At 50.9% G+C, this 57,671-nt stretch carries 52 protein-coding genes, 5 tRNA genes, 2 other RNA genes and 1 pseudogene (2 of these 60 cut by a window edge); 43 read left to right on the forward strand and 17 right to left on the reverse strand.

Annotated elements, in window-relative coordinates; all coding sequences use genetic code 11:
* Both phrB and AACS05_RS06390 read left to right on the forward strand, forming a co-directional pair.
* On the forward strand, positions 1–1,306 hold the 3' portion of the coding sequence (phrB, locus tag AACS05_RS06385) for a deoxyribodipyrimidine photo-lyase (RefSeq protein ID WP_045441081.1). The gene continues 113 nt to the left of window position 1, outside the view; 1,306 of the gene's 1,419 nt are visible here — the last part of the coding sequence; its start codon lies beyond the left edge, outside the window; the stop codon is at positions 1,304–1,306.
* Between the two features lie 161 nt (positions 1,307–1,467).
* A complete protein-coding gene (locus tag AACS05_RS06390) occupies positions 1,468–2,370 on the forward strand; it encodes an Rpn family recombination-promoting nuclease/putative transposase (protein ID WP_045441082.1) in 903 nt (300 codons plus the stop codon).
* 52 nt (positions 2,371–2,422) lie between these two features.
* Here AACS05_RS06390 and AACS05_RS06395 read toward each other — a convergent pair whose 3' ends face one another.
* Positions 2,423–3,904, reverse strand: a complete 1,482-nt coding sequence (locus tag AACS05_RS06395) for an MFS transporter (RefSeq protein ID WP_045441083.1) — start codon at positions 3,902–3,904, stop codon at positions 2,423–2,425.
* Positions 3,905–4,193: 289 nt separating this feature from the next.
* Here AACS05_RS06395 and ybgI point away from each other — a divergent pair, with 289 nt between their 5' ends.
* Genes ybgI through nei form a run of 8 tightly spaced genes read left to right on the forward strand, consistent with a single transcriptional unit; the run spans position 4,194 to position 10,490 of the window.
* Positions 4,194–4,937, forward strand: a complete 744-nt coding sequence (gene ybgI, locus AACS05_RS06400; RefSeq protein WP_045449503.1) for a radiation resistance protein YbgI — start codon at positions 4,194–4,196, stop codon at positions 4,935–4,937.
* Between the two features lie 16 nt (positions 4,938–4,953).
* Entirely contained in the window at positions 4,954–5,610 is a 657-nt protein-coding gene (pxpB, locus tag AACS05_RS06405) for a 5-oxoprolinase subunit PxpB (protein ID WP_045441084.1), read from the forward strand.
* Positions 5,604–6,536 carry a 5-oxoprolinase subunit PxpC gene (gene pxpC, locus AACS05_RS06410; protein WP_045441085.1) on the forward strand — a complete coding sequence of 311 codons (933 nt, stop codon included), beginning with the start codon at positions 5,604–5,606 and terminating at the stop codon, positions 6,534–6,536. Before pxpB ends, pxpC begins: the two co-directional genes overlap by 7 nt.
* Positions 6,526–7,260 carry a 5-oxoprolinase subunit PxpA gene (gene pxpA / locus AACS05_RS06415; protein WP_045441086.1) on the forward strand — a complete coding sequence of 245 codons (735 nt, stop codon included), beginning with the start codon at positions 6,526–6,528 and terminating at the stop codon, positions 7,258–7,260. The genes pxpC and pxpA overlap by 11 nt, the downstream gene beginning before the upstream one ends.
* Positions 7,261–7,315: 55 nt before the next feature.
* Complete coding sequence (locus AACS05_RS06420) at positions 7,316–8,038, forward strand: DUF969 domain-containing protein (RefSeq protein ID WP_045441087.1); 723 nt, start codon at positions 7,316–7,318, stop codon at positions 8,036–8,038.
* Positions 8,035–9,030 carry a DUF979 domain-containing protein gene (locus AACS05_RS06425; RefSeq protein ID WP_045441088.1) on the forward strand — a complete coding sequence of 332 codons (996 nt, stop codon included), beginning with the start codon at positions 8,035–8,037 and terminating at the stop codon, positions 9,028–9,030. Before AACS05_RS06420 ends, AACS05_RS06425 begins: the two co-directional genes overlap by 4 nt.
* A 9-nt stretch (positions 9,031–9,039) precedes the next feature.
* Positions 9,040–9,684, forward strand: coding sequence for a pyroglutamyl-peptidase I (pcp, locus tag AACS05_RS06430; RefSeq protein ID WP_045441089.1), 645 nt, complete (start codon positions 9,040–9,042; stop codon positions 9,682–9,684).
* Positions 9,685–9,698: 14 nt separating this feature from the next.
* On the forward strand, positions 9,699–10,490 hold the full coding sequence (gene nei / locus AACS05_RS06435; protein WP_045441090.1) for an endonuclease VIII: 792 nt from the start codon (positions 9,699–9,701) through the stop codon (positions 10,488–10,490).
* On the opposite strand, the gene AACS05_RS06440 is transcribed toward nei, so the two are convergent.
* From AACS05_RS06440 to AACS05_RS06450, 3 genes and pseudogenes are all read right to left on the reverse strand, one after another.
* On the reverse strand, positions 10,487–11,533 hold the full coding sequence (locus AACS05_RS06440; protein WP_045441091.1) for an AbrB family transcriptional regulator: 1,047 nt from the start codon (positions 11,531–11,533) through the stop codon (positions 10,487–10,489). The genes nei and AACS05_RS06440 overlap by 4 nt on opposite strands.
* A 129-nt stretch (positions 11,534–11,662) precedes the next feature.
* Positions 11,663–12,946: a citrate synthase gene (locus AACS05_RS06445; RefSeq protein ID WP_045441092.1), complete on the reverse strand. Its 1,284-nt coding sequence runs from the start codon at positions 12,944–12,946 to the stop codon at positions 11,663–11,665.
* Positions 12,947–13,152: 206 nt separating this feature from the next.
* Positions 13,153–13,260, reverse strand: a pseudogene (locus AACS05_RS06450) (hypothetical protein).
* A gap of 383 nt (positions 13,261–13,643) precedes the next feature.
* On the opposite strand from AACS05_RS06450, the gene sdhC reads away from it, so the two are divergent.
* The 9 genes from sdhC to AACS05_RS06495 all read left to right on the forward strand — a co-directional run bounded on the left by sdhC (position 13,644) and on the right by AACS05_RS06495 (position 24,668).
* Complete coding sequence (gene sdhC / locus AACS05_RS06455) at positions 13,644–14,048, forward strand: succinate dehydrogenase cytochrome b556 subunit (RefSeq protein WP_045441093.1); 405 nt, start codon at positions 13,644–13,646, stop codon at positions 14,046–14,048.
* Entirely contained in the window at positions 14,042–14,389 is a 348-nt protein-coding gene (gene sdhD, locus AACS05_RS06460; RefSeq protein ID WP_045441094.1) for a succinate dehydrogenase membrane anchor subunit, read from the forward strand. The genes sdhC and sdhD overlap by 7 nt, the downstream gene beginning before the upstream one ends.
* Complete coding sequence (gene sdhA / locus AACS05_RS06465) at positions 14,389–16,155, forward strand: succinate dehydrogenase flavoprotein subunit (RefSeq protein WP_045441095.1); 1,767 nt, start codon at positions 14,389–14,391, stop codon at positions 16,153–16,155. Before sdhD ends, sdhA begins: the two co-directional genes overlap by 1 nt.
* Before the next feature lie 15 nt (positions 16,156–16,170).
* Positions 16,171–16,887 carry a succinate dehydrogenase iron-sulfur subunit SdhB gene (sdhB, locus tag AACS05_RS06470; RefSeq protein WP_045441096.1) on the forward strand — a complete coding sequence of 239 codons (717 nt, stop codon included), beginning with the start codon at positions 16,171–16,173 and terminating at the stop codon, positions 16,885–16,887.
* A gap of 315 nt (positions 16,888–17,202) precedes the next feature.
* Positions 17,203–20,004, forward strand: coding sequence for a 2-oxoglutarate dehydrogenase E1 component (gene sucA, locus AACS05_RS06475; RefSeq protein WP_045441097.1), 2,802 nt, complete (start codon positions 17,203–17,205; stop codon positions 20,002–20,004).
* 14 nt (positions 20,005–20,018) lie between these two features.
* The gene (gene odhB, locus AACS05_RS06480) at positions 20,019–21,242 is read left to right on the forward strand and encodes a 2-oxoglutarate dehydrogenase complex dihydrolipoyllysine-residue succinyltransferase (RefSeq protein ID WP_045441098.1); all 1,224 of its coding nucleotides are present in this window, start codon (positions 20,019–20,021) and stop codon (positions 21,240–21,242) included.
* A gap of 114 nt (positions 21,243–21,356) precedes the next feature.
* Positions 21,357–22,523 (forward strand): ADP-forming succinate--CoA ligase subunit beta, encoded by a 1,167-nt coding sequence (gene sucC, locus AACS05_RS06485; RefSeq protein WP_045441099.1) that lies wholly within the window; start codon positions 21,357–21,359, stop codon positions 22,521–22,523.
* A complete protein-coding gene (gene sucD, locus AACS05_RS06490) occupies positions 22,523–23,392 on the forward strand; it encodes a succinate--CoA ligase subunit alpha (protein WP_045441100.1) in 870 nt (289 codons plus the stop codon). Before sucC ends, sucD begins: the two co-directional genes overlap by 1 nt.
* A gap of 382 nt (positions 23,393–23,774) precedes the next feature.
* The gene (locus AACS05_RS06495; RefSeq protein WP_045441101.1) at positions 23,775–24,668 is read left to right on the forward strand and encodes a PocR ligand-binding domain-containing protein; all 894 of its coding nucleotides are present in this window, start codon (positions 23,775–23,777) and stop codon (positions 24,666–24,668) included.
* On the opposite strand, the gene cobA is transcribed toward AACS05_RS06495, so the two are convergent.
* A complete protein-coding gene (gene cobA, locus AACS05_RS06500) occupies positions 24,647–25,435 on the reverse strand; it encodes a uroporphyrinogen-III C-methyltransferase (RefSeq protein ID WP_045441102.1) in 789 nt (262 codons plus the stop codon). The two genes, AACS05_RS06495 and cobA, sit on opposite strands and share 22 nt — an antisense overlap.
* Before the next feature lie 405 nt (positions 25,436–25,840).
* Between cobA and AACS05_RS06505 the strand changes: the two genes are divergently transcribed.
* A complete protein-coding gene (locus tag AACS05_RS06505; protein WP_045449505.1) occupies positions 25,841–26,749 on the forward strand; it encodes a LysR substrate-binding domain-containing protein in 909 nt (302 codons plus the stop codon).
* A 79-nt stretch (positions 26,750–26,828) separates the two neighbouring features.
* Here the strand turns inward: AACS05_RS06505 and cobO are convergent, their stop codons facing one another.
* From cobO to glmS, 10 genes are all read right to left on the reverse strand, one after another.
* Positions 26,829–27,431 (reverse strand): cob(I)yrinic acid a,c-diamide adenosyltransferase, encoded by a 603-nt coding sequence (cobO, locus tag AACS05_RS06510; RefSeq protein ID WP_045441103.1) that lies wholly within the window; start codon positions 27,429–27,431, stop codon positions 26,829–26,831.
* Positions 27,432–27,440: 9 nt separating this feature from the next.
* Positions 27,441–29,093: a class I fumarate hydratase gene (locus tag AACS05_RS06515; protein ID WP_045441104.1), complete on the reverse strand. Its 1,653-nt coding sequence runs from the start codon at positions 29,091–29,093 to the stop codon at positions 27,441–27,443.
* Positions 29,094–29,295: 202 nt separating this feature from the next.
* Positions 29,296–30,297, reverse strand: coding sequence for a glutaminase A (glsA, locus tag AACS05_RS06520; protein WP_045441105.1), 1,002 nt, complete (start codon positions 30,295–30,297; stop codon positions 29,296–29,298).
* A 122-nt stretch (positions 30,298–30,419) separates the two neighbouring features.
* On the reverse strand, positions 30,420–31,724 hold the full coding sequence (locus tag AACS05_RS06525; RefSeq protein ID WP_045441106.1) for a dicarboxylate/amino acid:cation symporter: 1,305 nt from the start codon (positions 31,722–31,724) through the stop codon (positions 30,420–30,422).
* 169 nt (positions 31,725–31,893) lie between these two features.
* Positions 31,894–32,211 carry a DUF4387 domain-containing protein gene (locus AACS05_RS06530; RefSeq protein ID WP_045441107.1) on the reverse strand — a complete coding sequence of 106 codons (318 nt, stop codon included), beginning with the start codon at positions 32,209–32,211 and terminating at the stop codon, positions 31,894–31,896.
* Positions 32,208–33,578, reverse strand: a complete 1,371-nt coding sequence (locus AACS05_RS06535; RefSeq protein WP_045441108.1) for an acyclic terpene utilization AtuA family protein — start codon at positions 33,576–33,578, stop codon at positions 32,208–32,210. The genes AACS05_RS06530 and AACS05_RS06535 overlap by 4 nt, the downstream gene beginning before the upstream one ends.
* Positions 33,579–33,581: 3 nt before the next feature.
* On the reverse strand, positions 33,582–34,823 hold the full coding sequence (locus tag AACS05_RS06540; RefSeq protein WP_045441109.1) for a methylaspartate ammonia-lyase: 1,242 nt from the start codon (positions 34,821–34,823) through the stop codon (positions 33,582–33,584).
* Complete coding sequence (locus AACS05_RS06545; RefSeq protein WP_045441110.1) at positions 34,823–36,268, reverse strand: methylaspartate mutase subunit E; 1,446 nt, start codon at positions 36,266–36,268, stop codon at positions 34,823–34,825. Before AACS05_RS06545 ends, AACS05_RS06540 begins: the two co-directional genes overlap by 1 nt.
* Positions 36,269–36,286: 18 nt before the next feature.
* Complete coding sequence (gene glmL / locus AACS05_RS06550) at positions 36,287–37,675, reverse strand: methylaspartate mutase accessory protein GlmL (protein ID WP_045441111.1); 1,389 nt, start codon at positions 37,673–37,675, stop codon at positions 36,287–36,289.
* Entirely contained in the window at positions 37,675–38,124 is a 450-nt protein-coding gene (glmS, locus tag AACS05_RS06555) for a methylaspartate mutase subunit S (RefSeq protein WP_045441112.1), read from the reverse strand. Before glmS ends, glmL begins: the two co-directional genes overlap by 1 nt.
* Positions 38,125–39,342: 1,218 nt before the next feature.
* Between glmS and cydA the strand changes: the two genes are divergently transcribed.
* From cydA to pnuC, 20 genes are all read left to right on the forward strand, one after another.
* Positions 39,343–40,911 (forward strand): cytochrome ubiquinol oxidase subunit I, encoded by a 1,569-nt coding sequence (cydA, locus tag AACS05_RS06560; protein ID WP_045441113.1) that lies wholly within the window; start codon positions 39,343–39,345, stop codon positions 40,909–40,911.
* A 15-nt stretch (positions 40,912–40,926) separates the two neighbouring features.
* Positions 40,927–42,066, forward strand: a complete 1,140-nt coding sequence (cydB, locus tag AACS05_RS06565; protein WP_045441114.1) for a cytochrome d ubiquinol oxidase subunit II — start codon at positions 40,927–40,929, stop codon at positions 42,064–42,066.
* A gap of 14 nt (positions 42,067–42,080) precedes the next feature.
* The gene (cydX, locus tag AACS05_RS06570; protein ID WP_071828905.1) at positions 42,081–42,194 is read left to right on the forward strand and encodes a cytochrome bd-I oxidase subunit CydX; all 114 of its coding nucleotides are present in this window, start codon (positions 42,081–42,083) and stop codon (positions 42,192–42,194) included.
* A gap of 136 nt (positions 42,195–42,330) precedes the next feature.
* Entirely contained in the window at positions 42,331–42,615 is a 285-nt protein-coding gene (gene ybgE / locus AACS05_RS06575; RefSeq protein WP_045441115.1) for a cyd operon protein YbgE, read from the forward strand.
* A 271-nt stretch (positions 42,616–42,886) separates the two neighbouring features.
* Positions 42,887–43,291, forward strand: a complete 405-nt coding sequence (gene ybgC / locus AACS05_RS06580; protein ID WP_045441116.1) for a tol-pal system-associated acyl-CoA thioesterase — start codon at positions 42,887–42,889, stop codon at positions 43,289–43,291.
* Entirely contained in the window at positions 43,288–43,980 is a 693-nt protein-coding gene (gene tolQ, locus AACS05_RS06585; RefSeq protein ID WP_136345302.1) for a Tol-Pal system protein TolQ, read from the forward strand. The genes ybgC and tolQ overlap by 4 nt, the downstream gene beginning before the upstream one ends.
* A 3-nt stretch (positions 43,981–43,983) precedes the next feature.
* Positions 43,984–44,412, forward strand: a complete 429-nt coding sequence (tolR, locus tag AACS05_RS06590) for a colicin uptake protein TolR (protein WP_045441118.1) — start codon at positions 43,984–43,986, stop codon at positions 44,410–44,412.
* A 64-nt stretch (positions 44,413–44,476) separates the two neighbouring features.
* The gene (gene tolA / locus AACS05_RS06595) at positions 44,477–45,748 is read left to right on the forward strand and encodes a cell envelope integrity protein TolA (RefSeq protein ID WP_045441119.1); all 1,272 of its coding nucleotides are present in this window, start codon (positions 44,477–44,479) and stop codon (positions 45,746–45,748) included.
* A 127-nt stretch (positions 45,749–45,875) separates the two neighbouring features.
* Positions 45,876–47,168 (forward strand): Tol-Pal system beta propeller repeat protein TolB, encoded by a 1,293-nt coding sequence (tolB, locus tag AACS05_RS06600; RefSeq protein ID WP_045441120.1) that lies wholly within the window; start codon positions 45,876–45,878, stop codon positions 47,166–47,168.
* Between the two features lie 33 nt (positions 47,169–47,201).
* Positions 47,202–47,720, forward strand: a complete 519-nt coding sequence (gene pal, locus AACS05_RS06605; RefSeq protein ID WP_006685431.1) for a peptidoglycan-associated lipoprotein Pal — start codon at positions 47,202–47,204, stop codon at positions 47,718–47,720.
* 9 nt (positions 47,721–47,729) lie between these two features.
* On the forward strand, positions 47,730–48,518 hold the full coding sequence (gene cpoB / locus AACS05_RS06610) for a cell division protein CpoB (RefSeq protein WP_045441121.1): 789 nt from the start codon (positions 47,730–47,732) through the stop codon (positions 48,516–48,518).
* 165 nt (positions 48,519–48,683) lie between these two features.
* Positions 48,684–48,759: transfer RNA gene (locus AACS05_RS06615), tRNA-Lys, on the forward strand.
* A gap of 136 nt (positions 48,760–48,895) precedes the next feature.
* Positions 48,896–48,971: transfer RNA gene (locus AACS05_RS06620), tRNA-Val, on the forward strand.
* A 3-nt stretch (positions 48,972–48,974) separates the two neighbouring features.
* Positions 48,975–49,050, forward strand: a tRNA-Lys gene (locus AACS05_RS06625).
* A gap of 148 nt (positions 49,051–49,198) precedes the next feature.
* Positions 49,199–49,274: transfer RNA gene (locus tag AACS05_RS06630), tRNA-Lys, on the forward strand.
* Between the two features lie 33 nt (positions 49,275–49,307).
* A tRNA-Lys gene (locus AACS05_RS06635) sits at positions 49,308–49,383 on the forward strand.
* A gap of 29 nt (positions 49,384–49,412) precedes the next feature.
* Positions 49,413–49,538, forward strand: a non-coding RNA gene (locus AACS05_RS06640) — RtT sRNA.
* 29 nt (positions 49,539–49,567) lie between these two features.
* Positions 49,568–49,693, forward strand: a non-coding RNA gene (locus AACS05_RS06645) — RtT sRNA.
* Positions 49,694–49,939: 246 nt separating this feature from the next.
* Complete coding sequence (gene nadA / locus AACS05_RS06650) at positions 49,940–50,983, forward strand: quinolinate synthase NadA (RefSeq protein ID WP_045441122.1); 1,044 nt, start codon at positions 49,940–49,942, stop codon at positions 50,981–50,983.
* A 27-nt stretch (positions 50,984–51,010) separates the two neighbouring features.
* Positions 51,011–51,730, forward strand: a complete 720-nt coding sequence (pnuC, locus tag AACS05_RS06655; protein WP_045441123.1) for a nicotinamide riboside transporter PnuC — start codon at positions 51,011–51,013, stop codon at positions 51,728–51,730.
* Here the strand turns inward: pnuC and zitB are convergent.
* Positions 51,727–52,668 carry a CDF family zinc transporter ZitB gene (gene zitB / locus AACS05_RS06660; protein ID WP_045441124.1) on the reverse strand — a complete coding sequence of 314 codons (942 nt, stop codon included), beginning with the start codon at positions 52,666–52,668 and terminating at the stop codon, positions 51,727–51,729. The two genes, pnuC and zitB, sit on opposite strands and share 4 nt — an antisense overlap.
* A 112-nt stretch (positions 52,669–52,780) precedes the next feature.
* Positions 52,781–53,155 (reverse strand): YbgS-like family protein, encoded by a 375-nt coding sequence (locus AACS05_RS06665; RefSeq protein ID WP_045449506.1) that lies wholly within the window; start codon positions 53,153–53,155, stop codon positions 52,781–52,783.
* A 323-nt stretch (positions 53,156–53,478) separates the two neighbouring features.
* Between AACS05_RS06665 and aroG the strand changes: the two genes are divergently transcribed.
* The 3 genes from aroG to AACS05_RS06680 all read left to right on the forward strand — a co-directional run.
* Positions 53,479–54,534: a 3-deoxy-7-phosphoheptulonate synthase AroG gene (aroG, locus tag AACS05_RS06670; protein ID WP_045441125.1), complete on the forward strand. Its 1,056-nt coding sequence runs from the start codon at positions 53,479–53,481 to the stop codon at positions 54,532–54,534.
* 171 nt (positions 54,535–54,705) lie between these two features.
* The gene (locus AACS05_RS06675; protein ID WP_045441126.1) at positions 54,706–56,874 is read left to right on the forward strand and encodes a TonB-dependent siderophore receptor; all 2,169 of its coding nucleotides are present in this window, start codon (positions 54,706–54,708) and stop codon (positions 56,872–56,874) included.
* Positions 56,875–56,885: 11 nt separating this feature from the next.
* Positions 56,886–57,671 carry the 5' portion of an ABC transporter substrate-binding protein gene (locus AACS05_RS06680; protein WP_045441127.1) on the forward strand. It continues 201 nt past the right edge of the window, so the window shows 786 of its 987 coding nt (coding positions 1–786); the start codon lies at positions 56,886–56,888; its stop codon lies off the right edge, out of view.

The raw sequence follows: 57,671 nt of genomic DNA on the forward strand, positions 1-57,671 counted from the left end.
TCCCGAACAGTGGACGTTACATAACATGGCTCCACGCCAGGCGGCGTTTATTAGCGCTCAATTAAATATGCTACAAACGGCACTGGCAGAAAAAGGCATTCCCCTTCTGTTTCATGAGGTTACCGATTTTTCCGCCAGCGTGGATACAGTAAAAAACGTCTGTGCGCAGCATGATGTCAGCCGGCTTTTTTATAACTATCAGTATGAAATAAACGAACGACAGCGTGATGTAAGTGTGGAAAAGTCATTGCCACACGTGATCTGTGAGGGTTTTGACGACAGCGTGATCCTGCCTCCGGGGGCGGTGATGACCGGTAATCATGAAATGTATAAAGTCTTTACGCCATTTAAAAATGCCTGGCTGAAACGTCTAAAAGACGGTGTTCCTGAGAGTGTTGCCGCGCCAAAGAGACGAGACAGCAGCACTATTTCCACACCGTTAACCGCAATTACGCTGAGTTATCCGCAGCAGGATTTTGATGTGCGACATTTCCAACCGGAAGAAAAATCGGCTATCGCGCAATTACGTCAGTTTTGCCAGCAGGCTGTCGCGGAATATGAACAACAGCGTGACTATCCGGCAATTGATGGCACCAGCCGGTTATCCGCAAGTCTTGCAACCGGTGGATTATCGCCGCGTCAATGCCTGAACCGGTTGTTAGCAGAACAGCCGCAGGCACTTGAGGGCGGGAGCGGAAGCGTCTGGTTGAATGAGCTTATCTGGCGCGAGTTTTACCGTCATTTAATGACATACCACCCAGCACTGTGTCGTCATCGCCCCTTTATTCGCTGGACCGATCGTGTTCAGTGGCAGGATAACCCTGCACATTTTCAGGCGTGGCAGACGGGGCAAACGGGATATCCCATTGTGGATGCCGCCATGCGTCAGCTTAACACCACAGGATGGATGCATAACCGTTTACGCATGATTACCGCCAGCTTTCTGGTGAAAGATCTGCTGATTGACTGGCGTAAAGGAGAGCAGTATTTCATGTCGCAACTGATCGACGGCGATCTGGCAGCCAATAACGGTGGCTGGCAGTGGGCGGCGTCAACCGGAACTGATGCCGCGCCGTATTTTCGTATTTTTAATCCAACGACTCAGGGGGGAAAATTCGATCGTGACGGTGAGTTTATCCGCCAGTGGGTGCCGGAATTACGCGAGGTGCCAGGAAAAGCAATCCACGAGCCGTGGAACTGGGCGGAAAAAGCGCAGGTGACTCTCCATTACCCTCGCCCCATTGTCGACCATAAGCAGGCGAGATTAGCCACGCTCGCGGCCTATGAGGCGGCGCGAAAAGGGTGAGTGCGTGGTGGATTTCTGCGTAATGCATTCCAGCAGAATGCACATGTTGCTAGCGGGCGCATTTAGCGCTGAATCGTGTGCGTAAGACCGTTACTGCCTGAATGCACCAGTTACGCCTGGGCAGTAAAGTCCCGTCATCTTCTTTCAGGTGACGGAACACGATGACAACGGCAACGACTTCCACTCCGCATGATGCGGTATTCAAAACGTTTTTACACCATCCCGAAACTGCGCGGGATTTCCTCGAGATTCACCTTCCGGCTTGTCTGCAAAAGCTTTGCGATTTTAATACGTTGAAGCTGGAGTCAGAGAGCTTTATTGAAGCGGATTTACGTTCTTGCTACTCCGATGTGCTCTGGTCGCTGCACACACGCGACGGTGGCGGTTATGTCTATGTTGTTATAGAGCATCAGAGTTCAGCCGATCCGCATATGGCTTTTCGTTTGCTGCGTTATGCGATGACGGCCATGCAGCGCCATCTGGACGCCGGACACAAGGAACTGCCGCTGGTAATACCGATGTTGTTTTATCACGGTAACCGCAGCCCGTACCCGTATTCACTGTGTTGGCTGGATGCGTTTGCAGATCCTGTGGCGGCAAGGCAACTCTATGCCAGTGCATTTCCACTGGTGGATATAACGGTAGTACCCGATGATGAAATCCTGACGCACAGGCGAATGGCGTTGCTGGAACTCATGCAAAAATATATCCGTCAGCGGGATTTGATGGGACTGGTAGAACAACTGGCTACGCTGTTACTTACAGGATGCGCTAATGACACGCAACTACAGGCGATGTTTAATTACATTCTGCAATCCGGCGATGCATCTCGCTTTAATGAATTTATGCAAGAGATGGCGCAACGGATCCCCCAACACAAGGAGAGGCTGATGACTATTGCGGAGCGATTACGGTTAGAGGGATTACAGGAAGGGGTACAGCAAGGTAAACGCGAGGCTGCATTACGTATAGCGCAAACAATGCTGGCGCAAGGAATAGCTCGTGAAATGGTGTTACTGGTTACAGGTCTGTCGGAAGAGGATTTGGCAGTTAATAATTCGTAATCTCTTGATAAAAAACAGGCCCGAGTCGTAGTACATCATCGGGCCTGTAAACTCAGGACTCTACCGCCAGTGGACGGTTTCTAAACTTAAGTGACTGATACAACCAAATTAGCAGTACCAGCGCGACACAGGCCAGGGCTCCCCAGGTAATCTCGCTAAAGACATCAATATAGGCATTGATGGAATAGTTGATGGCCCCGGAGGCATCAAATGTGCCCTGGGATGTCTGGTCGGCAATCACTCCCGCCAGGTAGTTGGCAATGGCACCCGAAAGCAGCATATAAATACCGGTTAATACGCCGGTAACGCCCGGGATCTCAATGCGCGTAATTTGCGACATCGCGACCGGATCAATAAACAATTCGGCAAATCCCATCACCGCCAGCCCAAGGATCATCAGTGGCATAGAAGAATGCCCGTAAGCTGCTGACCAGCGGGCGCTTAAGGTCAGAATACAAAAACCTGCGCTCATTAATCCCAGGCCGAGGGCAAATTTACCCCAGATACGCACAGTGCGGTTGCCACCCACGCTTTCTTTAACCACCCAGGCCAGCACGATGCCGCACAGCATCACGGCGAAGGCGTTGACCGACTGGAACATCGCGGTAGGAACGGAATATCCCAGAATGTCGCGATTAACAAAGCGGTCGATATAGAGGCTAATAGAACTGCCGCCCTGTTGAGCAAAGGCCCAGAACAACAGGCTGAAGAAGGTCAGAGTAACGATAAGCCCCAGTTCTTTACGCTGCTTCTGTGTTTGTGCCTGACGGTAGATTTTTGCCAGAACAGCCAGACCAATGACAGTGGCAACGATCAGTGCATACACGGACCACTCTTTCCAGAACAGGACGGTAATCAGCAGCGGAGTTGCCACCAGTAATACCAACAACCAGGCCCAGTTTGGCAGAATAAACGTTCTGGCGCACAGGACAGCTTTGTTGACACCAGTGGTGTGGGCGAAATGGCGGTTTCCGCATAAGAAAATCACCAGTCCTGCCAGCATGCCGATTGCGGCCAGCGCGAAGCCCATGGCCCAGCTGTACTCTTCCTGCACATAGCCACAGGCGATAGGGGCGATAATCGAACCGATGTTACCTGCGGCATAAAGCAGAGAGAAACCGCCGTCGCGACGCGGATCTTCCGGCTGATACAGTTCGCCCAGCAGGCAACTGATGTTGGATTTAAACAGACCGTAACCGCAGACGATAATTGCCAGAGACAAATAGAGGAACGCCGGCGCCATTTCACTGGCACCCAGCACCAGGTGCCCCACTGCCATTAAAAATGCGCCAATCATGACTGCCATGCGGTTGCCGAGCACTTTATCCGCCAGGTATCCCCCCAGAATTGGGGTGACATACACTAGCGAGCAGTAGGCACTGAAGAGTTCATATGCATGATTATCGTTGTACTTAAGCTGGTTAGTGAGATACAGGATCAGCAGTGCACGCATGCCGTAAAAACTGAAGTATTCCCAAATTTGCAGTGCGACGACGTAATAGATAGCGCGCGGCTGAGATGCTTGTTTATTCATTCTATTCTCGAAGTGAATGCCTCACGACAGGATGAACGTACTGTGTGAGCGTGTTTCCTTGAAATGGTAACTTTGATACAGATCTGATTATTTTTGCAATATGCTGTCTGATTGCATAAATATACATGAATAAAATCTCCTGGTGGTAAGCAATTTACCTTCAAAGTCCATGTGATTGTTTCTTGATGTGTCAGTGAAATGGCTATCGACGAACGGAGGCGGGGACGCTATTTTAGCTTAAGCTGTGTTGCTGATTGGGCATGCAGAATTTTTGACAACGAGGGCGATGATGAAAAACACCGAACTGGAACAACTGATCAACGACAAACTGAACAGCGCGGCCATTAGCGACTACGCGCCGAATGGTTTGCAGGTTGAGGGCAAAGAGACGGTGCATAAAATCGTGACCGGCGTGACCGCAAGCCAGGCATTATTGGACGAGGCAGTGCGTCTGCGGGCTGATGCGGTCATCGTTCATCACGGTTACTTCTGGAAAGGCGAATCCCCGGTTATTCGCGGCATGAAGCGCCATCGTCTGAAAACACTGCTGGAAAATGATATTAACCTGTATGGCTGGCACCTGCCGCTGGATGCGCACCCGGAACTGGGGAATAACGCGCAGTTAGCTGCGCTGCTAGGCATTACCGTGATGGGGGAAATTGAGCCTCTGGTGCCGTGGGGCGAACTCGCTATGCCGGTTCCGGGGTTAGAGCTGGCATCCTGGATAGAGGCGCGCCTGGGACGTAAACCGTTATGGTGTGGTGATACAGGGCCGGAAAAAGTTCAGCGCGTCGCCTGGTGTACCGGTGGCGGCCAAAGTTTCATTGATAGCGCGGCCCGTTTTGGCGTCGATGCTTTTATTACCGGTGAAGTCTCCGAACAAACCATTCACTCAGCCCGTGAGCAGGGGCTGCATTTTTATGCAGCTGGACATCATGCCACCGAACGTGGCGGTATTCGCGCGTTAAGTGAATGGCTGAATGAAAATACTGATTTGGATGTTTCTTTCATTGATATACCCAATCCAGCGTAATTAAAGAGGGGCGAAAGTGCAGCGAGCGCGTTGTTATCTGTTAGGTGAAACTGCGGTGGTTCTGGAACTGGAACCACCGATTACGCTGGCGAGTCAGAAACGTATTTGGGGCCTGGCCCAGCGTCTGGTAGATGCTCCGAATGTGCTGGAAGTCATTCCTGGAATGAACAACATCACGGTGACTCTGCGCAACCCACAAACGCTGGCGCTGGATGCAATTGAACGCCTGCAGCGCTGGTGGGAAGAGAGTGAAGCGCTGGAACCGGATTCGCGCTTTATTGAAATACCGGTTACCTATGGCGGTACGTGCGGACCGGATCTGGCAGAAGTTGCGCAGCATAGTGGATTAAGCCAGAAGCAGGTTGTCGAACTGCATGCGTCAGTTGACTATGTAGTCTGGTTTATCGGCTTTCAGCCGGGATTCCCCTATCTCGGGAGCTTACCGGAGCAACTGCATACACCAAGACGTGCTGAACCGCGCCTGCTTGTTCCGGCAGGTTCAGTTGGCATCGGTGGCTCACAAACCGGTATCTACCCACTATCAACACCAGGAGGATGGCAACTGATAGGGCATACCTCGGTTAAGTTGTTCGATCCGCAGCGGGATGAGCCGATCCTGTTACGGCCAGGGGATACCGTGCGATTTGTCCCGCAGAAGGAGGGGGTATGTTAAAAATCATTCGTGCGGGCATGTATACCTCCGTGCAGGACGGTGGCCGCTACGGTTTTCGGCAATCAGGAATTAGCCACTGTGGGGCGCTGGACAAACCGGCGCTGAACGTAGCCAACCTGCTGGTGGGTAATGACGCAAATGCCGCAGCACTTGAAGTGACGCTCGGTCAGTTGGTGGTGGAATTTGAGGCGGATGGCTGGTTTGCATTAACCGGCGCGGGGTGTGAAGCGCATTTAGACCGTACCCCTGTGTGGAGCGGATGGCGACTGCCGGTTAAAGCCGGGCAACGCCTGATGCTAAAACGCCCGCATCGCGGGATGCGCAGTTATCTGGCGGTGGCGGGTGGCATTGATGTTCCCGAGGTGATGGGCTCATGCAGTACCGATCTGAAAGTAGGTATCGGTGGGCTGGAAGGGCGTCTGTTACGCGATGGCGATCGGCTGGCGATTGGTGTTTCAACGCGGCAGTTCAGCGGGCCGCAGGGGGTCAAACAGCTTTTGTGGGGAAATCGTATTCGCGCGTTACCCGGACCTGAATATCACGAATTTGATGACGCATCACAGGCATCATTCTGGCGATCTCCGTGGCAGCTCAGCCCACAGAGTAACCGGATGGGGTATCGATTGCAGGGTCAGCCACTTACACGTACCACCGATCGTGAGCTGTTGTCGCACGGTCTGCTCCCCGGCGTGGTTCAGGTACCGCACAATGGTCAGCCGATTGTGTTGATGAACGATGCTCAGACGACGGGTGGCTATCCACGAATTGCCTGTATCATCGAGGCGGATATGTACCATCTGGCGCAAATCCCTCTCGGCCAGCCGATTCATTTTGTTCAGTGTTCGCTGGAGGAGGCGCTGAAGGCGCGTGCCGATCAGCAACGTTATCTGGAACAGTTAACATGGCGACTTAACGATGAAAATTGATCTGAATGCAGACCTCGGCGAAGGCTGCGCAAATGACGCCGCGCTGTTGCAACTGGTGTCATCAGCCAACATTGCCTGTGGATTCCATGCCGGGGACGCGCAAACCATGCTTTTAAGCGTGCGTGAAGCGCTAAAAAATGGGGTGGCGGTGGGGGCTCATCCAGGTTTCCTGGATCGGGAAAACTTTGGTCGTACTGCCATGACTTTGCCCACTGAAACGGTATATGCGCAGACGCTGTATCAAATCGGCGCGCTGGCTGCCATCACTCGGGCTGAAGGCGGCGTCATGCGCCACGTCAAACCACACGGGATGCTCTATAACCAGGCGGCGAAAGACCCACAACTGGCTGACGCGATTGCCAGAGCGGTTCATGCCTGCGATCCATCACTTGTGCTGGTGGGACTTGCGGGGAGCGAGCTGATTCGGGCCGGGGAACATTATGGCCTGGTGACACGCCAGGAGGTTTTTGCCGATCGAGGCTATCAGGCAGATGGCAGTCTGGTTCCCCGTAGCCAGCCGGGCGCGCTGATTGAAAATGAAGAACAGGCACTGGCTCAAACCTTAGAAATGGTGCAGTCCGGCAGAGTGAAAAGCCAGACCGGAGAATGGGCGAGCGTGACTGCGCAGACGGTATGTATTCATGGTGATGGTGAGCACGCACTCGCTTTTGCCCGCCGCTTACGTACCGCGTTCGAAGCAGAGAAGATTCAAATTAGCGCATAATTTTTTACATACAAAACAATAACATATTACACAACAACATAGACGGGAATATATTATGGGAGAGGTCATTTCTCTCTGGCCATTGACGGGGATTGCTGTCATTGTGGTCGGATTTCTTTTACGTTTTAACCCGGTATTGGTGGTTATCATTGCCGGGATCGTCACGGGGCTGGCGGCGCATATGCCGATCGCCACGATCCTCGAAAAGTTGGGAGAAGGTTTTCTCAACACCCGCAACCTGCCGTTTATCCTGCTGATCCCTCTGGCGGTTATCGGTCTGCTGGAGCGCCACGGTCTGAAAGAACGTGCTCAGGCATGGATCGCGAAAATCCGCAGCGCCACCAGCGGTCGTCTGTTAATTGTCTATCTCTTTATTCGTGAAGCGACCGCGGCGCTGGGGCTGACAAGTCTGGGTGGCCATCCGCAAATGGTTCGCCCGCTGCTGGCACCTATGGCTGAAGGGGCCGCTGAGAAAAACCATGGTGAATTGCCCGGGTCAGTGCGCTATCGGTTGCGTGCAATGTCGGCGGCGACCGATAACGTCGGGCTGTTTTTTGGTGAAGATATCTTTGTTGCCTTTGGCGCGATCATTTTCATGCACAACTTTATGCTGGAGTCAGGCGGGATCCAGACGGAGCCGTTGCATATTGCCCTGTGGGGGATCCCAACGGCGATTTGTGCGTTCCTGATCCACGGCGCACGCTTGTGGCGCCTTGATAACTACCTGCAACGCGAAGTAGCGAAAGCGAATGCCGCAGCTAAAGGAGAAGCGAAATGAATTTTCAGCAAAGCTATCTCTACTGGCTGGCGGGTGCGGTATTACTGATTGTGGCCGTCATGTCCTGGCAGGACAAAGCGAACCCCCGGCGTTTAACCACCGGTCTGTTCTGGGGCGTGTACGGTGTGCTGTTTCTGCTGGGTGACTGGACGTATTCACTTTTTGGCGATAAACGCACTGTGCATATCGCTGTCGGTGTCGCGGTCGTGTTACTGGCCCTAATCGCCGGTTTCGGCGGCGTCAAACTGGGAAGCTATCATCAACGTACGCAACAACAGCGCGAGGAAAGCGCCACCCGGTTGGGCAATCGTCTGTTTTTCCCGGCGCTGGTCATTCCGGTGGTTACCGTGATTGGTGTGTTGATGTTTAACCATATTCCGGGCTTACAGGATGCGTTGTTTGGGCCGGGTAACCACGCCACGCTGGTGACGCTCTTTTCGATGACCGCTGGCTCGTTGATCGGCCTGGCAATGGCGATAAAAATGACCCATGAACGTGTACATCAGCCAATTCAGGAAGCTCGTCGTCTGCTGGACTCTATTGGTTGGGCGTTCATCCTGCCACAGATTCTGGCCACGCTGGGGTTGTTGTTTACGGCGGCAGGCGTCGGCAGTGGTATCTCTTATCTGACTCAGGAATATCTCGCGGTGGATAGCCGCTTTATCGCGGTGGCGGTGTACACCATCGGTATGGCACTGCTGACGATGGTTATGGGTAATGCGTTTGCGGCCTTCCCGATTGTGACCGCCGGGATTGGTATTCCGATACTCGTGTTGCAGCATGGCGGTAACCCTGCGGTGATGGCGGCAATCGGCATGTTCTCCGGGTATTGCGGTACGCTGATGACGCCGATGGCGGCGAACTTTAACATTGTGCCGGCGGCATTGCTGGAACTGCCGGATAAGAACGCAGTGATTAAAGCACAGGTGCCAACCGGCGTGCTGTTGCTATTGGTCAACGTATTCCTGATGTATTTCCTGATGTTCCTGTAAGGAGGAAGGATGAAAACGGTACTTATCACCGGATTTGAACCTTTTGGCGGCGAATCAGTTAACCCTTCCTGGGAAGTGGTCTCGGGTCTCGACAATGCTATTATCGGTGAGTGTCGCGTTGTGGCACGCCAGCTTCCGTGCGTATTTGGTGAGTCTCTTGCCGTACTCAATGCTGCGATTGACGCGCTGTCGCCGTCGCTGGTACTGGCGGTAGGTCAGGCTGGAGGCCGTACAGATATCACCGTTGAGCGCGTGGCGATCAATGTTGACGATGCACGTATTGCGGATAACCACGGGCAGCAACCCGTCGATGAACCGATCGTAGCGGATGGCCCGGCGGCATGGTTTAGCACGTTGCCGATTAAAGCGATGGTTGCTGCCATGCGCAGCGCAGGTATTCCTGCATCGGTTTCTCAGACTGCGGGTACCTTCGTCTGCAACCACGTGATGTATGGGCTGCTGCATAAGTTACGTAACACGCCGACAGTGAAGGGGGGATTTATTCATATTCCCTATCTGCCGGAACAAGCGGCGGCGCATCCAGGTGCGCCGAGTATGGCGACAGAAACGGTGCGTCATGCACTGGAGATTGCGATTGTTACCGCCTTGCAGGTGGATCGTGATATCGCAGTGACGGGCGGAGCAACTCATTAACAAAGGACAGTATTATGCCTGAAGGCCCGGAGATCCGCCGTGCGGCGGATAACCTGGAGGCGGCAGTCAAAGGCAAACCTCTGACGGATGTCTGGTTTGCCTTTGAGCAGTTAAAACCGTATCAATCTCGACTGACTGGACAGAGGGTTACCCATATTGAAACCCGGGGTAAGGCATTGCTGACCCACTTTTCGAATGGTCTGACGTTATATAGCCATAATCAGCTTTATGGCGTATGGCGAGTGATTGAGACGGGGAAAATCCCGGAAACCAACCGGGTATTACGCGTCAGGCTGCAAACGCTCGATAAAACTATTCTGCTCTACAGCGCCTCTGACATTGAAATCCTTACGCCTGAACAGCTAACCAACCATCCGTTCCTGCAACGGGTTGGACCTGATGTGCTGGATCTGCGCTTAACGCCTGATGATGTGAAAGCGCGTCTGCTTTCACCTCGTTTTCGCAATCGGCAGTTTTCCGGTCTGTTCCTGGATCAGGCGTTTCTCGCGGGGTTGGGTAACTATTTACGGGTAGAAATTCTCTGGCAGGTGGAACTGACAGGGCAACATAAAGCCTCGCAACTCAGCGATGAACAGCTCGACAGGCTGGCGCATGCACTGCTCGATATTCCGCGTTTATCTTACAATACGCGCGGTCTGGTTGATGAGAATAAACATCACGGCGCGCTGTTTCGCTTTAAGGTTTTCCATCGGGACGGTGAAGCATGCGAACGTTGTGGCGGTATTATCGAGAAAACGATGCTCTCTTCACGACCTTTTTACTGGTGTCCGGGATGTCAGCATTAAGCTGGCTGCCTGGGGGCATGCTGTGAAATAAACCGCGCCACCGCCGGACCAGTCAATAAAATACTGAACAGCCGCAGGGTCTGCATCGCCATGATCAGCGCCATATCGGCGTGACTTCCTGCGGCAATCACCGCGACACTGTCCATCCCTCCCGGGCTGGTAGCCAGATAAGCGGTGAGGAAGTCGATCCGCATGTAATGCGCCAGTCCCCAGGCCATAGCCGCGCAAATCGCCATCAGTGAAAAAATAGACAACAGGATCTGTGGCAAGGGACGCAGTGCCATAAAAAAGATTTGCTTGTCAAAACCCAGACCAATTTGCCAGCCGATGGCCATGTACGCTATGGCCAGTAGCCATTCCGGCAGTTCAATCACCATTACACCGCCAGCGTTCAGCAATGCACCCACCAGCATTGGCAGCAGCATGACGCCAGAGGGGATGCGCAGTACGCGCCCGGCAATTCCGGCAACGGCGGCCAGTGCCAGGGTACTGAACAGGTTAACACTCAGTGGCGGAAACCAGATGATTTGCTCGCTGACCGTTTGCGCCAGGTCACCCATCACCAGTCGGGTGACCAGCGCCGCCGCGCCTACCACAAGTAAAACCCGCAGATACTGCATGAATGCCACCAGACGAATGTCAGCGCCATAATCCTGCGCCATGGCAACCATCGCCGCCGCTCCGCCTGGAGATGAGCCCCACGCGCCCGTATTACCGGGAAGTTTACTGTAACGTACCAACAACCAGCCTATTGCTGCACTGCTGATAAGGGTTGCCAGCAGAATGACAATCACCACCGGCCAATGCGCTGCCAGCGTCGTAAAAATGGAGCCAGTGAGGTTTTGCGCAATCATACAGCCGAGGATGGCTTGCGCACCAAGAAACGTGCAGCGAGGGGGATGCAGCGAAATACCGCGCATACTGAAAATAATACCGACGATCATCGACCCGAGCAGTAATGGCCCCGGAAGATGGATAAACAGAAAGAGCAGGGAAAGAAGAAGTGACAGTAAAAACAGTGCACTCCACTGCAAAACAGGCATCCCATACTCCTGAGTAGAATTAAGCAAGTCTCAGTAAATCATAGAGAAAGGATGAGAGGATTAACACAATGCATGTCAAGAAAAAGGGAATATGCCGGATGGTGACGCATCGCCATCCGGCAACAGGAATTAACGCTTAATGTCAGACTTAAAATCGCGTTTGTCGTAGCCGGTGTACAGCTGACGAGGACGGGCGATCTTCATGCCATCAGTATGCATTTCGTTCCAGTGAGCAATCCAGCCAACGGTACGCGCCATGGCGAAAATCACGGTGAACATGGAGGACGGAATACCCATCGCTTTCAGAATGATACCGGAGTAGAAGTCTACGTTCGGATAGAGTTTCTTCTCGATGAAGTACGGGTCATTCAGTGCGATGTGCTCAAGCTCCATGGCCACTTCCAGCAGGTCATCTTTGGTGCCCAGCTCTTTCAGGACTTCATGACAGGTTTCACGCATAACGGTTGCGCGTGGGTCATAGTTTTTATAGACACGGTGACCAAAGCCCATCAGACGGAAAGAATCATTCTTGTCTTTCGCGCGGCGAACAAATTCCGGAATGTGTTTAACCGAGCTGATTTCTTCCAGCATCTTCAGTGCGGCTTCGTTTGCACCGCCGTGTGCCGGTCCCCACAGGGAAGCAATACCTGCTGCGATACAGGCAAACGGGTTAGCGCCAGAAGAACCCGCCGTACGTACGGTAGACGTAGAAGCGTTCTGCTCGTGGTCGGCGTGCAGGATCAGGATACGGTCCATTGCGCGTTCCAGGATTGGATTCACTTCGTATTTTTCGCACGGCGTGGAGAACATCATGTGCAGGAAGTTACCGGCGTAGGAGAGGTCGTTACGCGGATAAACAAACGGTTGGCCGATGGAGTATTTGTAGCACATCGCTGCCATGGTAGGCATTTTGGACAGCAGACGGAAAGCAGCGATTTCACGGTGACGCGCATTATTCACATCCAGCGAGTCGTGGTAGAACGCGGCCAGTGCGCCGGTAACACCGCACATGACGGCCATCGGGTGAGAGTCGCGGCGGAAACCGTGGAACAGACGGGTAATCTGCTCATGGATCATGGTATGGCGAGTGACCGTGGTTTTGAACTCGTCGTACTCTTCCTGCGTCGGTTTTTCGCCGTACAGCAGGATATAACACACTTCCAGATAGTTGGACTCGGTCGCCAACTGGTCAATCGGGAAGCCGCGATGCAGCAAAATACCTTCGTCACCGTCGATGAAAGTAATTTTGGATTCGCAGGATGCAGTAGAGGTGAAACCTGGGTCAAAAGTAAACATCCCTTTTGAGCCAAGGCTACGAATATCAATAACATCTTGACCGAGCGTACCTTTCAGCACATCCAGTTCAATAGCAGAGTCACCATTTAGAGTGATTTTTGCTTTAGTATCAGCCATTTACGGTCTCCTTAGCGCCTTATTGCTTAAGACTGCCGGAACTTACATTTGCCTTCGTACATTGGTGAACCGTTACCAGTTTGTTATTTGGCTCGCCGCTCTGTGGAAGAGGGGACAACCTGGGTACAGAGCTATGGGCGCTTGCAGGTAAAACGGTCTGTTCATGGCGAATAAACAGCAAATCAAGAACTTAGCAATCCGAATTATTAAACCTGTCTATCACTAATAACTGTCCTGAAGGTATTGGTCAATACTTCCACACTGTTGCATAACTAAATCTCCGGTGAAAGAGTGACCCCATAACTTTTACGCATTATATGCCTTTTCTGGTGTCGTTTGTAACAACTTTGTTTAATGTTTGTCAAATCAGATGATTAAAAATTAAAATAATGTTGTTATCGTGACCTATGTCACTGTTCGGGATAAAACCCGACAAACTATATGTAGGTTAATTGTAATGATTTTGTGAACGTCCTATACTGCCGCCAGGTCTCCGGAATACCCTGCAATCCCGAGCCAACCAGCGTTGTAACGTGTCGTTTTAGCAACTGGAAGCAGTGTTTTATATGACGCGTAGTTATAGTAAGGACGCTGTCTGACCCGCACGCAGACCGGAGGAAGGAAATCCCGTCGTCTTTCAGGCTACAGGTGTCTTCATCTTCTGTACCCGAAGTCCAAAGGGAATAATAAGAACAGCATGTGGGCGTTATTCATGATAAGAAATGTGAAAAAACAAAGACCTGTCAATCTGGATCTGCAAACGATCCGGTTCCCAATCACGGCGATAGCGTCCATTCTCCATCGCGTATCTGGAGTGATCACCTTCGTGGCGGTCGGGATACTGTTGTGGTTATTGGGTACCAGCCTTTCCTCCCCTGAAGGTTTCCTCGCGGCGTCATCCATTATGAATAACTTCTTTGTGGAGTTAATTATGTGGGGAATTCTGGTCGCGCTGGCATATCACGCTGTAATGGGCATTCGCCATCTGTTAATGGATTTTGGCTACCTTGAAGAAACCCTCGAAGCAGGGACGCGTTCCGCCAAAATTTCTTTTGTTATCATTGTCGTGCTTTCACTTCTCGCAGGAGTCCTCGTATGGTAAGCAACGCCTCCGCATTAGGACGCAACGGCGTACATGACTTCATTCTGGTCCGTGCTACCGCTATCGTTCTGACGTTATACATCATCTATATGGTCGGCTTCTTCGCCACCAGCGGCGAGCTGACCTGGGAAGTCTGGACCGGTTTTTTCTCATCGGCATTCACCAAAGTCTTCACCCTGCTGGCACTTTTCTCCATCTTGATTCATGCCTGGATCGGCATGTGGCAGGTGTTGACCGACTACGTTAAACCTCTGGCCGTGCGCCTGATTCTGCAACTGGCAATTGTCGTTGCGCTGGTGGTTTACGTCATTTATGGATTTGTTGTGGTGTGGGGTGTGTAATGAAACTGCCAGTCAGAGAATTTGATGCTGTTGTGATTGGTGCCGGCGGCGCAGGTATGCGCGCGGCGCTGCAAATTTCCCAAAGCGGCCAGACCTGTGCGCTGCTTTCCAAAGTGTTCCCAACCCGTTCCCATACCGTTTCTGCGCAGGGTGGCATCACCGTTGCGCTCGGTAATACCCATGAAGATAACTGGGAATGGCATATGTACGACACCGTAAAAGGGTCGGATTACATTGGTGACCAGGACGCTATTGAATATATGTGCAAGACCGGTCCGGAAGCGATTCTGGAGCTGGATCATATGGGGCTGCCGTTTTCACGCCTCGACGATGGCACTATCTATCAACGCCCGTTTGGCGGTCAGTCGAAAAACTTCGGCGGCGAGCAGGCGGCACGTACCGCAGCGGCGGCGGACCGTACCGGTCATGCGCTGTTGCACACCTTGTATCAGCAGAACCTGAAAAACCACACCACCATTTTCTCGGAGTGGTATGCGTTGGATCTGGTGAAAAACGCCGATGGCGCAGTGGTGGGTTGTACCGCACTGTGTATCGAAACCGGTGAAGTCGTCTACTTCAAAGCCCGCGCTACTGTGCTGGCAACCGGCGGGGCAGGTCGTATTTATCAGTCTACCACCAACGCCCACATCAATACCGGTGATGGTGTTGGTATGGCTATCCGTGCCGGTGTACCGGTGCAGGATATGGAAATGTGGCAGTTTCACCCAACCGGTATCGCCGGTGCAGGTGTACTGGTAACAGAAGGTTGCCGCGGTGAAGGCGGTTATCTGTTAAATAAACATGGCGAACGCTTTATGGAGCGTTATGCCCCGAATGCGAAAGACCTTGCGGGTCGTGACGTGGTGGCGCGTTCCATCATGATCGAAATTCGTGAAGGTCGTGGCTGTGACGGTCCGTGGGGTCCACACGCCAAGCTGAAACTCGACCATCTGGGTAAAGAAGTGCTGGAATCCCGTCTGCCGGGTATTCTGGAACTGTCCCGCACCTTTGCCCACGTTGATCCGGTGAAAGAGCCGATTCCGGTAATCCCTACCTGCCACTACATGATGGGCGGTATTCCGACCAAAGTGACCGGCCAGGCGCTGACTGTGAATGAGCAGGGTGAAGATGTGGTGATTCCTGGGCTGTTTGCGGTTGGCGAAATCGCCTGCGTATCGGTCCACGGTGCTAACCGTCTGGGCGGCAACTCGCTGCTGGACCTGGTGGTATTCGGTCGTGCGGTTGGCCTGCATCTGCAGGAATCTATCACTGAGCAGGGTGACCTGCTGGATGCGACCGAAGAAGAGATCGATGCTTCTCTGGCCCGTCTGAACCGCTGGAACGGTAACCGCGACGGCGAAGATCCGGTAGTTATTCGCAAAGCGCTGCAAGAATGTATGCAGCATAACTTCTCGGTCTTCCGCGAAGGTGATGCGATGGCGAAGGGGCTTGAAGAGTTGAAAGCAATTCGCGAGCGTCTGAAAAACGCCCGTCTGGATGATACGTCCAGCGAGTTCAACACCCAGCGCGTTGAGTGTCTGGAGCTGGATAACCTGATGGAAACCGCGTACGCCACGGCGGTGTCCGCCAACTTCCGAACCGAAAGCCGCGGCGCGCATAGCCGCTTCGACTATCCGGAACGTGATGATGAAAACTGGCTGTGCCATTCCCTGTACCTGCCAGAATCGGAATCCATGACTCGACGTCAGGTCAATATGGAACCGAAACTGCGCCCGGCATTCCCGCCGAAGATTCGTACTTATTAATGCGGAGACAGGACAATGAAACTCGAGTTTTCGATTTATCGCTATAACCCGGATATCGATGATGCTCCGCGTATGCAGGATTACACCCTGGAAGCGGAAGAAGGGCGCGACATGATGCTGCTGGATGCATTGATGCAGCTGAAAGAAAAAGATCCGTCACTGTCGTTTCGTCGCTCCTGCCGTGAAGGGGTGTGCGGTTCTGATGGTCTGAATATGAACGGCAAAAATGGGCTGGCGTGTATCACTCCTATTTCTGCGCTGAATCAGCCGGGTAAGAAAATTGTCATTCGCCCGCTGCCAGGTTTACCGGTCGTACGCGATTTGGTGGTAGACATGGGACAATTCTACGCACAGTATGAGAAGATTAAGCCTTACTTGTTGAATAATGGGAAAAATCCTCCTGCTCGTGAGCATTTACAAATGCCAGAGCAGCGTGAGAAGCTCGATGGGCTGTATGAATGTATTTTGTGTGCATGCTGCTCAACGTCCTGCCCGTCATTCTGGTGGAATCCGGACAAGTTTATTGGCCCGGCAGGACTGCTGGCCGCGTATCGCTTCCTGATTGACAGTCGCGATACCGAAACCGACAGCCGCCTCGAAGGTTTAAGTGACGCTTTCAGCGTATTCCGCTGCCATAGCATCATGAACTGCGTCAGCGTATGTCCTAAGGGGCTGAACCCGACGCGCGCCATCGGCCATATTAAGTCGATGCTGTTGAAACGTAGTGCGTAAGTAACAGATGCCGGATGGCGGCATAAATGCCTTATCCGGCCTACAGGTGAGTCACTGTAGGCCGGATAAGCACAGCGTCATCAGGCATGATATATGCAGGAAACCTCTAAAAACTGCCATGAATTAGAGAGCAATAATCGAGGCGTTCGGCGCGATACAAGGCGCGGTCTGAACGACGAAGATTATTAGACAGTTTTTAAAGGTTCCTTCGCGAGCCAGATTAAACAAGAGCTCGCAAGTGAACCCCGGCACGCACAGCGGTGTGCGTGGTAGTATCCACGGCGAAATAAGCATATAGATGCTTAAGGGATCACGATGCAGAACAGCGCTTTGAAAGCCTGGTTGGACTCTTCTTACCTCTCTGGTTCAAACCAGAGCTGGATAGAACAGCTCTATGAAGACTTCTTAACCGACCCTGACTCGGTAGATGCTAACTGGCGTTCGACGTTCCAGCAGTTACCTGGTACCGGAGTCAAACCGGATCAACTCCACTCAAAAACACGTGATTATTTCCGTCGACAGGCGTTGGTTACCCCACGTTATTCTTCTTCTATCTCCGACCCTGATGCCAATGTGAAGCAGGTTAAAGTCCTGCAGCTCATCAACGCATATCGTTTCCGTGGTCATCAGCATGCGAATCTCGATCCGCTGGGACTGTGGCAGCAAGAGAATGTGGCCGATCTGGACCCAACTTTCCACGATCTGACCGATGCTGATTTCCAGGAAAGCTTTAACGTAGGTTCTTTTGCCGGCGGCAAAGACACCATGAAGCTGAGCGACCTGGTTGAGGCGCTGAAACAAACCTACTGCGGCCCTATTGGCGCCGAGTATATGCACATCACCAGTACCGAAGAAAAACGCTGGCTTCAGCAGCGTATCGAATCTGGTCGTGCCGCATTCAGCAGCGAAGAGAAGAAACGTTTTCTCAGCGAACTGACCGCAGCAGAAGGCCTGGAACGCTATCTGGGCGCGAAGTTCCCGGGTGCAAAACGCTTCTCGCTGGAAGGCGGCGATGCGTTAATTCCGATGCTTAAAGAGATGATTCGCCATGCCGGTAACAGCGGCACGCGCGAAGTGGTTCTGGGCATGGCGCACCGTGGCCGTCTGAACGTGCTGGTCAACGTGCTAGGTAAAAAACCACAGGATCTGTTCGACGAATTTGCAGGCAAACATAAAGAACACCTCGGTACGGGTGATGTGAAGTACCACATGGGCTTCTCATCTGATATCGAAACCGAAGGCGGTCTGGTTCACCTGGCGCTGGCGTTTAACCCGTCGCATCTGGAAATCGTCAGCCCGGTGGTTATCGGTTCCGTTCGCGCGCGTCTGGACAGACTGGACGAGCCGAGCAGCAATAAAGTTCTGCCGATCACCATTCACGGTGACGCCGCAGTGACCGGACAGGGCGTAGTTCAGGAAACCCTGAACATGTCGAAAGCGCGTGGTTACGAAGTGGGCGGTACCGTTCGCATCGTTATCAATAACCAGGTCGGCTTTACAACGTCTAACCCACTGGATGCACGCTCTACGCCGTATTGCACTGATATCGGTAAGATGGTCCAGGCGCCTATTTTCCACGTCAATGCGGATGATCCGGAAGCCGTCGCTTTCGTGACCCGTCTGGCACTGGATTTCCGTAATACCTTTAAACGTGATGTCTTCATCGATCTGGTGTGCTACCGCCGTCATGGCCATAACGAAGCCGACGAGCCGAGTGCGACCCAGCCGCTGATGTATCAGAAAATCAAAAAGCATCCGACTCCGCGCAAAATCTACGCTGATAAGCTGGAAGCCGATAAAGTCGCAACGCTGGAAGATGCCACCGAAATGGTCAACCTCTATCGTGACGCGCTGGATGCTGGCGAATGCGTAGTGAAAGAGTGGCGTCCAATGAACATGCACTCCTTCACCTGGTCGCCGTACCTCAACCATGAATGGGATGAAAACTACCCGAGCAAGGTTGAAATGAAGCGTTTGCAGGAACTGGCAAAACGCATCAGTACTGTACCAGAAGCGGTTGAAATGCAGTCGCGCGTTGCCAAGATTTACGGCGACCGTCAGGCGATGGCAGCAGGCGAGAAGCTGTTCGACTGGGGTGGTGCTGAGAACCTGGCTTACGCAACGTTGGTTGACGAGGGCATTCCGGTACGACTGTCTGGTGAAGACTCAGGTCGCGGTACCTTCTTCCACCGCCATGCAGTTATTCACAACCAGGCAAACGGTTCTACCTACACGCCACTGCAGCATGTGCATAACGGTCAGGGCACATTCCGCGTTTGGGACTCCGTGCTGTCTGAAGAAGCGGTACTGGCATTCGAATATGGTTATGCCACAGCAGAGCCGCGCACGCTGACTATCTGGGAAGCGCAGTTTGGTGACTTTGCCAACGGTGCGCAGGTTGTCATCGACCAGTTCATCTCCTCTGGTGAGCAGAAATGGGGTCGTATGTGTGGCCTGGTGATGCTGCTGCCACACGGCTACGAAGGGCAGGGACCAGAGCACTCTTCCGCACGTCTTGAGCGTTATCTGCAACTTTGTGCTGAGCAAAACATGCAGGTGTGCGTTCCGTCTACCCCAGCACAGGTTTACCACATGCTGCGTCGTCAGGCGCTGCGCGGTATGCGTCGTCCGCTGGTGGTGATGTCGCCGAAGTCATTGCTGCGTCATCCGCTGGCAGTGTCTACGCTCGACGAACTGGCTAATGGTACGTTCCTGCCAGCCATCGGCGAGATAGATGAACTTGATCCGCAAGCCGTGAAGCGCGTCGTGATGTGTTCTGGTAAGGTTTATTACGACCTGCTGGAGCAGCGCCGCAAGAACAACCAAAAAGATGTCGCCATTGTGCGTATCGAACAGCTCTATCCGTTCCCGCATAAAGCGGTACAGGAAGCGCTGAAACCTTTTGCTCATGTGCATGATTTTGTCTGGTGCCAGGAAGAGCCGCTCAACCAGGGCGCATGGTACTGCAGCCAGCATCATTTCCGTGAAGTGATTCCATTTGGGTCTGCTCTGCGTTATGCAGGTCGCCCGGCCTCTGCCTCTCCGGCAGTAGGATATATGTCCGTTCACCAGAAACAGCAACAAGATCTGGTCAATGACGCGCTGAACGTCGATTAAATAAAGGATAAATAATGAGTAGCGTAGATATTCTTGTTCCCGACCTGCCTGAATCCGTAGCAGATGCAACGGTTGCAACCTGGCACAAAAAACCGGGCGATGCAGTACGTCGTGACGAAGTACTGGTAGAAATCGAAACTGACAAAGTGGTACTGGAAGTACCGGCATCAGCGGACGGTATTCTTGATGCAGTTCTGGAAGATGAAGGGACCACTGTTACTTCTCGCCAGATCCTTGGTCGCCTGCGTGAAGGCAATAGCAGTGGTAAAGAGACCAGTGCTAAATCTGAAGAGAAAGATTCTACCCCGGCACAGCGTCAACAGGCGTCTCTTGCCGAGCAGAATAACGATGCCCTGAGCCCGGCGATCCGTCGCCTGCTGGGTGAGCATAATCTTGAAGCCAGTGCCATCAATGGTACCGGTGTCGGTGGTCGTATCACGCGTGAAGATGTTGAAAAACATCTGGCTAAAGCTCCGGCAGCAAAAGCGGAAGCGAAAGCCCCGGCAGCGGCGCCTGCAGCACAGCCTGCACTGGGTGCTCGCGGTGAAAAACGCGTACCGATGACCCGTCTGCGTAAGCGCGTAGCTGAGCGTCTGCTGGAAGCGAAAAATTCGACAGCAATGCTGACGACGTTCAACGAAGTCAACATGAAGCTGATTATGGATCTGCGTAAGCAGTACGGCGACGCGTTCGAAAAACGTCACGGTATCCGTCTGGGCTTTATGTCCTTCTACGTTAAAGCGGTTGTTGAAGCGCTGAAACGCTATCCGGAAGTGAACGCTTCTATCGATGGCGATGACGTGGTGTACCACAACTACTTTGATGTGAGCATGGCGGTATCTACGCCGCGCGGCCTGGTAACTCCGGTTCTGCGAGATGTGGATCTGCTGGGTATGGCTGACATCGAGAAAAACATTAAAGAGCTGGCAGTAAAAGGTCGCGACGGCAAGTTGACGGTTGAAGATCTGACGGGTGGTAACTTCACCATCACTAACGGTGGTGTGTTCGGTTCCCTGATGTCTACGCCAATCATTAACCCGCCGCAGAGCGCCATCCTGGGTATGCATGCCATCAAAGATCGTCCGATGGCTGTAGACGGCAAGGTTGAAATCCTGCCGATGATGTATCTGGCGCTGTCTTATGACCACCGTTTGATTGATGGTCGTGAGTCAGTAGGCTTCCTGGTGACCATTAAAGAGTTGCTGGAAGATCCAACGCGTCTGCTGCTGGACGTGTAGTACCTGAGAGTATCACCTGCCCTGTAGGCCGATAAGCGTTGCGCCATCCGGCATGAAAAACGCAACGGCCTACAGGTTTAAAGATAACGATTACCTGAAGGATGGACAGAACACATGAACTTACATGAATATCAGGCAAAACAACTTTTTGCCCGCTATGGCTTACCGGCACCGGTGGGTTATGCCTGTACTACTCCGCGTGAAGCCGAAGAAGCCGCATCAAAAATCGGCGCAGGCCCGTGGGTAGTGAAATGTCAGGTTCACGCTGGTGGCCGTGGTAAAGCGGGCGGTGTGAAGGTTGTTAACAGCAAAGAAGACATTCGCGCTTTTGCTGAACACTGGCTGGGCAAACGTCTGGTGACCTACCAGACAGATGCCAACGGTCAACCGGTAAATCAGATTCTGGTTGAAGCTGCGACCGACATTGGTAAAGAACTTTACCTCGGTGCAGTAGTTGATCGCAGCTCCCGTCGCGTGGTCTTTATGGCCTCTACCGAAGGCGGCGTGGAAATCGAAAAAGTGGCGGAAGAAACCCCGCACCTGATCCATAAAGTGGCGCTCGATCCGCTGACGGGTCCAATGCCGTATCAGGGCCGTGACCTGGCGTTCAAACTGGGTCTGGAAGGTAAGCAGGTTCAGCAATTCACCAAGATCTTCATGGGTCTGGCGACCATTTTCCTTGAGCGCGACCTGGCGTTGATCGAAATCAACCCGCTGGTGGTGACCAAACAGGGCGATCTGATCTGCCTCGACGGTAAACTGGGCGCTGACGGCAACGCACTATTCCGCCAGCCGGATCTGCGTGAAATGCGCGATCAGTCTCAGGAAGATCCGCGTGAAGCTCAGGCTGCACAGTGGGAACTGAACTACGTCGCGCTGGACGGTAACATTGGTTGTATGGTTAACGGCGCTGGCCTTGCAATGGGCACCATGGACATCGTTAAACTGCACGGTGGCGAACCGGCTAACTTCCTTGACGTGGGCGGCGGCGCAACCAAAGAACGCGTGACCGAAGCGTTCAAAATTATCCTCTCTGATGACAACGTGAAAGCCGTTCTGGTTAACATCTTCGGCGGTATCGTTCGTTGCGACCTGATCGCTGACGGTATCATCGGCGCGGTAGCGGAAGTTGGTGTTAACGTTCCGGTGGTTGTGCGTCTGGAAGGTAACAACGCCGAACTCGGCGCGAAAAAACTGGCTGACAGCGGCCTGAATATTATTGCAGCGAAAAGTCTGACGGATGCAGCTCAGCAGGTTGTTGCCGCAGTGGAGGGGAAATAATGTCAGTTTTAATTAATAAAGATACCAAGGTTATCTGCCAGGGCTTCACCGGTAGCCAGGGGACATTCCACTCTGAACAAGCGATTGCTTACGGTACGCAAATGGTTGGTGGTGTAACGCCGGGTAAAGGCGGTACAACTCACCTGGGCCTGCCAGTGTTTAACACCGTGCGTGAAGCGGTTGAAGCCACCGGCGCGACTGCGTCTGTTATTTATGTACCGGCTCCGTTCTGCAAAGACTCCATTCTGGAAGCCATCAACGCAGGTATTAAACTGATTATCACCATCACTGAAGGCATCCCGACGCTGGATATGCTGACCGTGAAAGTGGCGCTTGATGAAGCGGGCGTGCGCATGATTGGGCCGAACTGTCCTGGCGTTATCACCCCAGGCGAATGCAAAATCGGCATCATGCCGGGTCACATTCACAAGCCGGGTAAAGTGGGTATCGTTTCTCGTTCTGGTACGTTGACCTATGAAGCGGTTAAGCAGACGACTGACTATGGTTTCGGCCAGTCTACCTGTGTAGGTATCGGTGGTGACCCGATCCCTGGCTCAAACTTTATCGACATCCTGAAACTGTTCCAGGAAGATCCACAGACTGAAGCGATCGTGATGATCGGTGAGATCGGCGGTAGCGCGGAAGAAGAAGCGGCGGCGTACATTAAAGATCATGTAACCAAGCCAGTTGTTGGCTACATCGCGGGCGTGACCGCGCCGAAAGGCAAACGTATGGGGCACGCGGGTGCGATTATCTCTGGTGGCAAAGGTACGGCTGATGAGAAATTCGCCGCACTGGAAGCAGCGGGGGTGAAAACCGTGCGCAGCCTGGCCGATATCGGTGAAGCGCTGAAAACTGTGCTTAAGTAATTCTCAAAAAGTAGTAATAAAGCCCGACCCCTTCGTGCAACCGGCTGTATGCGTTGTGCGAAGGACGCAGGGCTGGTCCGTTTTCGACATGGTTGGCCATCTGATGATGGCCTTTTTTATGTCTTTTTCGTTTTTTGTTCCTGCCGAATATCTGTAACCCGTCACCCGTTCTCTGAAGGCAGAATATAATAAATTAAAAGATGGCCCAGTGACGCAGTCGTACTCACCGCGCTATTGTGGTTAAGACGACACATTATTCATCTTGCAATTTGATCATAATCATCTTCATAAATAAGATTATTTTTTGCGGTAAGCATCATTCTTTCTTTAGGCTAAATTCTGCATATTACCGGCTTAAATATCATGAATGCCGGAGGAAGGCGTGCCGCTGAAAATTCAGGATGACTACTTGCAGAGTTTTTTCTCTATAGCTGAGATCTTCTCTGGTGCGACCGGATTAGCAACGGTAGTCGTTGATGTTACAGGTAAGGCAATATCTGATTGTCATGGCTTCAATTCATTTTGTTCATTAATGCGTACCAATGAACTGTATCGCCCGAGTTGTCAAAAGTGTGATAAGTATTGTGCTTTTGAGGGGTTAAAGCAGGTTAAACCCAGAATACTCTGCTGTTATGCAGGATTAAGCCTATTCTCAATGCCGTTAATCCATGAGGGCAATCTGTACGGCTTTATTATTTGTGGTCAGGTACGGGCAAAACATCAGGAATATAAAACAATTGTGATTGATGACAAACCACAATGGATGAATGAACCTCGGATAAAAGCTGAGTGGGAACGGGTTACTGTAGTGGATAATAACACACTGGTGGCATCGGCAAATTTACTGCGGTTTATTGTTGATAACTTTGAACATCAGGAACAACAGGTTGATGCTTCCTTCGGATCGCAAATTAATACTATTCGCCCATATTATACGGAGCTTTCTCGTCACGAGAGAAAACTATCAGCGGCACTTCGCTATATTGATGATAATTTATATGGTGAATTATCTCTGGAGACTGTGGCTGCGCACGTTTGTTTAAGTGCGAATTATTTCAGTCGTTTTTTTAAGAAACGTCAGGGTGTTAATTTTAAAACCTGGGTGAATCAGAAAAAAATGCAAAAGGCGGGGGAGTTATTGCACGACCCTGTTCATTCGATAGACAGCATTGCCCGGAAACTTCACTACGCACAAACCAGTTATTTTTGCCGCGTATTCCGGGCAGCCCATCAAACGTCACCTCAGTCTTTTCGTCACGCCAGACTCTCGCAGTAAAGGTTTTCCGGCAGCGTGATGGCTTCGGGAATAAAAGAGAGTCGATCGCTGAGGGTGACGACATCACCAATGACGATAAGCGCAGGTGGCACAACGTTTGCTTCCTGTGCTTTATTCAATAATGCACCGAGCGTACAGGTCAGGCGGCGCTGATTTTCCCGCGTGGCAGACATGATAACGGCGGCGGGCGTGTCTGCCGATTTTCCGCCCATCAACAGTTCTTCGCAGATAAATGCCAGGTTGGCGATACCCATCACGATAACCAGCGTACCGTTGAGTCTGGCTAACTGACGCCAGTCCTGCTGCTGGTTGCCTTCTCGAGTATGGCCTGTCACTACGTGAAACCCGGATGCGAAATCGCGATGAGTGACCGGAATACCGGCGCAGGCAAGGCCGCCAATGGTGGAACTGATACCGGGCACGACTTCAAATGGAATCCCGATCTCTACGAGTCCCTCAACTTCCTCAGCTCCACGACCAAAAACGTAAGGATCACCGCCTTTTAAACGCACGATGTTGTCATGCGTTTCAGCGTACTGAATAAGCAGTAAGTTGATTTCATCTTGTGGCACACAATGAAAGCCAGGGTTTTTTCCGACATTGACAAGTTTACACTCAGCGGATGCCCATTCCAGAATTTTAGGATTGACCAGACGATCGTAAATAATGACATCAGCTTGTTTAATGCACATCATCGCTTTGAGGGTGAGTAATGAAATATCACCGGGACCTGCTCCGACGAGCCAGACCTTTCCGAAAGTTTTCACATTGTGTCCTTTATCACGGCTAACAAAAAATGGCAGAAACTACATTGCGGAATGATTAAAAGCAGTCGTTTGCCCATAAGTTATAACGCTAAATTGTCCTAAATTATCGTAGGGACAATATTGATTAAACTCGCAAAGTTTTTTCTGCAATAAACAAGATAACATGAAAAATTATTAAGAACTTATTGGCACTATTTGCCTGGATTTAACCTTATTTAAATTGTGTTTATTGCTGTGCTTGAGTATTATTGGTTAATATTTATCCGCCGCCAGTGTGAGTAAATCATGGATTGGATCAATGACATCAATGGACAAAATAAAATATAACTCTCGATGCTCATCTGGGTGAATCGAATTATTTTTTATAAATTAAACTATTTTTGTACGCTGCATATGGAAGAGGTTATGAGAGGAAAAATACCCAAGACGGAGTTGCTGGTAACTTTTGAAGTGGTTGCGCGTCATGAAAGTTATACCCGGGCGGCAGAAGAGCTTGCTCTGACACAAAGCGCAGTTTTCCGCCAGGTTAATGCTCTGGAAGATTTTCTCAATACATCGTTATTTAATCATGCCAAAAAGCGCATTTTTTTAAATGCGGCTGGGAAACATTATTTAAGTATTGTTAAGGAAACGCTAAACAAACTTGAACGTGATACGACAACAATAATGACCTGGCAACCGACCGTGCAGGTTATCGAACTGGCGGTTAATCCTACCTTCAGTACACATTGGTTGATCCCCAACCTGCGCGAATTCAACAAACTTAACCCTGATATTATCGTTAATATCCATTCTTTGGCGAATATCGGTGATTTTCTCAATCGTGAGTATGATGCCGCGATCATGCGGGAAGATTTTTACTCGCCATGGTCAGAGGTTGAGTATCTTTTTGAAGAGGAAATTTTGCCGGTATGCAGCAGATGTCTGCTCTCTGAATCCAATCAGAAACTGGCTGTCGATGATCTGCTAAATGAGTTTACCCTGTTGCACCAAAGCACGCGTATCAAAGGCTGGCAGGAGTGGTTTGCGCTGTCCAATGTCAGTAGCCCACTGGTGAATAAAGGTCCGCGTTTTGATTTATTGTCGATGCTGATCGCCGCCGTGCGTTCTAATTTGGGCGTGGCTCTGTTACCCCGTTTTGCTATTCAGCACGATCTGGACAGTGGTGATATGGTCATTCCCTGCGACGTTCCTATGCGTACCGGGAACCGTTTCATTATGACGTGGCGTGAAGAAAAATCGGAATCCCTGCATTTACAGATTTTCCGCAACTGGTTATTGAATAAATCCGTGGTCTCTAAAGTGGGCTGCTGATACCGGATGATAACGCCGGTCTGCTATCTGAAGAAATGGTAGGCCGGATAAGCGAACATGTTATCCGGCAAAAGTCTCGTTACCAGTCGATCCCGACCTGTGCCTGAATACCACTATCAAACGCGTGCTTAACCGGGCGAATTTCACTCACCGTATCGGCAAGTTCCAGTAATTGCGTGTGGCATCCACGTCCTGTGACGATCACGCTCTGTTCTGCAGGGCGATTCTCGATAGCGCTGATAACCTCCTGCGTATCCAGATAGTGATAAGCCAGCATATAGGTGAGTTCATCCAGCACCACCAGGTCGTAATGTGCATCGGCTAGCATGCGCTTACTTTCCTGCCAGACCGCTGTTGCCGCCTCGATGTCGGCTTCCCTGTTCTGGGTTTCCCAGGTAAAACCGGTACCCATAATATGAAATTCAACACCGAGCGGCTGTAACGTGTTGTACTCGCCATTATCCCACTGGCCTTTAATAAACTGCGCGATGCCAACGGTTTTTCCGTGACCTACCGCGCGCGTTGCCGTCCCAAAGGCTGCGGTGGATTTACCTTTACCGTTGCCGGTGAAGACTATCAGAATTCCTTTCTTCTCCGTTGCCGCCGCCACGCGGGTATCAACCTGTTCTTTCAGTTTCTGCTGGCGCTGGCGGTGTCTGTCATTGTTGACTCGCGCTTCCATTGTTGCTCCTTATTTCCCTGCCGGACAGGTTGAGCAGCGATGTTGCTGTTCAAACTGACTGAAGAAGTTATTGCCTTTGTCATCCACCAGCACAAAGGCCGGCATGTTTTCGACTTCCATCATCCAGACCGCTTCCATGCCAAGTTCCGGATACTCAAGGCAGCGCAGGCTTTTCACGTACTGCTGTGCCAGTAAGGCTGCTGCGCCTCCTATGCTGCCAAGGTTAAATCCGCCATGCGTGTGGCAGGCATCGGTTACCTGCTTGCTGCGGTTGCCCTTTGACAACATGATCAGACTGCCACCCGCTGCCTGGAAGGCATCGACGTACCCATCCATGCGCCCGCCGGTGGTGGGACCCATTGAGCCACAAGCCTGATTATTTGGGGTTTTTGCCGGGCCAGCGTAATAAACGATATGGTTTTTCATGTACTCCGGCATCGGTTCGCCGTTATCCAGACGTTCTTTGATTTTGGCGTGGGCGATATCACGGGCGACGACAATCGGGCCACTTAGCGATAGTCGGGTTCCAATCGGCAGTGTGGACAGATCATGCAGAATGTCGCGCAACGGGCGGTCCAGATTGAGCTGTACGGTCTGAGCACCATTTTCTACGCGGTGAGAATCGGGAATGAATTTGCCCGGATTATGTTCGAGTTTTTCCAGCCAGATACCCTGTTTATTAATCTTGGCTTTAATATTGCGGTCAGCAGAGCAGGAGAGTGCCATAGCGATAGGGCAGGAGCCGCCGTGGCGTGGCAGGCGAATAACACGAATATCGTGCGCAAAGTATTTGCCGCCAAATTGTGCGCCGATGCCAAACTCACGGCTGGCATTGAGAAGAGTGGCTTCCAGTGCCGTATCGCGGAACGCCTGACCCAGTTCGTTCCCGCTGGTGGGCAGGTTATCGTAATATTTAGTTGATGCCAGTTTTGCGACTTTCAGCGCCTGATCGGCAGACAGACCGCCAACGACAAATGCAATGTGATATGGCGGGCAGGCGGCTGTTCCCAGTGATTTCATTTTATCAATCAGGAAGGCAGTGAGTTTTTCCGGTTGTAAAATTGATTTGGTTTCCTGGTACAGCGCTGCTTTGTTAGCTGAGCCACCACCTTTGTTGACGAACAGGAACCGGTATTCATTACCCGGGGTGGCGCTAATGTCGATTTGGGCGGGCAGGTTAGTCTGAGTATTGACCTCGGAATACATATCCAGCGGTGCGTTTTGCGAATAGCGCAGGTTGTTTTCCGTGAATGTGGCATATACGCCATGGCTTAATGCTTCGGCATCATCACACCCGGTCCAGACATTCTGCCCTTTGCTTGCCACAATGGTTGCGGTCCCTGTATCCTGGCAGTTAGGCAATACGCCTTTAGCCGAAACCTCTGCATTGCGCAGTAGCTGGAGTGCGACGTATTTATCATTACTGCTGGCCTGCGGATCGTGCAGAATACTGGCGATCTGTTTCAAATGTCCGGCGCGCAGGAAAAATGAAGCTTCATAAAATGCCTGCTGTGCCAACAGGGTTAACGCCTCGGGCGCAACCTTGATCACTTCCTCTCCGTCTAACTCTGTTACCGTAACGTGTTGGTTACTGAGTAATTCGTATTCTGTATTATCTTTACTCTGAACAAAGAGTTCCTGCCAGACAAATGGTTTAGACATAGTACTTCTCACCTTTTCGTGTTTTGCCGATACACGTCATCCTTCACGCTGCCTCTTTGTTGGCTGTCTGCGTTCACCCCAGTCATTTACTTATGTAAGCTCCCGGGGTTCACGTAGTTGCCGCTTTGATGCAGCTTGAATTATTTTGTGTATAAATTTCGAGCCTGATTTCAATACCAGATAAGCGTTATCTGACGTTGGCTTAATGCGCTAAAAAGACATTGGCTTTTGTCGCGTCGGCGACATATTCGATGGTTTTCTGGGCGCGAACGCTGTTGCCCGCTTCATCCAGCGGTGGGGAATAGACGGCAATCGCATATTCACCTGGGACGACCGCAACCATTCCGCCGCCGACACCGCTCTTTGCCGGGACGCCGACGGTGTACAGCCACTTACCACTGCCGTCGTACAGCCCGGCAATCGCCATTTCCGCCAGCACCTGAGGTACATAACTTTCATTCAGTAACTGCTTGCCGTTAAACGGAGATTTACCTTTGTTGGCGAGTACGGCACCCATTTTGGCCAGTTGCTCAACGGTGATATCCACGGAACACTGACGGGTATAAATTTCGACGGCTTCATCCGTGTTGCCATAAAAGCTGTTATAGGATTCCATCAGTTTGGCCAGTGCCTGGTTGTGCTGATTGGTCTCCATTTCGGATTTGAAAACAGGTTCGTTAACAGTGAGACTTGCATCTGCCCACGCGTTCAGGTTGTCGAGGATTTTGTTCCAGCGGTCGGTTTTATCTTTGGCTTCAATCAGGCTAACGGTGCTCATCGCGCCTGCGTTAACCAGTGGGTTTTCCGGCGCGCCTTTGGTCAGTTCGACGGCTAAGCCTGAATTGAATGGCATGCCGGTGGCATTGGCACCGAGTTTATCCAGAACAACCTGAGGGCCGTGCTGTTCCATGGCGAGCGCCATGGTGAAAACTTTACTCAGTGATTCCATCGGGAATGCTTTTTTAACATCGCCAACCTGGAAGATTTTTCCGTCAACCGTTGCGATGGTGATAGCAAAATTGTTGGGGCTGTAGGTCGCGAGGGCAGGGATATAGTCGGCGACTTTTCCGTCATTGTTACTTTTGTATTTCTGATGCGCCTGTTCGATAAGTCTGGCGTAGTCCGGCGTGGTTTGCGCGAATGTGGTTGCGCTAAATAATACGCTGAAGGAAAAAATACCCACGCCGAGAAGAGTTTTATTCATGGTGCATTCCTGTTGGTGTGCTCATCATGGTGCTGGAGGGCGGCTTACCACCTTCCGGCTTACGGGTTATTAACCGTCTCGAAAACCGGATAGCGCGGCCGCTATCCGGTTTCACTGTGGTATTAAGACAAAGCAACTTCCGTTTCGGTAACCGGGCGTTCCTGTTCCGGGGTTTTTACTGGCGCAGTGCCGCGACAACCCTGGCCGAAGTGTTCGCCTTCCCAGCGACCCACAATGGCAGCACCCATTGCGTTACTCATTACGTTAGTGGCTGAACGACCCATATCGAGGAATGGATCGACGCCCATCAGCAGGATCAGACCGGCTTCCGGAATGTTGAACTGGTTCAGGGTTGCGGCAATAACCACCATAGAGGCACGAGGCACACCCGCCATCCCTTTAGAGGTCAGCATCAGGATTAGCAACATGGTGATTTGTTCGCCCATGCTCAGCTCGATATTGCACGCCTGGGCAATAAACACGGTGGCAAATGAGCAGTAAGCCATGGAACCGACCAGGTTAAAGGAGTAACCGATAGGCAGAACAAAGCTGGCGATTTTTGAAGAAACGCCGAACTTTTCCAGTTTATCCAGCGTGCCTGGGAAGGCTGCTTCAGAACTGGAAGTGGTAAAGGCCAGCAGAGCAGGTTCGAGGATGGCTTTAGTCAGACGGCTGATGCAAGGACCGACGATCATAGTCGACAGGCCAATCAGAATTGCCCACAACATACCCAGCGTCAGGTAGAACTCACCCATGAAGATCCCGGCGCTAACCATCACACCCAGACCACGTTCGGCAATCAGACCTGAAATAGCGGCAAAAACGGTCAGAGGTGCGAACAGCATTACGTAGCCAGTCAGCTTCAGCATGACGTGGACCAGTGAGTCGAGAACCTTAACGATAGGCTCAGCTTTTTCGCCAATCGCAGCCAGGCTGCAACCCAGGAAAATCGAGAACACGACGATCTGCAGGATTTCGTTACGCGCCATCGCATCAACGATACTGGTCGGTACTGCGTGCGAAATAAATACCTTCAGCGTAAACGGCTCTGACTTAACGGCGGCGACAGCGCCGACATCATGCGGAACAAAGTTGATGCCTGCGCCCGGCTGGAAGATATTAACAATAACCAGACCCAATGCGATTGACAGCAGTGAGGCGCAAATAAACAGGAAAAAGGTTTTGGAGAATATACGTCCCAGCGTTTTTGCATCACCCATTTTGGCAATGCCGACAACCAGAGTTGATATAACTAATGGAGCGATAATCATTTTCACCATACGTAAAAATATAGTGGTGAAAATGGAAATATCTTGAGCATATGATTTAGCTGTTTCAGCTGCGGCCATATTATTGATGAGCACCCCGGCAACCATGCCGAGTAACAGGCCTAATATGATCATCTTCGTTAAACTAATTTTCTTCATGTTTACTCCATCGGATAAAGGCTGGTAATTGAAATTGTGTAGGGTGGCGAGCACCTGAGCCTGGACAGCAGCTCAGATGCACGCCTGTTGTGACCAACCGCATGAATAATTCGAAGCACTGTGATACAGCTGAATTCTGTGCTCCAATGGCTGTTATTGTGTTTTTTTGTTACAGATCGAACTCAATACTTAATAATGGAGCGTGTTGTTGCGCACCATAAACATCATTGTCACCGACATTGCCGGAAATAATATCGCGCGGCATGACGATTTTTACTGCATTCGCTGGGTCGAACCACACAATATTATGAATAAAGTCAGGTTTGACATTATATAACCCAGCAATAAGTTGCGGTGTTAATTGCTCCGAGGCTTTTACTCGCTGATAGTCTTCCCTGGTTTTAAATAAAATATCTAATACCAGTTCATACGGTCCGGCGTTTTTGGAGCGAATTACTTGCGCCAGTGAGCAAATAGACTGTTTCATGCCTGAACTCCTTCTGGCGTCACCTGTTCAATGTGGAAATCAAAACGCAGTGCATCGCTTGCTTCAATCAGGTGATAGATTGAGAACTCATACACAGGCCCACTCTGAATGTCAGATGGTGAGAACGGGAAGGCGAGGTTGCCCGCAGTCGCAATACGATTTTCATAGCCGTAGTGCAGCAACGTAGAACGCACCAGTGAGCAAACGCTGTTGGCGATATCCTGGGTTGGCGCGACCACGTCCAGTAAAATCCCCAGCTCATGACCGGCAGTTTTCATCGGCTCATGATTGCCCATCACGCCGTTCTTACCATACAGGTGGAACGTCATGCGGATACTGTCGTCATTCAGTGAAAGGTTACGTGCCACGCTGGCCTGTACCTCTTCAAGAATGGTGTCGATACCGGCAATCATAATCGGATCGCGCGTTCCGGCGATGGTCAGGCAGCGGAAACCAACCTGACGCGCACCTTCCAGTTTCAGCGCATACGGTGTCTCTTCATGACGCGAACCGCTGACGTACACTTCACCTTCATTAACCGCTGTAAAGGTACACGCTTTCAGGTTCAACACGCCGCCCGGTCCCGGCAGGAAGTACGGATCTGACTTCTCATACAGGGTGTGTGCCGCAGCAGAAGTTTCAGTGAACTTACGCTTCGGATTGAACGCTTTCAGCGTAAAGCCGTTGTCGTCGATGATTCCCATCGCACAATCCGAGCCAGAACCCGGGGTGGCGGCGATGGCAGCACACTCAAGGATCTTACCGCAATGAAGCGCCAGACCTTCATCAAAGCCTTGCATAATCGGCAGTGCAGCGAAGCATGCCGGATCGTAGGCTCGTCCGCCCAGTACAACCTGTGCACCGGCTTTCAGTGCGCGCTGGAAAGGCTCAACGCCCATCTGTGCAACGATGTAGGTGCTATCTTCGATAGCTTCGTGAGTCAGTTCAGGCACAAAATCCAGTGCGGTGATTTTGCCGTTATCCAGGGCCTGATGAACGACTTCTTTGTCGACATCGGACGGGATCAACGCCATGGAGAAAGACAGTTTTTCTTCCTGGGCGATCTCATGGATTATCTGGCGACACCACTCCAGGTGCGGAGCTGCGCCGGAACCACCGGCGGTACCGATCACGACCGGGATGTTATTCTTAACGCCTGCCACGATCATATAGCGCAGATCGCGTTTCACACCGGCCCTGTCAGTGAAAGGCTTACCTGCCCCCAGGTAGTGGGGGCCAGGATCGGAGGAGCCTGCGTCAACAGCAATAAGATCCGGCGATTCTTCCATGGCTTTACGAAAACTCTCTTCCGGGAAGCCATAACCCAGAATAGCTGTAGGCGATAAGATCTTAAATGTGCGAGCCATTTCTTAATCCTTAGTCTGCAACAACGCGATGGTGCGGTTCATTTCGTTAAACACGATGTTGAGACCTTCATCGAAGCCCATACCCGGTTTGATCAGCATGCGCATTGGACGCGCAGCCAGCGCGACATGTACGCAGGTGCGAGCACTGATCTCGGTTTCGTTACAGGTTCCGCCCTGGTAGGCTTCCATTGCGTGTTTGTTACAGTAGAGCACGGCATCAACAATGTTATGAATGCCACCGAGATCCGGAGTTTTGATCTGCACCATGTGGCAGCTGCCAGCATCAGTGAAGTCCACGATATCCTGATAGGTGTTACACCATTCATCAGCAACGATTTTTACGCCGGATCCCAGACGGGTCAGTTCTTTGGTGATTGCGGTCAGCATGCGGATTTGATCCGGCTTGTTACCAGCATCAACCGGACCTTCAATGTACAGCGGCAGACCTTGTGCTTCTGCTTCCAGGCTGGCGATGTATTCGGCGCAACGAACCGGGTCCATATCAAAAATCAGACCGATAGTGCCGTACACATCAATATGCAGCGTTGGGTGATAACGATCGCTGGTACGCAGGCTTAAGATGCGGTTAGACAACCAACGCACATACTCACGCAGTTTTTCGCCTTTAAAGCCCAGCTTCTCTTCTACGTTGTTGATCAGCGCATGCGGCAGTACGTCCACGCCTTTGAGGATCATTTTGTCGACGGCGATATAACGGTCATCACCGCTTTGACCAAATAATGGAATTGCTTCCGGTACACATGGCAACTGCCATTCATCGCAAACAACTTCTGTTTTCAGGCGTCCTGTGGCCAGTGCTGCGGCATCAAGCAACGCCTGAGACAAACCGTAACGTACAGCGGTATGCAACAGATGACCGTCAATACGCAGTTGGTCAAAGAAACGGGCGTTCGGTAAGAACGAATCTACGTCACGACCTTCCAGCAGCGGTTTGATGTGATCGTTCAGGAAAGGAATGAAGTTCTCAGCCAGGAACAGTGGGTCACGACCGCCTGCACCGGAGTACTGTACGGCCGCGCAATCACCAACGGCCACCGCGCCGTTTTCCAGAATCAACTGCACTGAAACGCATTCACCCGCCTGACGAACAGAGGTAAACCCAGGCGTCACCGGAGAGCCGGTATAGATAAACCCATCGTGACCAGCTCCGTCTTTAATAGCTTGCTGATCGTCAAAATAAAATGAGGAGTAGCCAGCGGTGAAAAGGGCCTGTTTAATTTTCATTATGGTCTTCCTATTAATTTACTGTGGGATACGGCGTTGATGTCATCAATGACCATCTGGAAAGAAGGTTTACGACCTTCAAAATGTGCGCGCTCTGCGACGTAGTCGTGGTGCAGGGCGAGAATATCTTTCGGCAGCGGAACCGCACCGGCTTCGAGAATACGGATTGCGCCAGTGTTATCACGAACTGGCAGGATTTTGCCGGCGTTACAGGCGGCAGGGGCGAAAGGTACATCCAGCACACCGGCTTCAAAAGCCAGTACGGTGCCGCGTGCAATGTCGCCATTACCCAGCTCGAATACTCTTTTCAGTACCGCGCGAACTTCGCTCTTAATCAGATCGACTTCCTGCTCTACAGCTGCGCATTGCGGGAATTTCTGGTCGCTGACCATGTTGAGCATCTGGCGTGAAGCTTTAAGTCCCTGGGCATTAGCCGCAGCAGTTGGGATACCGAACGCTTCATGCGGGCTTTTGGTGATGACTTTAGTTGCACCGGACATACCTGCAACCGCAGCACCCCAGGCGATAACGGAGAACGCTTTTGCTTCATCTTCCGGGAAACCGCCCATCCACTGGTGGAATACGGTGCTCAACTCGTAATCATCGAAGCCATAATTCTGGAAGTATTCGTGGGACAGTTCACGCAGAGCCTGAATCGCCGCGATATCCTGAGTCAGGCTACCCACCTGGCCGTAACCGACGGTAATGGATTTCACTCCTTGTTCCAGCGCCAGCAGACCTTCGATAATCGCGACCGAGTGAGACATAAACGGCGGGATCAGGGTGCCGGTCAATGGGCCAAACGGCTCGCGGTTAATACGAATGCCGTTTTCTTCGTACAGCCCCATCAGACGGTCGCAGTACTGCCAGTCACGGATGGATTTTTCCAGGGTGACACGTTTGGCATAAGGGATGTTGTAGGAGATACCACCGCCTTCGTAGCTGGTAAAGCCACTGGCCATCGCGATCTCTGCCAGCAAGCGTGCATCCGGGGTACCGTGGCGAACCTGGATAGGTTTTTCCAGCGATTCAGTCATACGGCGGCAGGCAGCAACCCCGTGATTGACCACCGGTAAACCATTAAGCTTGGAGGTTCCTGCTTCGATGGATTTCTGGATCCCGACGGCAGCTTCTTCATAACGATTCAGACGGGTATAGGCATCGATGGTACTTGGCAGAAGGTCGCACTCTTCCTGCAAGGTTTTGAGCAACTCAATGTGCTCATCCATTAATGCAACACCTGCACGTGGCTGGCTCAGGGTTTTACCTTCCTGATCGGCCTTCAATAGCGCGAGGGAGAAGCGTTTTTTATCTGGAATTGCTTGCTGGTATTTCACGCCATCTTCGAAGTTCTCAACGTCTTTGCCGGTTTCCCAGGTTTGCAGCACCTGATGCCTTTCGGTCATGAATTCGTCATGGGTCAATTTTTTATTTCGAAGTTCCATTCGTAGCTGCCTTAATTGTTATAGGGTTAAACACTGAATGCTGGTGCGAGCTGCGGCTTGCGGGTACAGCCTGGCGACGTTTGCCAGTAGCGGGAGCAGGCCATTTGAATCGCGGTAATACTCAAACTGATTAGGTAACAAAATTCTTTTACCCTGGTCGTCCAGCTCCCGGTATTTGAGCCAGTTATGAATATCGAACTGGCTGGCGCGCGAGAGCCATCCACCTGAACCGACAACTTTGCGTACGGTGGTGAGATCGCGACCCATCTGTAAATCCACGTTACCTACGCAGGTACAAACCTGCTTTTTAGTGCCCGCGTGGCGCTCAGTGGCATAGCCCACGCACAAACCTGCCAGCAGAGTGTCGAAATATTTCTCCTCCTCGCTGAGTGGCAGGTAATCCGGATGCCCAACCAGATGACGCAGGTAGCGATAAAATGCTTCCTCACGTTGTGGCTGCTGGGCAAAGATAACTTTCACCATATCCTGCGTGCTTTCTCCGACCACGACGGCGGAAACGCGCATTCCCAAATCGCCTTCAACGGTACGTTTGACGAAAGGTTCAGGAACACCATGCAGGACGGTGTCGGGAGAGAGGATATTCGCGCTGGCTGAATAGACGTCCGTAGTGGCGCCGCCCATATCAATCAGCATGAATTCTTTCCATGCACTGTCGTAATCGCTAATCGCTTTTACCAGTTCATAGACTGTCCACGGCGTCGGCATGGGTTCTTCGCCGGTTTCTCCAACGATGACGTCCAGACCTTTGCCTTTAACGATGCGAGACAAGAACACATCACAGATAGCCTGACGAGCGGCAAACGGGTTCGGGTGATCGAGATCCGGCAGAATGTTATCTACCGTGGTCAGATCCTTATGCCCCAGAATCGTCTGTATATCGTCCTGGATGTCCCGGTTTCCGGCGTAAATAATGGCGCAGTCAAGCGTGGACTCTGCCAGCGCATGCGCATTAGCCAGGCCGTAGCTTTCTTCACCACCATCCGTGCCGCCGGTAAACAACAGGATGTCTGGCGGTGATGACTCCAGCTCCCGAATGTCATGGCGGTTCAGCTTGTATGAATAATATTGCGCGATTTTTGCTCCTGCCGAATGAGCGGTAACTTTCGCCGATTCCAGCGTAATGGAAGGCACCAGCCCCATTGCTGCAACGGCGAGCCCACCTTTGGCAGACGAGGAGTATTTCAACTGCACTTCACCACTTTTCAGTAACGGGCGAGCATCGGCAACATTCAGCACCTGATTCAGGCTGGCAAAAAAACCGTCTGCCAGATGATGTGTGGTGGTTGGGGTCAGGACATGGTTTACCAGGGTTAATTCCTCTCCTTCATGCGCGAAGAGGGCTGCCTTGGTCCATGTCGAGCCGATATCGACAGAAACTGTTTGCATCAGATGGCCTCTTCAAGGCAACGCTGTTCGAGGCCATTATGTTGATGGATATCATTGGTGATAAGCGCACAGACATCTTCGAGATCGTGACTTGGTGCGAAGACGCGGTTAAAGCCCATCTCTTTAAACTTCATTTCCACTTCGGCGAAGTCATGCTTACCTACGACCAGGTTGCCGCCGACATAGAGCAGAATGTCGCCGAGGCCGCGTTCGATGCAGCGCTCACGTAAACCGAGGCAGTCGATATCACCGTGACCGTAGATGGATGACACCACGATGGCGTCGGCACCGGTTTCAATCGCAGCATCAATATATTCATCCTGACTCACCATCACCCCAAGGTTGATTACGTGAAAATCATGAGCAGTAAAAACGCGATCCAGAACTTTATTGCCTACTGCATGGCAGTCAGCACCGATGACGCCAATAACAAGTGTAGATTTCTTCATGGGTAATCCTCTGTAGGGCTGATGGTCAATAAGTAAAAATTATTTTTTAATATTTAAAGCATGGATTGTGGCAACCTCTTAATAGGATTGGAGTGTCTGTGTAAGCGAAAAAGGAAGCAATTGATCTATTTTCAAAATAACCTTCATAAAATGATTGTTATATTTCATTTTTAATAAATGGCTTTAAAAACAATGCATTGCGTTTTGTTTCTTGAGGTTTTCTTAATTTGTTTGCGAATTCGCTAATAAATGACTTGCTATGTTTGTGATCGAAATCTTATTTTGTTGTGAGTCTTTTTTAAGTGTCGTTTTAAATAATTTAAAAACTTATGCTTACTAAATAACTTGTGAACAACCTAACGGTTTTTTATTTATTGATCTTATATGTCAAAAATATTATTTGTTAAATTTAAGATAAAAATGATAATAGATTGTTCAGAACATATTTAATCTTTGGACCATATGCGCAAAAGGGGAGGGAGTGATAACTTGCGGTGATGATTCGGACAGGAAAGCATGGCATTTGAGAAGGGGAGGTATCTTCATTGAGGTTGAGAATGCAGTGAGTTTCTCTTCCAGCTGAGATAGTTACATTTGGGTGTTAATTATAAGTAAAATTAAAATGAATAATTTGTATAAATTTAAAATTCCACGACTTGCTAAAAAAAATCTGTGAGCTACCTAACAATAGTTACTCTTTATCTGCTACCGCATTTTGCCGTCTGAGCTGGTTAAAAGATCGTGTAGATTTAAATAAATAATCTATCATTTGTAGTAACGGCAATTACTCATTGAAAAACAAATCGTTAACATGATATTTACTAGTTACTCTCGTGGTAAACATTGTTAACATTAAAATTGAAAATTGATTTAAATCAATGTTTAAAACTTGGTAAACACTACAAAATGAGGTTAAATTGCTGCAGATCAAATTGGTCTGGAAGTGATAAATTAGCTATAAATTGATCACTATCGAAAAATGCAAATTTACCTCGATAAAAACCTGTTTATTGTAAGGATTTTACGGCGTAATATAATTGCGGGATCAATTTGAGTGTTTTATTAACATGTTTGTAACTTTTCGGCATTGCCTTTTCTTCAAATGAGAAGAAAGAGCAACGGCGGATGGAAGCAAATAAATTTGTATTGGGGCATGCGTGTGACCCTTTCTAACGGGGTTCACTCTCGGAGTCTTCATGCGATGAGCAAGGAGTCATGATGTTAGATATAGTCGAACTGTCGCGCTTACAGTTTGCCTTGACCGCGATGTACCACTTCCTGTTTGTGCCACTAACGCTGGGTATGGCGTTTTTGTTGGCCATCATGGAAACGGTCTACGTCCTTTCCGGCAAACAGATTTATAAAGATATGACCAAGTTCTGGGGCAAGTTGTTTGGTATCAACTTTGCTCTGGGTGTGGCTACCGGTCTGACCATGGAGTTCCAGTTCGGGACTAACTGGTCTTATTATTCCCACTATGTAGGGGATATCTTCGGTGCGCCACTGGCGATCGAAGGCTTGATGGCCTTCTTCCTCGAATCCACCTTTGTAGGTCTGTTCTTCTTCGGCTGGGACCGTCTGGGTAAAGTCCAGCATATGTGCGTCACCTGGCTGGTGGCTTTGGGTTCTAACCTGTCCGCACTGTGGATTCTGGTTGCGAACGGTTGGATGCAGAACCCAATTGCAGCAGATTTCAACTTTGAAACCATGCGCATGGAGATGCTGAGCTTCTCCGAACTGGTGCTTAACCCGGTTGCACAGGTGAAATTTGTACACACCGTGGCTTCTGGTTATGTTTGTGGCGCGATGTTCGTTCTGGGGATCAGCTCCTACTATATGCTGCGCGGTCGTGACTTCGCGTTTGCTAAGCGCTCCTTTGCTATCGCTGCCAGCTTCGGTATGGCTGCCATTCTCTCTGTTATCGTTCTGGGTGATGAATCCGGTTACGAAATGGGTGACGTGCAGAAAACCAAACTTGCCGCAATTGAAGCTGAATGGGAAACTCAGCCTGCCCCTGCATCCTTTACGCTGTTCGGTATCCCGGACCAGGATGCGCAGGAGAACCATTTCGCTATCCAAATTCCTTATGCGCTGGGCATCATTGCCACCCGTTCTGTTGATACACCCGTCATTGGTCTGAAAGATCTGATGGTGCAGCATGAAGAGCGTATCCGTAACGGGATGAAAGCGTATCAGCTGCTGGAAGAACTGCGTGCTGGCTCCACCGATCAGGCCGTTCGCGACCAGTTCAACAGCATGAAGAAAGATCTGGGATATGGTCTGCTGCTGAAACGCTATACCGATAAAGTTACCGATGCGACCGAAGCGCAAATTCAGCAGGCAACGAAAGATTCCATTCCTCGTGTTGCTCCGCTGTACTTCGCGTTCCGTATCATGGTGGCGTGCGGCATCCTGATGCTGGCGATTATCGCTGTATCCTTCTGGACCGTGATCCGTAACCGTATCGGCGAGAAAAAATGGCTGCTGCGCACGGCGCTGTATGCGATTCCATTACCGTGGATTGCCATTGAGTCCGGTTGGTTTGTGGCAGAGTACGGCCGTCAACCGTGGGCGATTGGTGAAGTGTTACCGACAGCCGTGGCGAACTCTTCGCTGACTGCTGGCGACCTCATCTTCTCGATGCTGTTGATTTGCGGCCTGTATACCCTGTTCCTGGTGGCTGAACTGTACCTGATGTTCAAGTTCGCACGCCGTGGTCCGAGCAGCCTGAAAACCGGTCGTTATCACTACGAGCAGTCCACTGTGACTTCTCAGCCGGCACGCTAAGACAGGAGTCGTCAAATGATCGATTATGAAGTATTGCGTTTTATCTGGTGGCTGCTGGTTGGCATTCTGCTGATTGGTTTTGCGGTCACCGATGGTTTCGACATGGGGGTGGGCATGCTCACCCGTTTCCTCGGTCGTAATGATACCGAGCGTCGAATTATGATTAACTCCATCGCCCCGCACTGGGACGGTAACCAGGTTTGGTTGATCACCGCTGGTGGCGCATTGTTCGCTGCCTGGCCGATGGTTTATGCCGCTGCGTTCTCCGGTTTCTATGTGGCGATGATCCTTGTACTGGCGGCATTGTTCTTCCGTCCGGTCGGTTTCGATTACCGCTCGAAGATTGAAGATATGCGCTGGCGCAACATGTGGGACTGGGGCATCTTCATCGGTAGCTTCGTTCCGCCTCTGGTGATTGGTGTGGCATTCGGTAACCTGCTGCAAGGGGTTCCGTTCCACATGGATGAGTACATGCGTTTGTACTACACCGGTAACTTCTTCCAGTTGCTGAATCCGTTTGGTCTGCTGGCAGGTATCGTGAGTGTTGGGATGATCATCACCCAGGGCGCGACCTATCTGCAGATGCGTACAGTAGGCGAACTTCACCTGCGTGCACGTACGACTTCTCAGGTTGCTGCGCTGGTCACTCTGGTCTGCTTCGCTCTGGCTGGTGTCTGGGTGATCTACGGTATTGACGGTTATGTTGTGACTTCTGCACTGGATCACCATGCCGCTTCTAACCCGATGACTAAAGAAGTGGCGCGTGTTGCGGGTGCCTGGATGGTGAATTTTAACAATGCACCAATCCTGTGGCTGGTTCCGGCTCTGGGTGTGGTTCTGCCACTGTTGACCATCCTGACTTCTCGTATGGAGAAAGGGGCCTGGGCGTTTGTCTTCTCTTCACTGACCCTGGCCTGCATCATCCTGACTGCTGGTATTGCAATGTTCCCGTTTGTAATGCCATCCAGCACCATGATGAACGCGAGCCTGACCATGTGGGATGCTACCTCCAGCCAGAGAACATTGAACCTGATGACCTGGGTTGCGGCGGTGTTTGTACCAATCATTCTGCTGTACACCAGCTGGTGTTACTGGAAGATGTTCGGTCGCATCACCAAAGAAGATATTGAAAGCAACACCCACTCTCTGTACTAAGTAAGGAGCTAAAAATGTGGTATTTCGCATGGATTTTGGGAACGCTTCTTGCCTGTGCATTTGGGATAATCACAGCGCTGGCGCTTGAGCACGTTGAAGCAGGCAAGGCCGGACAAGAAGAAAGTTAATGATCAACATTATCGCGATGCAATATACAACATCGTTTTAGGTGCATCGCGGCGGCAAGGCTGCGAAACCCCAGGAGCTTACATCAGTAAGTGACTGGGGTGAGCAGGTGCAGCCAACAAAGAGGCAGCTTAAAGGATGATAAAGTATATTTATGCGGTAATGGATAAGCGCCCCTTGCGGGCGCTTTCCTTTGTGCTGGCAATCGTGTTGGCTGGCTGCATATTCTGGGATCCCACACGCTTCGCGGCAAAAACCAGTGAGCTGGAAATCTGGCATGGATTTTTGTTGATGTGGGCGGTTTGTACTGGCGTAATCCACGGCGTTGGATTTCGTCCTCGTGCGGTTCACTGGCAGGGCATCTTCTGCCCGCTGATAGCGGATATCGTGCTTGTTGCTGGTCTGATTTTCTTCTTCTTTTGAATAAGAAACATCCTTAAATATTTATGGGCTTGCATAAGCCCATAATTTTTTACTCTCCGTTTACTTTCCCCCATTCCAAAGCATCATTCCCGCGCGTATAGTAGCACCGGTTAAAAGTACTAACTTTTGTTGCATTACCGGGATGTAAAGTGAATACAACGCTATATACAACAGCATTCTTGAAGCATCGAGACGGCAAGGTCAGGATTCTCCAGACGCTTACAGAAGTAAGTGCCCGGGGGCAGTGGGCAAAGCCAAAGAGGTAGCAGGAATGAATAAGTATATATTTCGATGGCCGGTTCGTGTCTACTACGAAGACACCGATGCCGGTGGGGTGGTTTACCACGCCAGTTATGTCGCTTTTTATGAAAGAGCACGCACAGAGATGCTGCGTCATCATCACTTCAGTCAGCAGGTACTGCTGGCCGAACGTGTAGCCTTTGTGGTGCGCAAGATGACCCTGGAGTATTTTGCGCCTGCCCGGCTTGACGATATGCTCGAAGTCCAAACCGAAATTACGTCAATGCGTGGCACCTCATTGGTTTTCACGCAACGCATTGTCAACGCAGAGAACACCGTGCTGAATGAAGCCGAAGTTCTGATTGTTTGCGTTGATCCACTCAAGATGAAGCCTCGTGCGCTTCCCAAGTCTATTGTCGCGGAGTTTAAGCAGTGACTGACATGAATATCCTTGATTTGTTCCTGAAGGCAAGCCTTCTGGTTAAACTTATCATGTTGATTTTGATTGGTTTCTCAATCGCATCCTGGGCCATTATTATCCAGCGAACCCGTATTCTTAATGCCGCTTCGCGTGAAGCGGAAGCGTTTGAAGACAAGTTTTGGTCTGGTATTGAATTGTCGCGCCTGTATCAGGAAAGCCAGGGACGTCGTGATAATTTGGCGGGATCGGAACAAATTTTCTACAGCGGGTTCAAAGAATTTGCTCGTTTGCACCGGGCAAATAATCATGCGCCGGAAGCGGTTGTTGAGGGGGCGTCCCGTGCGATGCGTATCTCAATGAACCGTGAGCTCGAAACGCTGGAAACGCATATTCCGTTCCTGGGAACCGTGGGCTCTATCAGCCCATATATCGGTCTGTTCGGTACGGTGTGGGGGATCATGCACGCATTTATCGCACTCGGTGCTGTAAAACAGGCAACCCTGCAAATGGTCGCTCCGGGTATCGCGGAAGCGTTGATTGCAACAGCTATCGGCCTGTTTGCGGCAATCCCGGCGGTTATGGCTTATAACCGTCTGAATCAGCGCGTAAACAAGCTGGAACAGAATTACGACAACTTTATGGAAGAGTTCACCGCGATTCTGCACCGCCAGGCGTTTACCGTTAGCGAGAGCAACAAGGGGTAAGCCATGGCCAGAACGCGTGGACGAGGTCGTCGCGAACTCAAGTCCGAAATCAATATTGTACCGCTGCTCGACGTATTGCTGGTGCTGCTGCTGATCTTTATGGCAACAGCGCCGATCATTACCCAGAGTGTGGAAGTCGATCTGCCGGACGCGACTGAATCGCAAGCCGTCAGCAGCAACGACGAGCCGCCGGTCATTATTGAAGTTTCCGGTATTGGGCAATACAGCGTGGTAGTTGAAAAAGATCGTATGGATCAACTGCCGCCAGAGCAGGTTATCGCAGAAGCGAAAAGCCGCCTGCAGGCCAATCCGAAAACAGTCTTTTTAATCGGTGGTGCGAAAGACGTGCCTTATGATGAAATAATTAAAGCGCTGAACTTGTTACACAGTGCGGGCGTGAAATCTGTTGGCTTGATGACGCAGCCAATCTGATGTCTGCGTATTCCTGGCTTGAAAGATAGCGCGTAACAGGCGAACAGTTTTTTGGGAACCGAGAGTGTCAAAGGCAACCGAACAAAACGACAAGCTCAAACGGGCGATAATTATTTCAGCGGTGCTGCATGTTATTTTATTTGCAGTACTGATCTGGAGTTCGTTCGATGAGCACATTGATGCTTCAGCCGGCGGTGGTGGCGGTTCGTCCATTGACGCCGTTATGGTCGATCCTGGCGCCGTTGTCCAACAGTACGATCGCCAGCAGCAACAGCAGGCAAGTGCGAAACGTGCAGAAGAACAGCGTGAAAAACAGGCGCAGCAGCAAGCCGAAGAGCTTCGTGAGAAGCAGGCGGCAGAGCAAGAGCGACTGAAGCAGCTGGAGAAAGAACGTTTAGCCGCGCAGGAAAAAGTGCGCGAGCAGACGGAACAGCAAAAGCAGGCGGAAGCCGCGGCTGCGAAAGCGCAAGAACAACAGAAACAGGCTGAAGAAGCTGCAGCGAAGGCTGCTGCGGATGCGAAGGCCAAAGCTGATGCTCAGGCGAAACAAGCCGCTGAAGCCGCGAAGAAAGCGGCTGCTGACGCACAGAAGAAAGCCGAGGCTGAAGCCGCTGCAAAAGCAGCTGCAGATGCCAAGAAAGTCGCTGAGGCGCAGGCTGCTAAAGCCGCCGCTGAAGCAGCGAAGAAAGCACAGGCTGAGGCCGCTAAGCAAGCTGCAGCCGAGAAGGCTGCTGCTGAGAAAGCTGCCGCTGCAGCAGAAAAAGCCGCTGCTGCAAAAGCTGCTGCCGCTGAAAAGGCCGCTGCCGATAAGAAAGCGGCTGCGGAAAAAGCTGCAGCAGACAAGAAAGCTGCTGCCGAAAAAGCGGCTGCTGATAAAAAAGCCGCCGCAGATAAAGCGGCTGCCGCTAAAAAAGCTGCAGCAGAGAAAGCCGCCGCAGCCTCTGGTGTTGACGACTTGTTAGGTGACTTAAGCTCCGGTAAGAATGCGCCGAAATCGGGCGGTGGAGTGAAAGGAAACGGTCAGCCAGCGAAAGATAGTGGTACAAGTGGTGCAAACGGTGGCGCATCAGGTGCTGATATCAGTGCTTACGCATCTCAAATTCGTAATGCGATTCAGAGCCGTCTGTATGGTGCTGATTTGTATGCAGGCAAATCTTGTGTGTTGCATATCAAGCTGGCACCAGATGGACTGTTATTGGATGTGACCGAAGAAGGTGGCGATCCAGCATTATGTCAGGCTGCGTTGACGGCTGCAAAAACAGCCAGAATTCCTAAACCGCCTAGCCAGGCTGTTTATGAAAAAGTAAAAGATGCCAAACTGGACTTTAAACTGTAATCATTTCCCCGAGATTTCGGGGAAAACGGTCTAAGGTTGAGACAGAGTTCTGGTAGTTTTGTGTATTTGAGTTTGTTAACATTCTGCTAAATTATCGTGGGCTTTCCGTCCAGATAAGGGAGATATGATGAAGCAGGCATTACGAGTAGCATTTGGTTTTCTGATGCTGTGGGCAGCGGTGCTGCATGCAGAAGTACGTATCGAGATCACCCAAGGGGTGGACTCGGCGCGCCCGATTGGTGTAGTCCCGTTCCAGTGGGCTGGGCCGGGCGCTGCTCCCGAAGATATCGGTGGTATCGTAGGTGCAGACCTGCGTAACAGCGGTAAATTTAACCCGTTAGACAGGTCTCGTCTGCCACAGCAGCCGGGCACTGCGGCAGAAGTTCAGCCGGCTGCATGGTCTGCGCTGGGTATTGATGCTGTGGTTGTGGGTCAGGTTACGCCTAATCCGGACGGTTCCTACAGTGTTGCTTATCAACTGGTAGACACTGGCGGCGCACCGGGTACCGTACTGGCGCAGAACACGTATAAAGTGAACAAGCAGTGGCTGCGTTACGCGGGTCACACTGCAAGTGACGAAGTGTTTGAAAAACTGACCGGTATTAAGGGCGCGTTCCGTACCCGTATTGCTTATGTCGTTCAGACCAACGGCGGCCAGTTCCCGTACGAATTACGTGTTTCTGACTACGATGGTTACAACCAGTTCGTTGTTCACCGTTCTCCGCAGCCTTTGATGTCGCCGGCATGGTCTCCGGACGGTTCTAAACTGGCTTATGTAACCTTTGAAAGCGGACGTTCTGCGCTGGTTATCCAGACGCTGTCTAACGGTGCGGTTCGTCAGGTGGCTTCGTTCCCGCGTCACAACGGTGCTCCGGCATTCTCTCCGGATGGCAGCAAACTGGCGTTTGCTCTGTCTAAAACGGGTAGCCTGAACCTGTATGTGATGGATATTGGCTCAGGCCAAATCCGTCAGGTGACTGATGGTCGTAGCAATAACACCGAACCGACCTGGTTCCCGGATAGCCAAAACCTGGCCTTTACCTCTGACCAGGCAGGTCGTCCGCAAGTGTATAAAGTTAACGTTAACGGCGGTGCTCCGCAGCGTATTACCTGGGAAGGTTCGCAAAACCAGGATGCTGATGTAAGCAGTGACGGTAAGTTTATGGTAATGGTAAGCTCAAATAGTGGGCAGCAACACATTGCCAAACAAGATCTGGTAGCGGGTGGCGTACAAGTTCTGTCGTCAACGTTCCTGGATGAAACGCCAAGTCTGGCACCTAACGGCACTATGGTAATCTACAGCTCTTCTCAGGGGATGGGATCCGTGCTGAATTTGGTTTCTACAGATGGGCGTTTCAAGGCGCGTCTTCCGGCAACCGATGGACAGGTTAAATTCCCTGCCTGGTCGCCGTATCTGTGATAATAAATAATTGATTAATAAGGAATCATTGAAATGCAACTGAACAAAGTGCTGAAAGGGCTGATGATCGCTCTGCCTGTTATGGCAATTGCGGCATGTTCTTCTAACAAGAACGCCAGCAATGACGGCAGCGAAGGCATGCTGGGTGCCGGCACTGGTATGGATGCAAACGGCAGCGGCAACATGTCCTCCGAAGAGCAAGCGCGTCTGCAGATGCAACAGCTGCAGCAGAACAACATCGTTTACTTCGATCTGGATAAGTACGATATCCGTTCTGACTTCGCTGCAATGCTGGATGCGCACGCTAACTTCCTGCGTAGCAACCCGTCTTACAAAGTCACCGTAGAAGGTCATGCGGACGAACGTGGTACTCCTGAGTACAACATCTCCCTGGGTGAACGTCGTGCTAACGCCGTTAAGATGTACCTGCAGGGTAAAGGCGTTTCTGCTGACCAGATCTCCATCGTTTCTTACGGTAAAGAAAAACCTGCAGTACTGGGTCATGACGAAGCGGCTTACTCCAAAAACCGTCGTGCCGTACTGGTTTACTAAGAGAATTGCATGAGCAGTAACTTCAGACATCACCTGTTGAGTCTGTCGTTACTGGTTGGCATAGCGGCCCCCTGGGCCGCTTTTGCTCAGGCGCCAATCAGTAGTGTCGGCTCAGGCTCGGTCGAAGACCGTGTCACTCAACTCGAGCGTATTTCTAACGCTCACAGTCAGCTTTTAACCCAACTCCAGCAACAACTCTCCGATAATCAGTCCGATATTGATTCCCTGCGTGGTCAAATTCAGGAAAGTCAGTATCAGCTGAATCAGGTTGTTGAGCGCCAGAAGCAGATTTTGTTGCAGATGAATAATCTTGGCAGCGGTAGTGCGCCGGCAGCGCAGTCTGTGGATAGCGATCAGAGCGGGGCAGCAACCCCTGCGCCTGATGCAGGTGCTACCGCAGCGTCAGGTGTGCCCGCGCAAACTGGCGATGCTAATACCGATTACAATGCAGCAATTGCTCTGGTGCAGGATAAATCCCGCCAGGATGACGCGATTGTGGCATTTCAGAACTTCATCAAAAAATATCCGGATTCGACTTACCTGCCCAATGCAAATTACTGGCTGGGTCAGTTGAATTACAACAAGGGTAAAAAAGATGATGCGGCGTTCTATTTTGCTTCGGTAGTTAAAAACTTCCCGAAATCACCAAAGGCTGCAGACGCAATGTATAAAGTTGGCGTCATCATGCAGGACAAAGGCGACACAGCAAAAGCTAAAGCAGTTTATCAGCAGGTTATCACTAAATATCCTGGCACTGATGGCGCTAAACAAGCGCAAAAACGCCTTGGCGCGATGTAATGCACACCATGCGACCAGAAATCGCGTTATTTCTGGTCGCGTCGTGTGATTCCTAAGCAGTTGAGTTATTTACATCGAAATTTTTGTTGCGCTAAAATCTGAAATCAGTAATATATGCCGCCGTTGCCAAGGGATATCAAACAGCCCGAAAGCGGCGAGAAAAGTGGGGCGTTAGCTCAGTTGGTAGAGCAGTTGACTTTTAATCAATTGGTCGCAGGTTCGAATCCTGCACGCCCCACCAATAATTGAAGTAGGTAGTGGTAGTAAAACGTGAAGGATAACGTTGCGTAAGCAACGGCCCGAAGGGCGAGGCGAAGCCGAGTCATCCTGCACGGCCCACCACTAACTTAGCAGTAAGCAGTATCCAGCGTAGTATCGGGTGATTAGCTCAGCTGGGAGAGCACCTCCCTTACAAGGAGGGGGTCGGCGGTTCGATCCCGTCATCACCCACCACTCGGGGCGTTAGCTCAGTTGGTAGAGCAGTTGACTTTTAATCAATTGGTCGCAGGTTCGAATCCTGCACGCCCCACCAATATTAACATCGTACTCAGGTGTTAGCCGTGAAGGATAACGTTGCGTCAGCAACGGCCCGTAGGGCGAGACGAAGTCGAGTCATCCTGCACGCCCCACCAATTTATTAAATTGGTGTCGAGTAAAAATATTTCAGGTGATACCCGAAAGGGTCGTTAGCTCAGTTGGTAGAGCAGTTGACTTTTAATCAATTGGTCGCAGGTTCGAATCCTGCACGACCCACCATCCTGAAAAGGTTAAAGTAGTAAACCCCATATGGGGGCGTTAGCTCAGTTGGTAGAGCAGTTGACTTTTAATCAATTGGTCGCAGGTTCGAATCCTGCACGCCCCACCAGTGTAAAAAGGCGCCCTAAAAGCGCCTTTTTGCTATCTACGATTTATAAGATTCGAACCTGCAGCAGGTTCGGGTCTCACGAAGTGAGACAACGGAGCCGTTTACGGCGACGGCCCGGAGGGCGAGTGAAGCGAGTCATCCTGCACGCCCCACCAGTGTAAAAAGGCGCCCTAAAGGCGCCTTTTTGCTATTTGCGATTTATAAGATTCGAACCTGCAGCAGGTTCGGGTCTCACGAAGTGAGACAACGGAGCCGTTTGCGGCGACGGCCCGGAGGGCGAGCGAAGCGAGTCATCCTGCACGCCCCACCAGTGTAAAAAGGCGCCCTAAAGGCGCCTTTTTGCTATCTGCGATTTATAAGATTCGAACCTGCTTCCCTGATGCGCTTCGCTTATCAGGCTTACAAAACATATCCGGCATTCATCAAACGCAATTATTGTGACTTTTATACGCCAATCCGCTATCTTGTTTAGCATATAAAACAAATATAGCCGATTGCAGCGTGCATCTCGCTTTAAGTCGGTTGTTTCGTTAAGCCAGTAAAACGAGAAAGCATGATGAGCTTGATGTTTGACCCTGAAGCTGCAATCTATCCGTTTCCGCCGAAGCCTGCACCGCTGAGTGTGGATGAAAAGCAATTCTATCGCGAAAAAATCAAGCGCCTGTTGAAAGAGCGCGATGCAGTGATGGTTGCGCACTATTATACCGATCCTGAAATCCAACAGTTGGCTGAAGAGACCGGCGGTTGTATTTCTGACTCACTTGAGATGGCGCGATTCGGATCAAAACACCCAGCATCCACACTGCTGGTTGCGGGCGTCAGATTTATGGGAGAAACGGCCAAAATTCTTAGCCCGGAAAAAACTATCCTGATGCCAACGTTGCAGGCGGAGTGTTCATTAGATTTGGGCTGTCCGATCGACGCCTTCAGCGCATTTTGTGATGCTCACCCGGATCGCACAGTAGTGGTTTACGCTAATACGTCAGCCGCCGTTAAAGCGCGTGCTGACTGGGTGGTAACATCCAGTATCGCCGTTGAACTTATTGAACATCTTGATAGTTTAGGTGAAAAAATCATCTGGGCACCGGACAGACATCTCGGCAACTACGTGCAAAAACAGACCGGTGCGGATGTGCTCTGCTGGCAGGGAGCCTGCATTGTCCATGACGAATTTAAGACCCAGGCATTAACGCGCATGAAAGGGCTTTATCCTGACGCCGCTGTTCTGGTACACCCTGAATCCCCTCAGTCGATTGTTGATATGGCCGATGCAGTAGGGTCAACCAGTCAGCTAATTAACGCAGCTAAAACGTTACCGCACAGACAACTTATTGTGGCGACTGATCGGGGCATTTTTTACAAAATGCAGCAGGCTGTTCCTGATAAAGAGTTGCTCGAGGCTCCGACGGCTGGTGAGGGGGCAACCTGTCGCAGCTGTGCACATTGTCCGTGGATGGCGATGAACGGCCTTAAGGCGATCGCTGAAGGTCTTGAGCAGGGTGGAGTGGCTCATGAGATACAGGTTGATGCAGCACTGCGAGAAGGGGCACTATTGCCGTTAAACCGCATGCTGGAATTTGCGACTACACTACGAGCTTAATTATCGCGTTTCGCTCTGGGGGGAAAGATGGATTTTTTTAGCACGCAGAATATTCTGGTTCATATTCCGATTGGTGCAGGTGGTTACGACCTGTCATGGATTGAAGCGGTAGGTACTGTCGCTGGCTTACTGTGTATTGGCCTGGCTAGCCTGGAGAAAATCAGCAATTATTTCTTTGGTCTGATCAACGTTACGTTATTTGCGATTATTTTTTTTCAGATCCAACTCTACGCCAGCCTGTTGTTACAGGTGTTCTTTTTTGCCGCCAACATCTACGGCTGGTATGCATGGTCCCGGCAAACCAGTCAGCATGAGGCTGAACTGAAAATTCGCTGGCTGCCGTTACCAAAAGCGCTAAGTTGGCTGGCTGCTTGCGTGGTGGCGATTGGTTTGATGACGGTGTATATCGATCCGGTGTTTGCGTTTTTGACCCGCATGGCAGTGAATATTATGCAGGGGCTGGGGTTACAGGTTGCCGCACCAGAACTTCAACCCGACGCTTTCCCGTTCTGGGATTCCTGCATGATGGTGCTGTCAATTGTGGCGATGATCCTGATGACACGCAAATACGTCGAGAACTGGCTTTTGTGGGTGATCATTAACGTTATCAGTGTGGTGATCTTTGCCCTGCAAGGCGTGTATGCTATGTCGCTGGAATATATGATCCTGACGGTTATCGCCCTCAACGGTAGCAGGATGTGGATAAACAGCGCGCGCGAACGCGGCTCACGCGCGCTTTCCCATTAGTGATGGTGATGTGAATGACCGGACAGTCCCTGATAAAGGTGACAGTCCGGTCCATTACATGGCTGATACTCCATCTGAATGGTCGCGTGTTCAATTTGATAGTGATGCGTCAGGAAGTGCTGAATGCGCTCCAGCAAGGCATCATGATCGTGCGGTGGGATCACCTGCACATGCAATGTCATTACCGGTTTTTCTCCCACCATCCAGACGTGCACGTGATGCACATTGCGAACTTCAGGAATATCCCGACTAAGGTGGCGCTGTAGTGCAGCAATATCCAGTGCAAGCGGCGCACCTTCCAGCAATTCATTCACGCTATCTTTCAATAAACGCCAGGCGCTGCGCAGTACCAGCACGGAAACCAGGATAGAAAGAATGGGATCCGCAGGCGTCCAGCCGGTCCATATAATGATCAGCGCAGCGATAATCGCACCTACCGAACCGAGTAAATCGCCCATCACGTGTAGTGCAGCGGCGCGGACGTTGAGGTTTTTCTCTTCACTTCCGCGATGCAGAACCCAGAAGGCGAGTACATTAGCCAGCAAACCCGCGATGGCGATAACCATCATCATTCCGCCAGCTACTGGTCGGGGCGTATGGAAGCGCTCAATCGCTTCCCAGACGATTAAAATAGTGATCACCACCAGCGCAATAGCGTTAACAAACGCGGCCAGTGTGGTGAGTCTCAGCCAGCCGAATGTGTGGCGGATAGTGGGAGGACGACGGGAAAACTGGACGGCCAGCAGTGCGAAAAGTAGCGCAGCCGCATCGGTAAGCATGTGCCCGGCATCCGCCAGTAGCGCCAGAGAGCCTGAAAGTATTCCTCCCACCACCTCAACCAGCATAAATCCTGCTGTAATACAGAATGCGAACAGCAGTCGACGGGCATTGTTATCTTTGTGCTGGTCCGGGGAAGTATGAGTGTGCGAGTGAGCCATAGTGTCATCCCTTTGTTATTCTCATCTTTACTGTATGACATCATACCGGGTTTGGGCTGACAAAATTAAAAAGGAGAGCTTTTGCTCTCCTGTTATTAGCCATATTTTAGCTTTACTGAGTGGTACCATCAGTTTTGGTATCGACATCATTATTGATGCCGTTTCCGGTCTCGACCTTCTTATTCACATCCGGACAGCGACCGTCTTTACACATAGAGTTTTTGTGCACCTCGTCTTTTGTCATTCCTTCATGGTTCATCGATGAACCGTTCGGGTGCAGCATGGTTCCACCCGAATTGATTTTGTTATTGTTGACGTTATTTGGTGCAACGTTTTCACGGGCGTCAGGTGCTACTTGACCAGCATCCGCCGAAGAATTTGCCTGGCCGTTATTGGACTGAGCGTTTGTTTCTGCAGCCAGCGCTGCGCCGCTGGCGAGGCTAAGAGTTGCAGTAAGAAAGAGTGAGGCCAGCTTTGTCATTGTCATTTGCATAATATGCTCCTGTAATGGTCAATATGTTGGATAACCTCTTCCAACAGTGCATGTGCCAGTTAAATCGTCAGGGTGTGGTTTAATGTTTCAGTATGGAAATAAAAACCAGCATAGAATCTTGAAAATAATGAAAAAGTAAGTTGTTACAGTTAAAAATTGTAGTTTAGATCTCGTTTTTCGCTACTTTATTGCGTTTTTTTGATTGATTCCAGGATTAATCCGTCCAAACTGTAAAACCCCGTTTACACTTTATGATTGAAGATATAGATTGGAGGGATTGCATTCATTTATATAAGTATGGCAACGCTGGAATAATCATGAATTATCAGAACGACGATTTACGTATTAAAGAGATCAACGAGTTATTACCGCCAGTCGCACTGCTGGAAAAATTCCCTGCTACTGAAAATGCCGCAAATACGGTTGCTCACGCCCGTAAGGCGATCCATAAGATCCTGAAAGGGAGCGACGATCGTTTGCTGGTTGTTATCGGACCGTGTTCTATTCATGATCCGGCTGCAGCCAAAGAGTATGCTGCTCGCCTGCTGGCACTGCGTGAAGAGTTGAAAGATGAGCTTGAAATCGTCATGCGCGTCTATTTTGAAAAGCCGCGTACTACCGTGGGCTGGAAAGGGCTAATCAACGATCCGCATATGGACAACAGCTTCCAGATCAACGACGGTCTGCGTATAGCGCGTAAGTTGCTGCTGGATATTAACGATAGCGGCTTACCGGCTGCGGGTGAATTCCTTGATATGATCACCCCGCAATATCTCGCGGACCTGATGAGCTGGGGCGCGATTGGTGCGCGAACTACCGAGTCCCAGGTGCACCGTGAGCTGGCCTCTGGTCTTTCCTGCCCGGTTGGATTCAAAAATGGTACCGATGGCACAATTAAAGTCGCCATTGATGCAATCAATGCCGCAGGTGCGCCGCACTGTTTCCTGTCTGTGACCAAATGGGGTCACTCCGCAATTGTGAATACCAGTGGTAATGGCGATTGCCATATCATTTTGCGCGGGGGCAAAGAGCCGAATTACAGTGCTCAACACGTTGCTGACGTGAAAGGAGGGTTGGTCAAAGCGGGTCTGTCTCCGCAGGTCATGATCGACTTTAGCCATGCGAATTCCAGCAAGCAATTTAAAAAGCAGATGGATGTTGCTAAAGACGTGTGCGGGCAGATTGCCGGTGGCGAAAAAGCGATTATTGGCGTGATGATTGAAAGCCATCTGGTTGAAGGTAATCAGAACCCGGATAGCGGCGAACCGCTGACTTACGGTAAGAGCATTACCGATGCCTGCATTGGCTGGGAAGATACTGACTCTGTGCTGCGCCAACTGGCAAAAGCGGTGAAGGTTCGTCGCGGCGAGTAATACCCTTTTCTTTGTTTATAAACCGGCTAAACAGGCCGGTTTTTTTATCTCTGATTTCTCATAATCACAAAGAGTTAGATACGCTCTTAAAAGTTTTGACGTGACTGAGATCAAAATTTTACACCTATATCGATCGTAATATAAATTTTTACATAACGATTGATAATACAAATGAATAAACCTACTTACTTAGCAACACTGTTGCCTGTTCTCATTACTCTGGCATCCCAAAGTGTCCACGCTGAAGCGGCGTCTGAAGATGAAATTGTCGTCACCAGTCAGCCTTCCGGCAATCCAGCTTCTGCGCCTTCCGGTGCAGGATTTAAAACGAATGATATTGATGTTGGTCCGCAGGGAAATAAAGCCTGGGTCGATACGCCATATTCGACGACCACGGTCACTAAAATGATGATTGAAAATCAGCAGGCGCAAAGCGTGAGTGAGTTGTTGAAATATTCACCCAGTACGCAAATGCAGGCACGTGGCGGTATGGATGTTGGTAGGCCGCAAAGCCGTGGTATGCAGGGTAGCGTCGTTGCCAACAGTCGCCTGGATGGCCTGAATATTGTTTCAACAACAGCGTTCCCGGTTGAAACACTGGAACGTCTGGATGTACTGAATAGCCTGACGGGGGCATTGTATGGCCCGGCCAGCCCGGCGGGGCAATTTAATTTTATTGCAAAACGTCCGACGGAAGAGACGCTACGTGAAGTGACTCTGGGTTATCAGAGTCGCAGTGCGTTCACCGGGCACGTTGATCTGGGAGGGCATATTGATGATGACAACCGTTTTGGCTATCGCGTTAATATCCTGAATGAGGAAGGGGAAGGAAACCTGGACGATAGTACGTTGCGTCGTAAGCTTCTCTCCGTGGCGATGGACTGGAATATTCAACCCGGTACGCAGTTGCAGTTGGATGCCAGTCACTATGAGTTTGTCCAGAAAGGATATCCGGGCAGCTTCAGCTATGGTCCAGGTATTAAATTACCTTCTGCGCCTGATCCCAAAAATAAGAATCTTGCACTCAGTACTGCCGGTAACGATCTGACGACGGATACCGTCAGTACACGGCTGATTCATTATCTGAATGATGACTGGTCGGTAACGGCTGGTGTTGGCTGGCAGCAGGCGGATCGCGCGATGCGCAGCGTATCGAGCAAAATAATAAATGATCAGGGTGATATCAGCCGCACGATGAAAGACTCCACTGCAGCGGGGCGTTTTCGTGTACTGAGCAATACTGCCACTCTCAATGGTCATGTGGATACTGGCTCCATTGGGCACGATATTGCACTTTCAACTACGGGTTATGTTTGGTCTTTGTACAGTGCAAAAGGCACCGGCTCTTCTTATAACTGGGGCACCACTAACATGTATGACCCTTCGGAGATGACGGAGAAAGGCGACGGAAAAATCAGAACCAGCGGTGACCGCTATAAATCCGGAGTGAATACACAACAGAGTATTACCGTGGGCGATACGATCACGTTGACACCGAAATGGTCAACAATGTTTTACCTCAGCCAGAGTTGGATCCAGTCACAGAGTTATAATAAGAACGGGCATAAAACCAGCCAGATTGATGAGGATGGATTAAGTCCGAATGCGGCGCTGATGTATAAAATTACGCCAAATGTGATGACCTATATTAGCTATGCAGAGTCCCTTGAACAGGGGGGAACCGCACCAATCAACAGCGATGTGAAAAATGCCGGACAAACGCTGGATCCGTACCGCAGTAAGCAATATGAAGTAGGGCTTAAAGCGGATGTTTCAGGGTTGAATTTGGGCGCGGCTCTGTTCCGGCTCGAACGTCCTTTTGCCTATGTAGATCCCAATGATGATGTCTATAAAGAACAGGGTAATCAGGTAAATAATGGTCTGGAACTGACTGCATCCGGAAACGTCTGGCAGGGATTAAACGTTTATAGTGGTGTGACGTTCCTCAATCCAAAATTGAAAGATACGGCCAGCGATTCAACCAGCGACAAGCAGGTGGTCGGGGTTCCCAAAGTACAGGCTAATATGTTGGCTGAATACAGTTTACCTTCTATACCGCAATGGGTTTATAGCGCGAATATTCACTACACCGGTAAGCGAGCGGCTAACGACACTAATACCGCGTGGGCTGGCAGCTACACCACGTGGGATTTAGGAACTCGCTATACAACCAAAATCAGCAATGTGCCTACCACCTTCCGGGTTGTCGTGAACAACGTGTTCGATAAGCATTACTGGGCCTCCATCTTCCCGTCAGGGACTGATGGTGATAACGGTTCGCCGAGCGCATTTATCGGCAGCGGACGCGAAGTTCGTGCTTCCGTGACGTTAGATTTCTAAAGGCTGGAATGATGACGTTAACCCGTATTTTCCCCGCACTGATCTGTCTGGTGGCGGGGAGCTTATTTGCCGCACAACCGCAAAGCGATGTCCGTATCGCATCGCCATGGCCTGCACAAAACACCATTATCACTATGTTAGGTTATGGCGAAAATATTGTTGGTACATCAATGATAGCGAAGAAAATACCGCTTTTCCGCCAGAGTTTACCGCGTATTGATGATGTCGCTGTCGTCAGTGTTAACAGCGGTCATGAGTTGGATCCGGAGCAAATTATCTCGCTTGGTACGCAACTGTTATTCGTGCCGAAATCGATGACTGTACCAGGCGAATCATTACTCCAGCAGGCTGGTGTGCGTATTCTTGCCTTCGAAGCGAATTCCATGACTGCATTAACGTCCCGGGTACAGAAAACGGCGGATGTTCTTGGACCTGATGCTCAGCAGAAAGCCTTGCGTTACCAACGCTATTTTGACCATAACGTGGGGCTGGTGAAGGACCGTTTAAAAGATCTTTCTGACAATCAGCGAGTGACGATATATCACAGTATGGGCAACCCGCTGACAACCAGCGGTCGCCCCTCTCTTAATCAGGATTGGATGGATCTGGCTGGGGCAAGGAATATTGCTGAGCACTGGTTTGACAGCAAATCAAACCGAACGGGGGAGGTGGCGCTGGAACAGATCGTTGCGGCTAATCCGGCGGTTATTGTAGCAATGAATAAACGCGACGCAGAAGCCATTATGGCTTCCCCTCAGTGGGCGCAAGTCGATGCAGTGATTCATCATCGAGTCTAT

It is taken from the genome of Citrobacter sp. S-77 (assembly GCF_963864895.1).
Lineage (GTDB): Bacteria > Pseudomonadota > Gammaproteobacteria > Enterobacterales > Enterobacteriaceae > Citrobacter > Citrobacter murliniae.

Bases quoted from the DNA above. Each gene is read 5' to 3' on its own strand.
- AACS05_RS06665 (WP_045449506.1), bottom strand. From the start codon at position 53,155: ATGACAATGACAAAGCTGGCCTCACTCTTTCTTACTGCAACTCTTAGC.
- tolB (WP_045441120.1), top strand. From the start codon at position 45,876: ATGAAGCAGGCATTACGAGTAGCATTTGGTTTTCTGATGCTGTGGGCA.
- sucD (WP_045441100.1), top strand. From the start codon at position 22,523: ATGTCAGTTTTAATTAATAAAGATACCAAGGTTATCTGCCAGGGCTTC.
- cydA (WP_045441113.1), top strand. From the start codon at position 39,343: ATGTTAGATATAGTCGAACTGTCGCGCTTACAGTTTGCCTTGACCGCG.
- ybgC (WP_045441116.1), top strand. From the start codon at position 42,887: ATGAATAAGTATATATTTCGATGGCCGGTTCGTGTCTACTACGAAGAC.
- AACS05_RS06675 (WP_045441126.1), top strand. From the start codon at position 54,706: ATGAATAAACCTACTTACTTAGCAACACTGTTGCCTGTTCTCATTACT.
- odhB (WP_045441098.1), top strand. From the start codon at position 20,019: ATGAGTAGCGTAGATATTCTTGTTCCCGACCTGCCTGAATCCGTAGCA.
- cpoB (WP_045441121.1), top strand. From the start codon at position 47,730: ATGAGCAGTAACTTCAGACATCACCTGTTGAGTCTGTCGTTACTGGTT.
- zitB (WP_045441124.1), bottom strand. From the start codon at position 52,668: ATGGCTCACTCGCACACTCATACTTCCCCGGACCAGCACAAAGATAAC.
- AACS05_RS06425 (WP_045441088.1), top strand. From the start codon at position 8,035: ATGAATTTTCAGCAAAGCTATCTCTACTGGCTGGCGGGTGCGGTATTA.
- cydX (WP_071828905.1), top strand. From the start codon at position 42,081: ATGTGGTATTTCGCATGGATTTTGGGAACGCTTCTTGCCTGTGCATTT.
- AACS05_RS06505 (WP_045449505.1), top strand. From the start codon at position 25,841: ATGAGAGGAAAAATACCCAAGACGGAGTTGCTGGTAACTTTTGAAGTG.
- pal (WP_006685431.1), top strand. From the start codon at position 47,202: ATGCAACTGAACAAAGTGCTGAAAGGGCTGATGATCGCTCTGCCTGTT.
- cydB (WP_045441114.1), top strand. From the start codon at position 40,927: ATGATCGATTATGAAGTATTGCGTTTTATCTGGTGGCTGCTGGTTGGC.
- ybgI (WP_045449503.1), top strand. From the start codon at position 4,194: ATGAAAAACACCGAACTGGAACAACTGATCAACGACAAACTGAACAGC.
- glsA (WP_045441105.1), bottom strand. From the start codon at position 30,297: ATGAATAAAACTCTTCTCGGCGTGGGTATTTTTTCCTTCAGCGTATTA.
- AACS05_RS06525 (WP_045441106.1), bottom strand. From the start codon at position 31,724: ATGAAGAAAATTAGTTTAACGAAGATGATCATATTAGGCCTGTTACTC.
- pxpA (WP_045441086.1), top strand. From the start codon at position 6,526: ATGAAAATTGATCTGAATGCAGACCTCGGCGAAGGCTGCGCAAATGAC.
- pxpC (WP_045441085.1), top strand. From the start codon at position 5,604: ATGTTAAAAATCATTCGTGCGGGCATGTATACCTCCGTGCAGGACGGT.
- nei (WP_045441090.1), top strand. From the start codon at position 9,699: ATGCCTGAAGGCCCGGAGATCCGCCGTGCGGCGGATAACCTGGAGGCG.
- sdhC (WP_045441093.1), top strand. From the start codon at position 13,644: ATGTGGGCGTTATTCATGATAAGAAATGTGAAAAAACAAAGACCTGTC.
- nadA (WP_045441122.1), top strand. From the start codon at position 49,940: ATGAGCTTGATGTTTGACCCTGAAGCTGCAATCTATCCGTTTCCGCCG.
- sucC (WP_045441099.1), top strand. From the start codon at position 21,357: ATGAACTTACATGAATATCAGGCAAAACAACTTTTTGCCCGCTATGGC.
- sdhA (WP_045441095.1), top strand. From the start codon at position 14,389: ATGAAACTGCCAGTCAGAGAATTTGATGCTGTTGTGATTGGTGCCGGC.
- glmL (WP_045441111.1), bottom strand. From the start codon at position 37,675: ATGCAAACAGTTTCTGTCGATATCGGCTCGACATGGACCAAGGCAGCC.
- AACS05_RS06440 (WP_045441091.1), bottom strand. From the start codon at position 11,533: ATGCCTGTTTTGCAGTGGAGTGCACTGTTTTTACTGTCACTTCTTCTT.
- AACS05_RS06395 (WP_045441083.1), bottom strand. From the start codon at position 3,904: ATGAATAAACAAGCATCTCAGCCGCGCGCTATCTATTACGTCGTCGCA.
- AACS05_RS06420 (WP_045441087.1), top strand. From the start codon at position 7,316: ATGGGAGAGGTCATTTCTCTCTGGCCATTGACGGGGATTGCTGTCATT.
- AACS05_RS06545 (WP_045441110.1), bottom strand. From the start codon at position 36,268: ATGGAACTTCGAAATAAAAAATTGACCCATGACGAATTCATGACCGAA.
- glmS (WP_045441112.1), bottom strand. From the start codon at position 38,124: ATGAAGAAATCTACACTTGTTATTGGCGTCATCGGTGCTGACTGCCAT.
- cobO (WP_045441103.1), bottom strand. From the start codon at position 27,431: ATGGAAGCGCGAGTCAACAATGACAGACACCGCCAGCGCCAGCAGAAA.
- pcp (WP_045441089.1), top strand. From the start codon at position 9,040: ATGAAAACGGTACTTATCACCGGATTTGAACCTTTTGGCGGCGAATCA.
- AACS05_RS06390 (WP_045441082.1), top strand. From the start codon at position 1,468: ATGACAACGGCAACGACTTCCACTCCGCATGATGCGGTATTCAAAACG.
- pnuC (WP_045441123.1), top strand. From the start codon at position 51,011: ATGGATTTTTTTAGCACGCAGAATATTCTGGTTCATATTCCGATTGGT.
- AACS05_RS06515 (WP_045441104.1), bottom strand. From the start codon at position 29,093: ATGTCTAAACCATTTGTCTGGCAGGAACTCTTTGTTCAGAGTAAAGAT.
- AACS05_RS06535 (WP_045441108.1), bottom strand. From the start codon at position 33,578: ATGGCTCGCACATTTAAGATCTTATCGCCTACAGCTATTCTGGGTTAT.
- ybgE (WP_045441115.1), top strand. From the start codon at position 42,331: ATGATAAAGTATATTTATGCGGTAATGGATAAGCGCCCCTTGCGGGCG.
- sdhB (WP_045441096.1), top strand. From the start codon at position 16,171: ATGAAACTCGAGTTTTCGATTTATCGCTATAACCCGGATATCGATGAT.
- AACS05_RS06445 (WP_045441092.1), bottom strand. From the start codon at position 12,946: ATGGCTGATACTAAAGCAAAAATCACTCTAAATGGTGACTCTGCTATT.
- AACS05_RS06530 (WP_045441107.1), bottom strand. From the start codon at position 32,211: ATGAAACAGTCTATTTGCTCACTGGCGCAAGTAATTCGCTCCAAAAAC.
- aroG (WP_045441125.1), top strand. From the start codon at position 53,479: ATGAATTATCAGAACGACGATTTACGTATTAAAGAGATCAACGAGTTA.
- AACS05_RS06540 (WP_045441109.1), bottom strand. From the start codon at position 34,823: ATGAAAATTAAACAGGCCCTTTTCACCGCTGGCTACTCCTCATTTTAT.
- sdhD (WP_045441094.1), top strand. From the start codon at position 14,042: ATGGTAAGCAACGCCTCCGCATTAGGACGCAACGGCGTACATGACTTC.
- sucA (WP_045441097.1), top strand. From the start codon at position 17,203: ATGCAGAACAGCGCTTTGAAAGCCTGGTTGGACTCTTCTTACCTCTCT.
- tolR (WP_045441118.1), top strand. From the start codon at position 43,984: ATGGCCAGAACGCGTGGACGAGGTCGTCGCGAACTCAAGTCCGAAATC.